Source organism: Marinospirillum insulare DSM 21763, assembly GCF_000686905.1.
Classification (GTDB): Bacteria; Pseudomonadota; Gammaproteobacteria; order Pseudomonadales; family Halomonadaceae; genus Marinospirillum; species Marinospirillum insulare.
Genome location: NZ_JMLW01000010.1, coordinates 1 through 57,671, shown reverse-complemented (window position 1 = coordinate 57,671; position 57,671 = coordinate 1). Strand labels below are relative to the sequence as shown.

The 57,671-nt window shown below is 44.1% G+C and carries 52 protein-coding genes (1 of these 52 running past the window's edge); 31 read left to right on the top strand and 21 right to left on the bottom strand.

Features of this window, described 5'->3' with window-relative positions:
- From smc to ligA, 3 genes are all read left to right on the top strand, one after another.
- Nucleotides 1-1,276, top strand: the final stretch of a protein-coding gene (gene smc, locus BP27_RS0105540; protein ID WP_027850708.1) for a chromosome segregation protein SMC. 2,249 nt of this gene lie to the left of the window's left edge; the window shows 1,276 of its 3,525 coding nt (coding positions 2,250-3,525); the start codon falls outside the window, past its left edge; it ends in the stop codon at nucleotides 1,274-1,276.
- A gap of 70 nt (nucleotides 1,277-1,346) precedes the next feature.
- Complete coding sequence (locus BP27_RS0105535; protein WP_027850707.1) at nucleotides 1,347-2,561, top strand: cell division protein ZipA; 1,215 nt, start codon at nucleotides 1,347-1,349, stop codon at nucleotides 2,559-2,561.
- A 27-nt stretch (nucleotides 2,562-2,588) separates the two neighbouring features.
- Nucleotides 2,589-4,667 carry an NAD-dependent DNA ligase LigA gene (gene ligA / locus BP27_RS15330; protein ID WP_036239487.1) on the top strand — a complete coding sequence of 693 codons (2,079 nt, stop codon included), beginning with the start codon at nucleotides 2,589-2,591 and terminating at the stop codon, nucleotides 4,665-4,667.
- A 7-nt stretch (nucleotides 4,668-4,674) separates the two neighbouring features.
- Here the strand turns inward: ligA and BP27_RS16705 are convergent, their stop codons facing one another.
- Nucleotides 4,675-5,175, bottom strand: coding sequence for a hypothetical protein (locus BP27_RS16705; RefSeq protein WP_051610352.1), 501 nt, complete (start codon nucleotides 5,173-5,175; stop codon nucleotides 4,675-4,677).
- Nucleotides 5,176-5,299: 124 nt separating this feature from the next.
- On the opposite strand from BP27_RS16705, the gene BP27_RS0105515 reads away from it, so the two are divergent.
- Nucleotides 5,300-6,238, top strand: coding sequence for a hypothetical protein (locus BP27_RS0105515; RefSeq protein ID WP_027850706.1), 939 nt, complete (start codon nucleotides 5,300-5,302; stop codon nucleotides 6,236-6,238).
- On the opposite strand, the gene BP27_RS0105510 is transcribed toward BP27_RS0105515, so the two are convergent.
- From BP27_RS0105510 to BP27_RS0105495, 4 genes are all read right to left on the bottom strand, one after another.
- A complete protein-coding gene (locus tag BP27_RS0105510; protein ID WP_027850705.1) occupies nucleotides 6,235-6,849 on the bottom strand; it encodes a YitT family protein in 615 nt (204 codons plus the stop codon). The genes BP27_RS0105515 and BP27_RS0105510 overlap by 4 nt on opposite strands.
- A 65-nt stretch (nucleotides 6,850-6,914) precedes the next feature.
- The gene (locus tag BP27_RS0105505; RefSeq protein WP_027850704.1) at nucleotides 6,915-8,159 is read right to left on the bottom strand and encodes a type II toxin-antitoxin system HipA family toxin; all 1,245 of its coding nucleotides are present in this window, start codon (nucleotides 8,157-8,159) and stop codon (nucleotides 6,915-6,917) included.
- The gene (locus tag BP27_RS0105500) at nucleotides 8,156-8,458 is read right to left on the bottom strand and encodes a helix-turn-helix domain-containing protein (RefSeq protein WP_027850703.1); all 303 of its coding nucleotides are present in this window, start codon (nucleotides 8,456-8,458) and stop codon (nucleotides 8,156-8,158) included. Before BP27_RS0105500 ends, BP27_RS0105505 begins: the two co-directional genes overlap by 4 nt.
- A gap of 167 nt (nucleotides 8,459-8,625) precedes the next feature.
- Nucleotides 8,626-11,481 carry a valine--tRNA ligase gene (locus BP27_RS0105495; RefSeq protein ID WP_027850702.1) on the bottom strand — a complete coding sequence of 952 codons (2,856 nt, stop codon included), beginning with the start codon at nucleotides 11,479-11,481 and terminating at the stop codon, nucleotides 8,626-8,628.
- Nucleotides 11,482-11,677: 196 nt separating this feature from the next.
- Here BP27_RS0105495 and BP27_RS0105490 point away from each other — a divergent pair, with 196 nt between their 5' ends.
- Nucleotides 11,678-12,055, top strand: a complete 378-nt coding sequence (locus BP27_RS0105490; RefSeq protein ID WP_027850701.1) for a hypothetical protein — start codon at nucleotides 11,678-11,680, stop codon at nucleotides 12,053-12,055.
- Between the two features lie 3 nt (nucleotides 12,056-12,058).
- Here BP27_RS0105490 and BP27_RS0105485 read toward each other — a convergent pair whose 3' ends face one another.
- Together BP27_RS0105485 and BP27_RS0105480 are read right to left on the bottom strand one after the other, a co-directional pair.
- Complete coding sequence (locus tag BP27_RS0105485; RefSeq protein WP_027850700.1) at nucleotides 12,059-12,487, bottom strand: DNA polymerase III subunit chi; 429 nt, start codon at nucleotides 12,485-12,487, stop codon at nucleotides 12,059-12,061.
- Nucleotides 12,484-13,983 carry a leucyl aminopeptidase gene (locus BP27_RS0105480; protein ID WP_027850699.1) on the bottom strand — a complete coding sequence of 500 codons (1,500 nt, stop codon included), beginning with the start codon at nucleotides 13,981-13,983 and terminating at the stop codon, nucleotides 12,484-12,486. The genes BP27_RS0105485 and BP27_RS0105480 overlap by 4 nt, the downstream gene beginning before the upstream one ends.
- A gap of 125 nt (nucleotides 13,984-14,108) precedes the next feature.
- Here BP27_RS0105480 and lptF point away from each other — a divergent pair, with 125 nt between their 5' ends.
- The 10 genes from lptF (at nucleotide 14,109) to BP27_RS0105430 (ending at nucleotide 28,542) form a co-directional block, all read left to right on the top strand.
- The gene (lptF, locus tag BP27_RS0105475) at nucleotides 14,109-15,167 is read left to right on the top strand and encodes an LPS export ABC transporter permease LptF (protein WP_027850698.1); all 1,059 of its coding nucleotides are present in this window, start codon (nucleotides 14,109-14,111) and stop codon (nucleotides 15,165-15,167) included.
- Nucleotides 15,164-16,231, top strand: coding sequence for an LPS export ABC transporter permease LptG (lptG, locus tag BP27_RS0105470; protein ID WP_027850697.1), 1,068 nt, complete (start codon nucleotides 15,164-15,166; stop codon nucleotides 16,229-16,231). Before lptF ends, lptG begins: the two co-directional genes overlap by 4 nt.
- Nucleotides 16,232-16,268: 37 nt before the next feature.
- Complete coding sequence (locus BP27_RS0105465; protein WP_027850696.1) at nucleotides 16,269-16,715, top strand: RDD family protein; 447 nt, start codon at nucleotides 16,269-16,271, stop codon at nucleotides 16,713-16,715.
- A gap of 48 nt (nucleotides 16,716-16,763) precedes the next feature.
- Nucleotides 16,764-19,178, top strand: a complete 2,415-nt coding sequence (locus tag BP27_RS0105460; protein WP_027850695.1) for a type I restriction-modification system subunit M — start codon at nucleotides 16,764-16,766, stop codon at nucleotides 19,176-19,178.
- Nucleotides 19,175-19,723, top strand: coding sequence for a PDDEXK nuclease domain-containing protein (locus BP27_RS16700; protein ID WP_051610350.1), 549 nt, complete (start codon nucleotides 19,175-19,177; stop codon nucleotides 19,721-19,723). The genes BP27_RS0105460 and BP27_RS16700 overlap by 4 nt, the downstream gene beginning before the upstream one ends.
- Complete coding sequence (locus tag BP27_RS15315) at nucleotides 19,716-21,182, top strand: restriction endonuclease subunit S (protein ID WP_051610347.1); 1,467 nt, start codon at nucleotides 19,716-19,718, stop codon at nucleotides 21,180-21,182. Before BP27_RS16700 ends, BP27_RS15315 begins: the two co-directional genes overlap by 8 nt.
- Nucleotides 21,172-22,644 carry an ATP-binding protein gene (locus tag BP27_RS0105445; protein WP_027850694.1) on the top strand — a complete coding sequence of 491 codons (1,473 nt, stop codon included), beginning with the start codon at nucleotides 21,172-21,174 and terminating at the stop codon, nucleotides 22,642-22,644. The genes BP27_RS15315 and BP27_RS0105445 overlap by 11 nt, the downstream gene beginning before the upstream one ends.
- Before the next feature lie 320 nt (nucleotides 22,645-22,964).
- Nucleotides 22,965-24,656, top strand: coding sequence for an NERD domain-containing protein (locus BP27_RS16945; protein WP_084324521.1), 1,692 nt, complete (start codon nucleotides 22,965-22,967; stop codon nucleotides 24,654-24,656).
- Nucleotides 24,657-24,725: 69 nt separating this feature from the next.
- Nucleotides 24,726-27,839 carry a type I restriction endonuclease subunit R gene (locus BP27_RS0105435; RefSeq protein WP_027850692.1) on the top strand — a complete coding sequence of 1,038 codons (3,114 nt, stop codon included), beginning with the start codon at nucleotides 24,726-24,728 and terminating at the stop codon, nucleotides 27,837-27,839.
- A 1-nt stretch (nucleotide 27,840) separates the two neighbouring features.
- Nucleotides 27,841-28,542, top strand: a complete 702-nt coding sequence (locus tag BP27_RS0105430; protein WP_027850691.1) for a M48 family metallopeptidase — start codon at nucleotides 27,841-27,843, stop codon at nucleotides 28,540-28,542.
- 85 nt (nucleotides 28,543-28,627) lie between these two features.
- Here BP27_RS0105430 and BP27_RS0105425 read toward each other — a convergent pair whose 3' ends face one another.
- The 6 genes from BP27_RS0105425 to BP27_RS0105400 all read right to left on the bottom strand — a co-directional run bounded on the left by BP27_RS0105425 (nucleotide 28,628) and on the right by BP27_RS0105400 (nucleotide 36,762).
- Nucleotides 28,628-29,698, bottom strand: a complete 1,071-nt coding sequence (locus BP27_RS0105425) for a hypothetical protein (RefSeq protein WP_027850690.1) — start codon at nucleotides 29,696-29,698, stop codon at nucleotides 28,628-28,630.
- Between the two features lie 222 nt (nucleotides 29,699-29,920).
- Nucleotides 29,921-31,582, bottom strand: coding sequence for a fatty acid--CoA ligase (locus BP27_RS0105420; protein WP_027850689.1), 1,662 nt, complete (start codon nucleotides 31,580-31,582; stop codon nucleotides 29,921-29,923).
- Between the two features lie 45 nt (nucleotides 31,583-31,627).
- Nucleotides 31,628-32,815 carry a beta-ketothiolase BktB gene (gene bktB / locus BP27_RS0105415; RefSeq protein ID WP_027850688.1) on the bottom strand — a complete coding sequence of 396 codons (1,188 nt, stop codon included), beginning with the start codon at nucleotides 32,813-32,815 and terminating at the stop codon, nucleotides 31,628-31,630.
- Nucleotides 32,816-32,861: 46 nt separating this feature from the next.
- Nucleotides 32,862-34,004 (bottom strand): acyl-CoA dehydrogenase family protein, encoded by a 1,143-nt coding sequence (locus BP27_RS0105410; protein ID WP_027850687.1) that lies wholly within the window; start codon nucleotides 34,002-34,004, stop codon nucleotides 32,862-32,864.
- Nucleotides 34,005-34,006: 2 nt separating this feature from the next.
- Nucleotides 34,007-35,542 (bottom strand): fatty acyl-CoA synthetase, encoded by a 1,536-nt coding sequence (locus BP27_RS0105405; protein WP_036239482.1) that lies wholly within the window; start codon nucleotides 35,540-35,542, stop codon nucleotides 34,007-34,009.
- A gap of 11 nt (nucleotides 35,543-35,553) precedes the next feature.
- Nucleotides 35,554-36,762, bottom strand: coding sequence for an ABC transporter substrate-binding protein (locus BP27_RS0105400; RefSeq protein WP_245597815.1), 1,209 nt, complete (start codon nucleotides 36,760-36,762; stop codon nucleotides 35,554-35,556).
- A 205-nt stretch (nucleotides 36,763-36,967) separates the two neighbouring features.
- Here BP27_RS0105400 and BP27_RS0105395 point away from each other — a divergent pair, with 205 nt between their 5' ends.
- From BP27_RS0105395 to BP27_RS0105375, 5 genes are all read left to right on the top strand, one after another.
- Nucleotides 36,968-37,996, top strand: coding sequence for an AraC family transcriptional regulator (locus tag BP27_RS0105395; RefSeq protein WP_245597813.1), 1,029 nt, complete (start codon nucleotides 36,968-36,970; stop codon nucleotides 37,994-37,996).
- A 68-nt stretch (nucleotides 37,997-38,064) separates the two neighbouring features.
- Nucleotides 38,065-38,361 carry an ArsR/SmtB family transcription factor gene (locus BP27_RS0105390; protein WP_027850683.1) on the top strand — a complete coding sequence of 99 codons (297 nt, stop codon included), beginning with the start codon at nucleotides 38,065-38,067 and terminating at the stop codon, nucleotides 38,359-38,361.
- Between the two features lie 23 nt (nucleotides 38,362-38,384).
- Complete coding sequence (locus BP27_RS0105385) at nucleotides 38,385-39,407, top strand: efflux RND transporter periplasmic adaptor subunit (protein WP_027850682.1); 1,023 nt, start codon at nucleotides 38,385-38,387, stop codon at nucleotides 39,405-39,407.
- On the top strand, nucleotides 39,400-42,606 hold the full coding sequence (locus BP27_RS0105380; RefSeq protein ID WP_027850681.1) for an efflux RND transporter permease subunit: 3,207 nt from the start codon (nucleotides 39,400-39,402) through the stop codon (nucleotides 42,604-42,606). Before BP27_RS0105385 ends, BP27_RS0105380 begins: the two co-directional genes overlap by 8 nt.
- A gap of 79 nt (nucleotides 42,607-42,685) precedes the next feature.
- The gene (locus tag BP27_RS0105375; protein WP_027850680.1) at nucleotides 42,686-43,564 is read left to right on the top strand and encodes a bile acid:sodium symporter family protein; all 879 of its coding nucleotides are present in this window, start codon (nucleotides 42,686-42,688) and stop codon (nucleotides 43,562-43,564) included.
- A 3-nt stretch (nucleotides 43,565-43,567) separates the two neighbouring features.
- Here the strand turns inward: BP27_RS0105375 and BP27_RS0105370 are convergent, their stop codons facing one another.
- On the bottom strand, nucleotides 43,568-43,981 hold the full coding sequence (locus BP27_RS0105370; RefSeq protein ID WP_027850679.1) for a carboxymuconolactone decarboxylase family protein: 414 nt from the start codon (nucleotides 43,979-43,981) through the stop codon (nucleotides 43,568-43,570).
- Nucleotides 43,982-44,113: 132 nt separating this feature from the next.
- Entirely contained in the window at nucleotides 44,114-45,583 is a 1,470-nt protein-coding gene (locus tag BP27_RS0105365) for a DASS family sodium-coupled anion symporter (RefSeq protein ID WP_027850678.1), read from the bottom strand.
- A 219-nt stretch (nucleotides 45,584-45,802) separates the two neighbouring features.
- On the opposite strand from BP27_RS0105365, the gene BP27_RS0105360 reads away from it, so the two are divergent.
- The gene (locus BP27_RS0105360; protein ID WP_027850677.1) at nucleotides 45,803-46,006 is read left to right on the top strand and encodes a hypothetical protein; all 204 of its coding nucleotides are present in this window, start codon (nucleotides 45,803-45,805) and stop codon (nucleotides 46,004-46,006) included.
- Nucleotides 46,007-46,073: 67 nt separating this feature from the next.
- A complete protein-coding gene (locus tag BP27_RS0105355; RefSeq protein WP_027850676.1) occupies nucleotides 46,074-46,700 on the top strand; it encodes a LysE family translocator in 627 nt (208 codons plus the stop codon).
- A gap of 10 nt (nucleotides 46,701-46,710) precedes the next feature.
- On the opposite strand, the gene slmA is transcribed toward BP27_RS0105355, so the two are convergent.
- The 5 genes from slmA to coaBC are packed head-to-tail and all read right to left on the bottom strand — an operon-like array spanning nucleotide 46,711 to nucleotide 51,470.
- Entirely contained in the window at nucleotides 46,711-47,319 is a 609-nt protein-coding gene (gene slmA, locus BP27_RS0105350) for a nucleoid occlusion factor SlmA (protein ID WP_281172130.1), read from the bottom strand.
- Nucleotides 47,320-47,345: 26 nt separating this feature from the next.
- Complete coding sequence (argB, locus tag BP27_RS0105345) at nucleotides 47,346-48,275, bottom strand: acetylglutamate kinase (RefSeq protein ID WP_027850674.1); 930 nt, start codon at nucleotides 48,273-48,275, stop codon at nucleotides 47,346-47,348.
- 29 nt (nucleotides 48,276-48,304) lie between these two features.
- A complete protein-coding gene (locus tag BP27_RS0105340; protein WP_027850673.1) occupies nucleotides 48,305-49,684 on the bottom strand; it encodes a phosphomannomutase/phosphoglucomutase in 1,380 nt (459 codons plus the stop codon).
- Nucleotides 49,685-49,728: 44 nt separating this feature from the next.
- On the bottom strand, nucleotides 49,729-50,220 hold the full coding sequence (dut, locus tag BP27_RS0105335; protein ID WP_027850672.1) for a dUTP diphosphatase: 492 nt from the start codon (nucleotides 50,218-50,220) through the stop codon (nucleotides 49,729-49,731).
- Nucleotides 50,217-51,470, bottom strand: a complete 1,254-nt coding sequence (gene coaBC, locus BP27_RS0105330) for a bifunctional phosphopantothenoylcysteine decarboxylase/phosphopantothenate--cysteine ligase CoaBC (protein ID WP_027850671.1) — start codon at nucleotides 51,468-51,470, stop codon at nucleotides 50,217-50,219. Before coaBC ends, dut begins: the two co-directional genes overlap by 4 nt.
- Nucleotides 51,471-51,552: 82 nt before the next feature.
- Between coaBC and radC the strand changes: the two genes are divergently transcribed.
- The 9 genes from radC to BP27_RS0105285 all read left to right on the top strand — a co-directional run bounded on the left by radC (nucleotide 51,553) and on the right by BP27_RS0105285 (nucleotide 56,426).
- Nucleotides 51,553-52,227 carry a RadC family protein gene (gene radC, locus BP27_RS0105325; protein WP_027850670.1) on the top strand — a complete coding sequence of 225 codons (675 nt, stop codon included), beginning with the start codon at nucleotides 51,553-51,555 and terminating at the stop codon, nucleotides 52,225-52,227.
- 117 nt (nucleotides 52,228-52,344) lie between these two features.
- On the top strand, nucleotides 52,345-52,581 hold the full coding sequence (rpmB, locus tag BP27_RS0105320; protein ID WP_027850669.1) for a 50S ribosomal protein L28: 237 nt from the start codon (nucleotides 52,345-52,347) through the stop codon (nucleotides 52,579-52,581).
- 32 nt (nucleotides 52,582-52,613) lie between these two features.
- Nucleotides 52,614-52,769: a 50S ribosomal protein L33 gene (gene rpmG, locus BP27_RS0105315; protein WP_027848063.1), complete on the top strand. Its 156-nt coding sequence runs from the start codon at nucleotides 52,614-52,616 to the stop codon at nucleotides 52,767-52,769.
- Nucleotides 52,770-52,857: 88 nt separating this feature from the next.
- On the top strand, nucleotides 52,858-53,727 hold the full coding sequence (gene mutM, locus BP27_RS0105310; RefSeq protein WP_027850668.1) for a bifunctional DNA-formamidopyrimidine glycosylase/DNA-(apurinic or apyrimidinic site) lyase: 870 nt from the start codon (nucleotides 52,858-52,860) through the stop codon (nucleotides 53,725-53,727).
- Nucleotides 53,728-53,799: 72 nt separating this feature from the next.
- Complete coding sequence (locus tag BP27_RS0105305; protein ID WP_027850667.1) at nucleotides 53,800-54,168, top strand: SirB2 family protein; 369 nt, start codon at nucleotides 53,800-53,802, stop codon at nucleotides 54,166-54,168.
- Between the two features lie 31 nt (nucleotides 54,169-54,199).
- Nucleotides 54,200-54,733, top strand: a complete 534-nt coding sequence (locus BP27_RS0105300) for a hypothetical protein (RefSeq protein ID WP_027850666.1) — start codon at nucleotides 54,200-54,202, stop codon at nucleotides 54,731-54,733.
- Nucleotides 54,734-54,750: 17 nt separating this feature from the next.
- Nucleotides 54,751-55,137, top strand: coding sequence for a glycine cleavage system protein GcvH (gene gcvH / locus BP27_RS0105295; RefSeq protein WP_027850665.1), 387 nt, complete (start codon nucleotides 54,751-54,753; stop codon nucleotides 55,135-55,137).
- A 21-nt stretch (nucleotides 55,138-55,158) separates the two neighbouring features.
- Nucleotides 55,159-55,617, top strand: coding sequence for an acyl-CoA thioesterase (locus tag BP27_RS0105290; protein WP_027850664.1), 459 nt, complete (start codon nucleotides 55,159-55,161; stop codon nucleotides 55,615-55,617).
- Entirely contained in the window at nucleotides 55,614-56,426 is an 813-nt protein-coding gene (locus BP27_RS0105285) for a hypothetical protein (RefSeq protein ID WP_027850663.1), read from the top strand. The genes BP27_RS0105290 and BP27_RS0105285 overlap by 4 nt, the downstream gene beginning before the upstream one ends.
- Here BP27_RS0105285 and BP27_RS0105280 read toward each other — a convergent pair.
- A partial coding sequence (locus BP27_RS0105280; protein ID WP_211251283.1) for an MFS transporter occupies nucleotides 56,423-57,671 on the bottom strand: 1,249 nt, incomplete at its 5' end. The two genes, BP27_RS0105285 and BP27_RS0105280, sit on opposite strands and share 4 nt — an antisense overlap.

Below are 57,671 nucleotides of genomic sequence, written 5' to 3'. Positions count from 1 at the left end.
AGAAAGCACTAGTCTGCAAGAGAGTTTACAAGAAGACAAAGAAGCATGGCAGTTATCTTTATTGCAGGTCGAAGCCAATCTTGAACAGCGAGAAGACCAACAACAAGGGCGAGACAGCCTACGCCAACAGCGCGAAACTATCCGCCAGCAGTTACGCTTAAAGCAGCAAGCTTTACAAGAAGCTAGACTAAGCCAGCAGCAACTAATGACTAAAGAACAGGCAGGCCGCCAAGCTTTACAGCGCCTAGCAGAACAACGTCAAGTTCAGGAAGAAAAATACCAAGACCTTTGCCTAGCCTTAGAAGCTGCCAGAGAGCCAGGAGATGAGGAAACTGAGCAGTTAGATAATTTATTGCAAGACCATAAAAATAAAGAAGAGCGAGTACAAGAATTACGTCAAGTTCAGCAGCTCGCCCAAGAAGAACAGCGAGAACTAGAAGCGCAACGTAGCCTACAAGATAAAGAGCTAGACAGGTTGCGTGGTTTATTAGAGGCGCAACGCTTAAAACAACAAACTCTAATGGTTAAACGTGATAGCCATTTAGAGCAACTGCACGAACTAGAAACCACCCTTCGTGAAGTGATGGAACACCTGCCACAAGATGCATTAGAATCACGTTGGCAAGCAGACCTAGAAGATACCCAAGCTAGAATTCGACGTTTAGGTGCCATAAACCTAGCTGCCATAGAGGAATACGACCAACAAGCTGAACGTAAAGATTACTTAGATGCGCAAAATGAAGAGCTAGAAGACGCACTGAACACCCTAGAGGGTGCTATTCGACGTATAGATAAAGAAACACGCTTGCGCTTTAAAGAAACCTTTGAGCAAGTAAATCAGGGTTTACAAACGCTGTTTCCACGTATATTTGGTGGTGGTAGTGCCTGGTTACAACTAACAGGCGATAACCTACTTGAGACAGGTGTTGCTATAATGGCACGCCCACCAGGCAAAAAAAATGCCACAATTCATTTACTATCGGGTGGCGAAAAGGCTTTAACTGCTTTAGCCTTAGTTTTTTCAATATTTGAACTAAATCCAGCACCTTTCTGTATGCTTGATGAAGTTGATGCACCGCTTGATGATGCAAACGTTGGGCGTTATGCACGTTTGGTTAAAGAAATGTCTGAGCGAATACAATTTATTTACATTACACACAATAAACAAGCCATGGAAAGTGCAGAGCAGCTGATGGGTGTCACCATGCAAGAGCCAGGTGTCTCTAGATTAGTCAGTGTTGATCTAGAAGAAGCTTCTGCTATGGTCGCCAGTTAAGTCATTTTAATGTCACCAATAGCAAATATTGGTAAGCTCCTCGGTTTTATGGTTCAAAGGCAAGGGTTATATGGGTCTGCAAGAAGGTTTAATGCTGCTAGGTGCAGCTGTTTTTATACTAGTGCTTATTGATGCGATACGTCGTAAGCGAGCTGCTGCACGCCGAGAAAAAGACGACTACGAAGACCCAGAAGAAATAGAACGACGCGCTCAATTAGCCCGAGAGTTACCTACCCTAAATGTTGATGGTAAAAAACCAGCATCACAAAAAGGTTTAGACCCTTTATTTGATGATATAGATATCTTTGATGATGACCCTATTCCCGTGCTGCGTAACAAGCAGCAACTACCCGAAGAAAACAGCCAGCTAAATACAACCCAAGCCAGTGAACTGGATGAGCAGCCTAAAGCAGCTATAACTGAAAAGGGCCCTATAGTTGATGAACCGACTAGCATAAAGCCTAAAACTTATAGAAGTGAAGAGGAAGAAGAGCTTGCCTGGGACAAAATGCGCCGTAAATTCTCTGTTGACCCTACCTTTGCAGAAGCGTCGCGTAGTTCAATGGAACTTCAGCAAAAAGAACTGCAACAATTAAAAGAGCAAAAAATTGACCTGGCTAAGCAAAAACAAGAGCAAGCAAGATTTGAAGAAAATGATAATCTTGATGATCTAGTAGAGTTAGAGCATCCTAAAATTAAGCAGCCACCAAAAGAAGCCACAGAAAAAGCTAAAGAGCAGCCAGAAACAGTGGCTGAAATTGACCCAGAAGAAAAAGAGCAAAATTTGCGAACTGCATTATTAACAAGTCTAGAAAAAAGTGCCTGGGGTGGTTCAGAAAAATTCTTAACCATTAACGTGAACGCACCAGAAGACAAAGCCATTGTAGGTAGTCATCTACGTTATTTAATGGACAAAATAGGTATGAAGCTGAGCGAGTCAGGTTTCTACCATTATGTTGAAGAGCAGGATGCACAGTCGTTTCTGGGTTATTCTTTGGTGAATATGTTCTCTCCAGGCAACTTTGACCCTAACACAACAGAAGAATTTTTAACCACTGGTATAGTTTTGGTTATGCCTTTACCCAACACACCTCAACCTATGGCTGTATTTGAACGTATGCTAGCCACGGCTAAGGTAATGGAAGAAAGCTGGGGTGCAGAACTGCAAGATGAGCAACGCAGTAATTTAACCCAACAAACCATAGAGCATTATCGCCAAACCATTAAAGACTTTGAGTACCAAAAGCGCGTGAATGCCAAAAAAGCCAAGCGAGCAGGCAGCTAACCCCTAGACCATGACTCAATCTAAACAATGACCCAACTTTCTTTATCTCAGTTAACCGAGCAGCTTGCTGATTTACGCCAGCAATTAAACGAACACAGCTACCGTTACTATGTGTTAGATGACCCTAGCCTGCCTGATGCTGAGTACGACCGGCTATTTCGTCAGTTACAAGAGCTGGAAACCCAACACCCCGAATTAGTTACCGCTGACTCACCCACACAAAGAGTCGGCTCTACACCCTTGGCTGACTTCCCCAGCGTTACCCACCAAGTGCCTATGCTCTCCTTGGGTAATGTCTTTGATGCTGAAGGCTTACAAGCTTTTGTTAAACGTGTAGAGCGTGAGCTTGCCGATTTAGGCCGAGCTGTTGCAGGCGAAGCCATCGAATTTTGTTGTGAACCCAAGTTAGATGGTTTAGCCGTTAGCCTTATTTATGAAAACGGGCAGCTAGTGCAAGGCGTAACCCGTGGCGATGGTCAAACCGGCGAAGGCATTACCGAAAACTTAAAAACCCTGCGTTCCATTCCGCTTAGTTTGCGTTCTCTTCCGGATGATTTGTTTTCATCTAATGGGCAAAACCTACCTGAATTACTAGAAGTTAGGGGTGAGGTGTATATGCCCCGCGCCGCCTTTGAAGCCATGAATGACCAAGCTAGAATCGCTGATGAAAAAACCTTTGCCAATCCACGCAATGCAGCAGCGGGTAGTTTAAGGCAGTTAGATTCACGCATAACAGCTACTCGCCCGTTAGAATTTACTGCCTACCAAGTTGCTCAGTTAAGTGAAGACTTTGCTGTAGAAAGTCATTACCAAGCCATGCAATCACTTAAAAATTGGGGCTTTAAAACCAGCCCTGATATGCAAGTTGTGCAAGGCTATGCTGGTTTAAAAAACTTTTGTGATGAGTTAGCCGCCAAGCGAGATTCACTGCCTTACGATATTGACGGTGCAGTGCTAAAAATTAATGATTTACGCCTGCAAGCAGAACTAGGTTTTCGTGCCAGAGAACCCCGTTGGGCAACCTCCTTTAAATACCCAGCCCAAGAAGAAATCACCCGTTTGCTAGATGTTGAGTTCCAAGTCGGTAGAACTGGTGCTGTAACGCCTGTTGCACGTTTAGAACCAGTACAAGTAGCTGGTGTAACGGTTTCTAACGCCACGCTACATAATATGGATGAAGTTGAACGGCTAGGGGTAAAAATTGGCGATACGGTAATTATTCGTCGTGCGGGTGATGTAATTCCACAAGTGGTACGTGCTGTTGTTGAGCAGCGCCCAGCAGAAACTCAAAAGATTGTAATGCCAAGCAGCTGCCCGATTTGTGCTTCGCATGTGGAAAGAGCCGAAGGCGAAGCGGCTTACCGTTGCACCGGCGGCCTGTATTGCCCAGCCCAGCGTAAAGAAGCCATTAAACATTTTGCCAGCCGCAAAGCTTTTGATATAGAAGGTTTGGGCGTTAAGTTAATCGACCAACTGGTTGAAAATGAACTGGTTAAAAGCCCTGCTGATTTATACCGCTTAACCTTAGAGCAGCTAGCCAACCTAGAACGTATGGCAGAAAAATCGGCTAATAACCTGTTAGAAGCGTTAGAAATAAGCAAAAAAACCACCCTGGCGCGTTTTATTTATGCACTAGGCATTAGAGAAGTAGGTGAAGCCACCGCTGCCAATTTAGCGCGTTATTTTGGGCAGCTAACTAGCCTAAAGCAAGCCAGTGTAGAGCAGCTGTTAGAAGTGGATGACGTTGGCCCCATTGTTGCTCAGCACATTTATGCCTTTTTTAATGAACAGCATAACCTAACGACTTTAGATGATTTATTAGCCCAAGGTATTTATTGGCCAGAAACCCAAGTAAAGCGTGCAGACCTACCCCTAACCGGCCAAACTTGGGTGCTAACCGGCAGTATGCAAAGCCTAACCCGTGATCAAGCCAAAGAACGCTTAGAAGCTTTGGGTGCAAAAGTTTCGGGTAGTGTATCTAAAAAAACCAACCAGCTAGTGGCAGGTGAAGCTGCTGGCTCTAAGCTTACTAAAGCAGAAAGCTTAGGCGTGCCAGTGATGGATGAACAACAACTGTTAGAGCTTTTGACAGGTTTTTCTGAGTAACTACTAGCTAAAGCAGCAGCTCAGCAAAAGTTGCTGCTTGTTCTTGAGTTAAGGGTTCTTCTTTTAAATCTTTTTCTAAAGCATTAAGTGTAGAAACCAGAGCGTTGTTCAAAGCATTTATCTGTTTTTGTAGCTGATCAGCCTGCAAATCTTTTTGTTCTTCTGAAATATTATTGTTAGCCATCACTTTTTTTAGTTCTTGCTGCAGTTTACGCAACTCTTCTTTTAACTCATGAATTCTTTTCAAATAGTCTTTAATTTTGGTGGGTAAATCACTTTTATCTATCGCTTCCTTCTTTTTTTCAAGGCGTGACTTGTTTTTAGCCTCTTCAGATAAGTGAAGATAAATGCTCTTATTTTCTTTAGCTGCACTATCTTCTGGTGCTACTCGTGACCTGGTTAAAGAATCATTAGTCATCGTGGTACTAGTGCCAGCCTGTGCTTTAATGGTGTTAGCTTGTTTAGAATTAGCTAAACGAAGTGAGTCAGAAGAAAAAGTTAAAGGCATCTGATATATGCTCCCTGCTAATAATTGATTACCTAAGCTATCGGCTTAATCAGCAAAAACTCAAGTAACGACTCCAATAACCGATAACGTCAGGTAAGTACCTATTATTGGAGTAAGACAAGTCATGGAAATTAAGCCCAATCTGCTTTCCTTTTCTTTCAAGGGAAAAGCGCCTGCTAAAACTCATAAAACAATTCTTGATGTGCAGGATGAGCAACTTAAAGCTAATCCTCTGGACGAGCATCGTAAGAAGAGAATGGCAGATATGAAAACAGCTTTGACCAAGCTGCAGGAACTAAAAGAAAGCTCTTCACCTAAAAAATTAGCAAGTCAGCGGGCAGCTATTTTAAAGCAGCGTTTAGAGACTTTAAAAGCCATTCTGGAAAAACTGCCACCGGGCAATTACAAGGCGCTAGCACAAGAGCTCAAGCAAATTGCTAAACAGCTTAATGTGGTCAGCAAGAGTGTAAGTAACTCTGCTGGTGGTTCAGCCAATATGCCGGTTATGTCGCTTAGCTCAGGCGAAGGCAATGAGGGTTCAAGCAGCGAAGAAGAGGTTGATGTTAATTCAGAGCTATCCATTGGTTCAGCAGCTTCTGTTAGTGAACCAAATGCTAGCGATGCTCCAGATACAGCTGCAGCCGATGCCAAGGAAGCTGAAAAACTTGCCAAAGAAGTTGAGCGTCAAGTTCATTCTGAAGCTAGACCTGAAGAGAATGAGAAGGTTGATAAACAGGATGAATCTAAGCTGGATAAACCTAGTCCAAGCACATCACCGCTAACTAGCCTGCAACCTAATGACGATATCGACGATAAAGTATTACGCGAAATTCTTACTGAAGCTGCAAAATTAGTTAGGCAAGTGTTAGCTCTGCTTAAAGAAAAGCACCAAGACGATGATGAAGAAACGCGAGAATTATTTAAAGATATTGAAGGTGAGTTGGGTGATTTAGATAACTCGCTAGGGCAAGGCAATTTAGCCCAAGCCTTAGGTGAAAGTATTGGGATAGGGAGTCTTGGTGGTATAGGTGGCTTGGGTAGTTTTGTTGATGTTAGTGTTTAACTTATTCCCTGATAACGCCCTTGTTTGTGATTAAGGGTAAGTATCATATTCAGTACCGCTGCACCTGTTATGGAAAGCAATACCTTGTCTAATGGCAGTACCATAATTGCTAGCATCACTATGACTAAGTCTACTCCCATCTGAAATTTTCCTGCACGAATATTAAAGCGGTCTTGCAGGTAGAGCGCCAAAATATTGATGCCGCCTAAGCTGGCGCGGTGGCGAAATAACAGCAGCATTCCTAAGCCTAAGCACATGCCACCTAAAGTAGCGGCATAAATTGGGTTAATGCTTTCAATGCTAATCCACAGGGGAGTTGTTTCTGTAAACACTGAGACTAGCCCAACGGCACAGAAAGTACGTAGAGTAAATTTCCAACCCATTTGTAAATAAGCTAAGAGGTAGAAAGGAAGGTTTAGCACAAAAAATACCGGTCCAAAACCCCATTCAGTTAGGTATTTAATTAGAAATGCTAAACCAGCAGTGCTACCAGTTAATAATTCAGCTTGGCTATAAAAGGTAACCCCCAAGGCCACCAAAGGGGTGGCTGTTAATAGGGCTAAAGCGTCTTCTAATAAGCTGTGCTGCTGGTTGGTACTTTTTTCGATCATGGATTCTAAGTTGCCTTTAGGTTTGAGCCGCAAAGTAATGCTAGGCTATTCTAGATAGTTTTTGCTTAAAAAAATCCAAATACGTTTTCTAGCATTTGCTGGTCTGAGCGGTTAATGCCTATTTTTTTGGCGTAATCTTGCCACTTACTTGTTACAGCTTTTACTTCTAATAGAATTTGTTTTGCTTGTGAATTTGACAATTGAAAATAGCTTGCTACCTCCAAGGCTAAATCTAAATTAAGTTCATTTGAGTTGTCGTCAACATTAAGATGTAAGCCTGTGGCACCAAGGTTAATGTTGATATCGTATGCTGGTGATAACAACCAGCCCGCACAACCTTCTGCAAGTATAAACCCATGGTTACGCAAATGGTCATCACTATTGAACACCAACATATAAAAAACTATTCTGCGCCACAGTTGAGCAAGGTCCGCTTTGGTATTGGCACCTTGTTCAATAAGAAACTGAGCCAATTCAAGATAGCTAGCGCCTGTATCGCCATCGTAATAGCCTAGCTGAGTCATGGCTGAAGAAAAGTGATGCCTTGTTTTACCAGTACGATCAAAACGCTGTGTTAAAAAAGTATGGTGGGGGTTATTGAATCGCTGAATGCGACACGGTGCCATGTGAACACCAGCATCTAACGCCATTAAGTAAGCTAGGTATTCCCAAGCGCCTATATCATAGTCATCATAACGGCTAGGAAATTTTGCTAACCAAAGATTATCACCATCAGCCACACTGGCTTTGGGTCGAGCACCACCCAAAGAAGAACCCGGTGAAACCAGCATAAATAACCACTTAATATAATCTGGATTATCTAGGTCTGTATTTTTTTCAATTTGATTAACTGCATATTCTAACTCTCGAAGGCTTGAAAGCGGCGGTGCTGTAAAATACTCGCTATTATCTAGAAAAGCGCCATCTTCAGATGACTTAAAACGTAAACCACCCATACGCTGGCTGTCGTGAACGCCCAGCAAATAATCTGACTCATTTAGCTTTACTAGGCGACGTTCCTCTTGCCTTGCTAATACAGCTTCACGCCTTTGCATTAACAAGCGTCCCCAACGATCTGGGCAAGAATCTAAAAAAGCACGGAAGTTACGAGGATCATCGTTGAATTGATTACCTGAAAACAACTGTAGCTGAGGGTCTATTTGAGTTGTAAATGGTGAGCTAAGCCAACTTTCTGCATAGGTAAAACGGTAAGCTTCAGCACCACGCACCAAATCAACCTCTAGTCTTCCAACTTGTTCAGGTTGCGGCATTGAGTCCCAATGAGCGTAAACTAAAATTGTCTTATTCATAAGGTACGGTTTTTTAGTAGCTCTATATCTTGTAGTTTACGGCCAAATTCATCATCTAAAGCAACCTTGCCCAAGTCTTCCACTAATTTAAGTGAGGATAGAACCATTACATAGTGACCGATAGAAACACTAGGCTCGCCATTAAGTATATTACGAATAGTTGGTATAGACAGGCCTGTTCGTTCAGCCAGTTTTACTTGGGTGATTTTTCGGCGCTTCATGGCTAGGGTGATATTCTCACCAAGCGTTTGTAATATACGAATATCTTTCGGAAAAACTACAGCTGAGCGTTTTTTCATAAAGCTATATCTTCGTTTTTTGCTTAATAATGAATGTATAGTTTCATTGTTTGCCTTTGGAAACAAGTCTTTGGTGTGTATGAAAGTGGATTGTTGCTTATAAAAAAACACCCAGCTAAATGTTAACTCAGCTGGGTGTTTTTAGTTGCTTATTTAACGTCTAACCATTACAAGCTTTTAAGCTGTTCTTGCTGTTCCTTCAGCTTGCTAGCGGTTGCTTTGGCTTGATCTATCTTCTCTTGTTCTTTAGCAACCACTGCTGCGGGTGCTTTGCTTACAAAAGCTTCGTTACTTAGTTTTTTCTCGGTGCGTTCTATCTCTTGCTGTAACTTAGCTAGTTCTTTATCTAAACGAGCTATTTCAGCGTCCTTGTCGATAAAGCCTGCTAGGGGTAGATGAACTTCCATTTTACCAACCAGTTGCATGGCACTCATGGGCAGTTCAGTTACTTGTTCAATGCTTTCTAACTTAGCCAGTTTTTGTAAGAAGATGCGGTTATCGGCTAAACGACGTTGGTCTTCTTCGCTGGCATTGTTAATTAAAATTGGCAGGGCAATGGCTGGGGAAATATTGTTGCTAGCTCGCAGTTCACGCACGGCTAGAATAACGCCTTTGACCCATTCAATATCGCTAACTGCTGCGGCATCAATTTTAGTTTCATCCGCAATTGGCCAAGTCGCTAGCATTAAGGATTCACCCTCAACACCTGCTAAAGGTTTAACCCTTTGCCAAATTTCTTCAGTAATAAAAGGAATCATGGGGTGGCCTAAACGCAATAGCGTTTCTAGCACTCTAACCAAGGTGCGGCGTGTGCCACGCAAGCGTGCTACGGGTGAAGTTTCGTCCCAAAGCACTGGCTTAGAAAGTTCTAAATACCAGTCGCAGTAGTCATGCCATACAAATTCATAAAAAGCATTGGCAGCCAAGTCAAAACGGTAGTTTTCTAAATGGCGAGTTACGGTGCTTTCAGTTTCTTGCAGGCGAGAAATAATCCAGCGGTCGGCTAGGGTTAACTCGATTTCTGCTGCTTCATCTAAACCACAGTCATCATTCTCAGTATTACTAAGTACGTAGCGTGCCGCATTCCAAATTTTATTACAGAAATTACGGTAGCCTTCTAGGCGTTTCATATCCCAGTTAATATCACGGCCAGTGCTTGCCATGGCTAATAGGGTGAAGCGCAGAGCATCGGTACCGTGAGCGGTAATACCATCGGGAAAGGCTTTTTGGGTTTGCTTCGCAATTTTTTCAGCTAGCTGCGGCTGCATTAAACCGCTGGTACGTTTTTCAAGCAGTTCAGGCAGTTGAATACCGTCAATCATATCTAAGGGGTCTAAAACATTGCCTTTAGACTTAGACATTTTTTGACCATTGTCATCACGAATTAAGCCGGTGACATAGACGGTTTTAAATGGCACTTGGTCGGTGAATTTCAGGGTAAGCATAATCATGCGTGCTACCCAGAAGAAGATAATATCAAAGCCAGTGACCAATACGCTGCTAGGGTGATAAGTTTCTAAGTCAGGTGTTTGTTCAGGCCAGCCTTGCGTTCCAAAGGTCCATAAACCTGAGCTGAACCAAGTGTCTAAAACATCGGTATCTTGTTCAAGTTTAAGTGAAGCATCTAAGCTGTACTTGGTGCGGGCTTCTTCTTCAGAAGCTGCAACATAAATATTACCTTCAGCATCGTACCAAGCTGGAACTCTATGCCCCCACCAAAGCTGGCGCGAAATACACCAATCTTGAATATCACGCATCCAAGCGAAGTACATATTTTCATACTGCTTGGGTACAAACTGAATATCGCCGTTTTCAACGGCTTGAATAGCAGGCTCGGCTAAGGGGGCAATTTTTACAAACCACTGGTCGGTTAACAGAGGTTCAATCACCACGCCCGAACGGTCGCCATAGGGCAGGGTGTTGTTAACCTGTTCAACTTTTTCTAAGAGGCCAAGCTCGTCCATGGCTGCAACAAGATTTTTACGCGCAACAAATCTATCCAGGCCGTGGAAAGCTTCTGGCAGGCTAGCATCAAGGGTGGTATTTACACTGCCGTCTAAATTATAAATTTCAGCTTGGCTAAGAATGGCTGCATCTTGGCTAAGTACGTTAATCAGCGGTTGGTTATGACGCTTGCCTACCTGATAGTCATTAAAGTCATGCGCTGGGGTGATTTTTACACAGCCTGAACCCTTGTCCATTTCCGCATGGTCATCAGCAACAATCGGAATACGGCGACCCACCAAGGGTAGAATAATGTCTTTGCCAATCACTGAAGCGTAGCGTTCGTCTTTAGGGTTCACCGCAACGCAAGTATCACCCAACAAGGTTTCAGGGCGGGTTGTGGCAACTACCAAATAATCTTTGCCTTCAGAAGTGGTAACACCATCGGCTAGCGGGTAGCGGAAATGCCAGAAGTTACCCTGTTGCTCTCTGTTTTCAACTTCTAAATCTGAAATGGCCGTGTGCAGGGTAGGGTCCCAGTTGACTAGGCGCTTGCCACGGTAAATTAGGCCTTCATCGTATAAACGAATAAACACTTCTTGTACGGCTTTATAAAAGCCATCATCCATAGTGAAGCGTTCGCGCTCCCAGTCTACGGAAGCACCTAAGCGGCGTAGCTGGTTGGTAATGTTGCCGCCAGATTCTTCTTTCCATTCCCAAACTTTTTCTAAAAATTTCTCACGGCCTAAATCGTGGCGTGTTTTGCCTTCTTCAGCAGCAACTTTACGCTCAACCAGCATTTGAGTGGCGATACCTGCGTGGTCGGTGCCCACTTGCCATAAGGTGTTTTTTTGCTGCATCCGCTGCCAACGGGTTAAGGCATCCATTATGGAGTCTTGGAAGGCATGGCCCATGTGTAGGCTGCCGGTGACGTTAGGCGGCGGAATCATAATACTAAAAGCTTCGCCCTGACCGGAAGGACGAAAATAACCCTTAGTTTCCCATTCTTTGGCCCAACGCTTTTCAATTTCGGTGGGCTGATAGGTTTTATCGAGAGAAGCTTCTGGCTTGGTGGTCATGTGGGTTCCGTAGATTACTTGTAAAGCTGAATGTAAGGATTAATTGCGCAGATTATAGCTTTTTACTAAAAATACTGCATGGCTAAAAAAGTGTTAACTGTTAGGCTGTAAAAGTCAGCTTTTCAAGTTATGCTTGTAAGTAAATAAAACTAGTTAGTTACTTTTTGATACATTTACTAGGTGTGAAGTGAACACTATGCATGAAGCAAGTATTGTACTTAGTCTACACCCGTCTGCTTTATCTAAAGGAGCTGTTAGGGTAGAAATTAGCCGCTTAACAGCAGTGATTCTGCAACGTCTATTACAACAAGAGCCAATGGTTGCTTTACCCAATGATGAGTTAAAAGCTTATCTTGAAGATTTAGGGTTAGATTTTCCTAACCCTTTGCAGTTGCGTGCTTTAATTAAACAGTTACGTGAAGATATGCGTCTAGTGGGTGTGGATAACCCAGTATTACAGCTAGGCGGTGGCTTAATGATTAACCGTCACGTTAAGGTGGTTTGTGAAGAGGATGAAGGGCCTGACTTATTGGATATTATCTATGATGGCTTGTTGCCCCACCAACAACACTAATCTTTACCTAGTACGCATATCGTGAGTGTGCACTGGGTAACCCCTTTCTTTGTAGAATTTCCAGTCTGCCCGCTTAGGTGCTTTTACAGCTTCAGTTGCATCAATAATTTCTGCTACGCGCTGAAAGCGTGAAAAATGCGGTGGCACTTTTAAGTCAAGATTAAGCAGTACATCCTGGTGATTGCCTGGGTCTTCTTGCCAGCCAATTTCAACGGGTGAAGGTGGGTGGTTATTAAGTAAACCATGAGGCACAAAGGCCTCAGGTTTAAAATTCCACAACTTTTCATCTAGCTCATGGGCTTGCTGTTCATCGGCTACATGAATGTACAGCTGATGCCCACGCCGCCAAATGGTTTCTGCTAGTTGGCAAGCAAACTCCATTCGGCTGCTGTTAGCTCCTTCTGCTAATAAGTAGAAGTCAACACGGGTCATGCGTTGGCTGCTTCTAAATCTAGTAGGTAGGTCGTTAGTAAGCCAACAGGTCGACCAGTAGCACCTTTTTGTTTACCAGAATGCCAAGCAGTACCGGCGATATCTAAGTGTGCCCAAGGGTAGCTTTCAGCAAAGCGCGACAAGAAAGCTGCAGCGGTGATGGTGCCAGCAGGACGACCACCAATGTTTTGCATATCCGCAAAGTTAGAATCTAGCTGCTCTTGAAATTCTTCAGCTAAAGGTAATTGCCAAGCAGGGTCGTTAGCATCTTTACTGGCTTTAAGTAGTGCGCTAGCTAGATCATCATTGTTACTTAATAGCGCGCTAATGTTGTGGCCTAAAGCAATAATGCAAGCACCCGTTAAAGTAGCAATATCAACCACGCTAGCAGGTTTGAAGCGCTCGGCGTAGGTGAGTGCGTCACACAAAACTAAACGGCCTTCGGCATCGGTATTTAATACTTCAACTGTTTGGCCAGACATGGTCGTGTAAATGTCACCTGGCTTGCTGGCCTTACCAGAGGGCATGTTTTCAGCTGCAGCAACCATAAACACTAGGTTTAACTTAGGTTTAATTTGGCGAACCACTTCTAACACACCTAGAACACTGGCAGCACCACACATATCAAACTTCATTTCATCCATGCCTTCGCCTGGCTTCAAGCTAATACCGCCAGTATCAAAGGTAATGCCTTTGCCTAGTAAAAGGTGAGGTGCTTCATCGGCATCTTTACTGCCTTTATATTCAACAACGATTAGACGTGGTGGCTGGTCACTACCTTTACCCACTGAAAGTAAGCTATTCATGCCTAATTCAGCCATTTGATTTTCGTCTAAAATGCTTGTGCTAAACGCAGAATCTTTAGCTGCTAATTCCTGGGCTGTTTCAGCTAAATGTATAGGGGTGCAGACGTTGCCTGGGCGATTACCTAAAGTGCGTGCTAAGTTTTTACCCTGCCCTATAGCTTGGCCTACTTGCAGAGCTTTTTCGCCTTCAGAGCTTTGTTGGTTATCAGGCCAGTAAAAAGCTAGCTCATCTGGAAAGTCTTCTGCCGCAGGTTTAGACTTAAATTCAGTAAAGCGGTAAAAGCTGGTTTCAGCTACTTCAGCCATAAGGCGTAATTTCCAGCTGGAATCACGGCCCTTTAAAGGTGTATCGGCTAGGGTTAGTAATGCATTGTGTAGGCTAAGCTGGGCTAGGTTTTCATAGGCAGCTTGGCAGGCTTTACTAAACTTGTTTTCGGTTAGCTTGTCTTGTTCGCCCATGCCCACTAAAAGAATGCGCTGAGCTTCGGCACCCGGAGCAAAAGGTACTAAAAAAGTTTTACCTAGCTTGGCTTTAAAATCACCTCGGTCAATAATTTGACGAATAAGTGACTCTGTAGCTTTATCAACACCTTCGCCAGCTGGCGTAAGGCTACCATCCTGCATCACTGGAAGCACCACGCAGGCTGTTTCCGTAAGGGCTGGGGATTGGGTAACCAGTTTAAAGTTCATAGCTGCTCCGTAAAGTCTTTAGAAAGATCATCAATTTATCTTGTTAGCAAGACAAGCTTAAGGTTCGTGTAGGATAATGGCTTTACTTAAGAAATGCATCGTAAGTTTGTTTGCAGGAGTTAGGATTGATCCTTTATCGATATATTGCGCGTGAAATAATTATTTCAACCCTTGCCGTGGGTAGTATTTTATTGCTGGTTATAGTGGGTAGCCGCTTTGCTAGGTTTTTAAATCGCGTAGCTTCGGGCCGAATCTCGCTAGATATTCTAGGACAGTTGACTCTTTTTTATACCCCCTACGCGCTGCAACTAATCATTCCACTCAGTTTTGTATTGGCACTGATGCTAACTTTTGGCCGCTTGTATATGGAAAGCGAAATGTCGGTTATTCAATCTAGCGGTGTCAGCCAAAGGCAGTTAATGCAATTAGTGCTGGTGCTTGCGCTAGGTGTAGCCAGCTTAACGGCATTTAGCAGTCTTTACCTTACACCTAAGGCGCAGTTTGCTAGCGAATTAATGATGCAGGAACAACAAGAAAAAACCGGTTTTGAATCCGTAGCAACTGGGCAGTTTACCCACCTGAATAAACAAACCATTTTTGTTAATCAACAAAACGAAGACAATACCCTATTGGAAGGTGTTTTTATTGCTGAGGTTGCAGAGGGTAAGGCAACTCTGGCCTTGGCCGATAGAGCTTATCAGCAAATAAGCGATGAAACCCTAAGCCGATTTTTAGTTTTAGAAGATGGCTGGCGCTATGAGCTACCTAGTATTGATTTAACCAGCAGCTCGCTTGAGTTTGACCGTTATGCACTTAGAGTAGGTGTTTATTCACCACCTAGCGTGCAAGAGCAAGTTGCTATGTTATCACTCAATAAGTTACTGGCAGACAAATCTCTAGCTGCTAAAGTCGAGCTGCAATGGCGTTTAAGTCTGCCTGTTTTAGTTCTAGTCATGGTTTTTATTGCCCTACCCTTAACAAAAGTGAACCCACGCCAAGGACGCTTTATTGCAATCCTGCCCGTACTGTTATTAGAGCTAATTTATCTAGGTGGGCTAATGTCTTTGCAAGGCGCTATTAATAAAGAACAGTGGCCTGTATGGCCTGGCATGTGGTTAGTTCATTTTGGGTTTTTCTCTATGGGTTTAGCTTTGTGCTGGCGGCGCGGGGTGTTTAAATCATGAGGCTACTTGGTCGTTATATAGCCCAATCTGTACTTATCGGTACCCTAGCTGTGCTTCTCGTTATTGTTGGGTTAGATATTATCTTTTCACTGTTAGATGAATTAGATAATTTAAGAGGTGACTACGGTTTTGTTCAAGTCGTTCACTACTTAATTATTCGCTTACCTAATCGGCTTTACCTATTCTTACCTATCGCTATTTTAGTTGGGGTTTTAATAGGTTTAGGTAACTTAGCGGCGACCAGTGAACTAACCGTAATGCGTGCTGCTGGTATTTCAATTCCCAAGCTAATTTTTCAGGCCTGCAAGCCAGTATTTTTGCTTTTAGTTCTGGCTATGTTGGCTAGTGAGTTTTTATTGCCCAGTTTGGGCCAATATGCAGATACTTACCGCTGGGAAAAACTCTACAAAAAAAATCAAACCAGCTTAGTTACCTCGCGTGATTTATGGTTAAAAGAAGATAACCGCTTTTATAGTATTAATGTGGCACGAGATGATGGACAGTTGTTAGGCGTTAGAATCTTTGAACTAGCAGAAGACTGGTCTTTAAAAAAATTGATTATGGCGCCCCGAGCAGACTACCTAAACAAGGTTTGGCAGTTAAGTGATGCTCGGGATATAACCTTTAGCGATACACAGTTGGTGGAATCTACTTTCCCTAAACTAGATATAAATCTGCCTATTGAGCCACAGTACATTGCACTACAAGCCTTTGAGCCAGACGACTTGCCACCTAGCCAATTATGGGAATATGCAGGCTATTTAACTACTAAAGGGCAAGCCAGCGGTTATTACTGGTTAGCTTTTTGGAAAAAAACACTTTTACCCATAACTGTGTTTGCGGTGGTTTTGTTAGGCGCTTCCTTCACCTTTGGTCCACTACGTTCAGTGCCTGCAGGTACTAGAATGTTTCACGGTATAGTCATTGCCTTGTTAGTAAAGTTTGCCCAAGACTTATTAGGCCCAAGTGCCTTGTTATGGGGCTTTAATCCAATTTTGGCAGTATTAATACCTGCGGCTTTTTGTGGTGCTTTAGGTTTTTGGTTTATCTATCGAGCTAGGTGATTTTTGTATTTTATTAATTAAGGATTAAAAAGCTGTTATGTCACACGTTTTTGCTGATTTAGACGAAGTTTATTATGCAGGTTTATTTAGACGCTTAGCAGCCATTGTTTATGATTCTTTATTGCTAGGCGCTATTTTTATGCTCTATGGGTTTATTGGTGTAGCCATAACTAATGGCGAGGCTAATGAACACTGGGCTTTTAAGCTACTGATTTGGTTAATTCCTTTTGTGTTTTATGGCTATTTTTGGCGGCGAACGGGCCAAACCTTAGGCATGTTAGCTTGGCGTATTCGCGTACAAACCCCTTTAGGACAGCCTGTTAATGCCAAGCAAACTTTACTGCGTTTAGTGGGTGGCTTAGTGTCTTGGGGCTGTTTGGGTTTGGGCTATTTATGGTTGTTTTTTGATAAAGAAAAACGCACCTGGCCGGATATTTTTTCCGGAACTCAAGTGGTGGTAGTGCCTAAAAAGAAAAAAGTTTAAGGCAGCTAAAATAAATAATTGAGTGTTAAGTTTTTAGGGAAATACGTTATGGCGATTAAGAAAACCGAGCTTTATTCATCACTTTGGGCCAGCTGTGATGCGCTGCGCGGTGGTATGGATGCCAGCCAATATAAAGATTATGTGCTGACCTTATTATTTTTAAAGTATGTGTCTGATAAAGCCCAAGCCAACCCCTACGCCATGATCGAAGTACCCGAAGGCGCAAGCTTTGACGACCTGATCAAGCTTAAAGGTAATAAAGACATTGGCGAAGGCATTAATAAAGTCATTAACTTAATTGCCGAGGCCAACGACCTGCAAGGCGTGATCAACGTTGCCGACTTTAACGATGAAGACAAGCTCGGCAAAGGCAAAGACATGATAGATCGCCTGTCTAATCTGCTGGGTATTTTTGAAGGCCTAGACATGGGCGGCAACCGTGCCGGTGATGATGACCTACTAGGCGATGCCTACGAATACCTGATGCGTCACTTTGCTACTGAATCGGGTAAATCTAAAGGCCAGTTTTATACTCCTTCAGAAGTGTCGCGTATTCTCGCCAAAGTCATAGGTATTACCGCCGAAACACCGCAAGATGCCACCGTTTATGACCCTACCAGCGGTTCGGGATCCTTATTATTAAAAGCCAGTGATGAAGCGCCGCGTGGTTTATCCATTTACGGCCAAGAAATGGACAATGCCACCAGCGCCTTGGCACGCATGAACATGATTTTGCACGACAATGCCACCGCAAAAATCGTACAAGGCAATACCCTTAGCAGCCCAGAATGGAAAAATGCTGACGGCCAACTGAAAACCTTTGATTTTGCCGTCGCCAACCCACCCTTTTCTACCAAAAACTGGACCAGTGGAATAAACTCCAATGAAGACGAGTTTGGTCGTTTTGTGTGGGGTGTGCCGCCTGAGAAAAATGGTGACTATGCCTTTTTACTGCACCTTCTTAAAAGCTTAAAAAGCACTGGTAAAGCTGCAATTATTTTACCTCACGGCGTGTTGTTTCGTGGTAATGCTGAAGCGCGTATTCGTGAAAACCTCATTAAACAGGGCTATATCAAAGCCATTATCGGCTTGCCAGCTAACCTGTTTTACGGCACAGGTATTCCGGCCTGCATTATAGTGGTAGACAAGGAAGATGCCGCCCAGCGCGACAGCATTTTTATGATAGATGCCAGCAAAGGTTTTATTAAAGACGGCAATAAAAACCGTTTGCGCAGCCAAGATGTACATAAAATAGTGGATGTTTTCACCCAAGCTTCAACACTGCCTGGCTACAGCCGCAGCGTGCCCTTGGACGAAATTGCCAGCAACGACTACAACCTAAACATTCCACGCTATATCGACAGCAGCACCCCAGAAGATTTGCACGATTTAGCCGGGCACTTACAGGGTGGTATTCCTAATCAGGACATTGACCAGCTACAGCAGTTTTGGCAGGTGTTCCCCAACTTGCGTGACAGCTTGTTTACGCCACTGCGCGAGGGTTACAGCCAAATAAATGTACCTGCCAGCGAAATTAAAACCCATATTCTGCAACACCCAGAATTTACCGCCTTTGCCCAGCAAGCCTTACAGCCCTTTAGTGCCTGGGCGCAGCAGGCAAATTTTCCAGCCATCAGCCTTGATGATAAGCCCAAAGACATTATCCACCGCATTAGCGAAGATTTGTTAGCGCGTTACCACAACACCCCTTTGCTGGATAAGTACGCTATGTACCAAATCCTCATGAATTATTGGGCCGATACCTTACAAGACGATGTGTATGTATTGGTGCAAGAGGGGTGGAACGCTGGTAAAAAGGTACGCGAGTTGGTGGCTAAAAAAGGTAAAAAGCTCACTGAAAGCCCTGATTTAGTGATTAAGCGCGTGAGATACAAAATGGAGCTGATTCCGCCCACCTTAATTGTGCAACGCTATTTTGCTGAGCAACAAGCCCAGTTAGACCAACTGCAAGGCACCTTAGATGAGATTGTTCAGCAGCAAGAAAGCCTGGTTGAAGAACACACAGGCGAAGAGGGCTTGTTAGTCGAAGCCTTAAGCGACAGCGATAAAGTCACTAAAACCACGGTTAATGCCCGTTTAAGAGTAACCACTGATGAAGAAGAGCGTGAGGTGCTGGAACAAGCCAAGCAGTTGTTTGATTTAGAAACCAGCACTAAAGCCCAGCTGAAAAGCTCACAAGAAAAGCTCGACCAAGCAGTGCTAGGGCAATACGGCAAGCTGGATGAAAGTGCAATTAAGCAGTTATTGGTTGAAGACAAATGGCTGGCCACCTTGCAAAGCCAAATCGAAGCGGAAATTGAGCGCATTACCCAGCAATTGGCCAGCCGTTTACAAGAGCTGAAAGAACGCTATAGCGAGCCATTGCCCGAAATTACCCAGAAGGTAGCGCAGCTCAGCAATAAAGTGGCAGAGCACCTCAAGGTCATGGGCTTAGCGCTATGAATCAGCCCAGTGAGCAGAGCTTAGCCAGCTTAGTGGAGCCAATCGCAAAACTTATTGAACACGCCCGCGGGCAAGTACGCCAAGCGGTGAACAGCGCCCTGGTGCACAGCTATTGGCATATTGGTGAAATGCTTGTTGAGCATGAACAGCAGGGCGCAAGCCGTGCTGAATACGGCACACAACAGCTCAAGCTATTGTCTACACAGCTTACCGAGCGCTTGGGTAAAGGCTTTGATGTGACTAACTTGCGCAATATGCGCCGCTTTTATCACGCCTTTCCAATTTGGGAGACAGTGTCTCTCGAATTGAGCTGGACCCATTACCGCAGCTTATTACGCATCGATAACCCCACCATTGGCTTGGTGCTGTGCAGCGAGAAAAGTGAAGCGGTGGTTAAGTACTCAGTCTTATCGGAGCAAAAACAACTCTTCTCCGCCAAGTACTTGCCCTACTTACCCACCGAAGAACAACTTAAACACGAATTAGAACGCGAACGCGCCAACGCCATGGCCCAGCTGGCAGCTAAGGAGCAGAACAATGACTAAGGATGCAGTAGCAGAAGTAAGCCAGCAGTATCTGGTTGAGGCAGCAGAGAAGCGAGTGCCTGAAGGGTATAAGCAGACAGAGGTGGGGGTTACAAATTCGTCGGGAGCGAATTTGAACGCCACTTGTGGCGGCCCGCAGGGCGGAGGCATGGATAGCCGACGTATTCCGGAGGGTTGGAAGGTTGTATTGCTTGATGATTGCACAGTTAAGGTTGGTAGTGGCAAAACTCCAACTGGTGGTTCTTCAGTATATGTTGATACAGGTCGGCCATTTATTAGAAGTCAAAATGTGGAGAGAGGTAATCTAGATCTATCAGATGTAGCTTATATAACGGATGATATGCACAGTACATTTCTAAGCTCGGAACTGAAAGAAAATGATGTTCTATTGAATATAACAGGGGCATCTATTGGCCGTTGTGCAAAAGCTAATAAATTAATATCAGGTGGAAATGTAAATCAGCATGTTTGCATAATCAGAACAGTTGAAAAAAAGCTTGCACCTAGTCTTTTGGTTGAGCTGATTAACTCTCGACTTGGACAAGAGCAAATTGATAGCTATCAAGCAGGTGGGAACCGTGAAGGACTTAATTTTAAGCAGGTTCGTCAACTTGAATTTCCTGTAGCAACAAGCATTAAAGAACAAACCGCCATCGCCAATGCGCTATCCGATACCGATGCACTGCTCAGCGAACTAGAAAAGCTGATCGCTAAAAAACAAGCCATTAAAACCGCCACCATGCAGCAACTGCTCACTGGCCGCACTCGGTTACCGCAATTTGCACAGCGCCCAGACGGCAGCAAAAAAGGCTACAAACAAAGCGAGCTAGGCGAGATACCGGAGGATTGGGAAGCTATGCAGCTTGGTGCAGTAGCAGTGTTTCTAAAGGGAGCTGGTCTACCTAAAAGCGATCTAGTTGATAGCGGCAAAAAACAGTGCATTCATTATGGACAGCTCTTTACAACCTATGGTCCTAAAATTGAGAAAATATTTTCATCTACCAATATAGAAGGTTCTGTTAAGTCAGAAGTCAATGATATTTTAATGCCGACCTCTGATGTAACGCCAAACGGTTTAGCAACTGCGAGCTGTATCCTTGAGTCAGGAATTATTCTTGGTGGTGATATTTTAGTAATACGTTCTAACAAGGAGCTGTTGAATGGGGTTTTCTTTGCATATTTAATTATCGTGATGCGCGATCAAATTATGCAGCTAGTCACAGGGTCTACTGTCTACCATTTATATGGCAGTGATATGGCAAAGTTCTTGTTCGCAAATCCTACGCTTGAAGAACAAACCGCCATCGCCACCATTCTTTCCGATATGGACGAAGAAATCCAAGCACTGGAACAACGCCTCAACAAAACCCGCCAAATCAAACAAGGCATGATGCAGCAGTTACTAACAGGGAAGATTCGTTTGCTGCAACCCGCTCAAGGAGTTAGCAATGCCAATTGATATGACGCTAGTGCAAATGCGCTCCATGCTAAAAGAGTTATGCATGTTGCCTGCCGAGACAGAGTGGGTTGAGTTTAAGCACAATGCCGATATTGCGGTGATTGGGGAGTACATTTCTGCTCTGGCTAACTCCGCAGCATTGCTGGGTAAGCAAACGGCCTACTTAGTTTACGGGGTAGAGGATGCGACACATACAGTTCTGGGCACAACCTTTCAGCCTTCGCAGCAGAAATACAAGCAGCAAGAAATCGAAAACTGGCTATTACAGAAACTGTCGCCCAAAATACATTTTCGCTTTCATGAGTTTTTAGCAGGGTCAGAGGAAAATCTACCTGTCGTTATTCTTGAGATTCAACCTGCGGCACATCAGCCGGTGCAATTTGACGGAGTTGAATATATACGCAGCGGTTCCTATAAGAAAAAACTTAAAGACTTCCCTGAAAAAGAGCGTGAATTGTGGCGCATCTTTGATAAAACGCCGTTTGAACGGCAGTTAGCCGCCACTAATATCACAGCCGATGAAGTGCTTAAGTTGTTGGAGTATCCTGCTTATTTTGATCTGACAGGTTTGCCATTACCCGATAACCGAGTAGGTATTTTAGCCGCGCTAACCGCTGATGGTTTAATACAAGAAACAGTAGGCAGTCGCTGGCATATTACAAACTTGGGCGCCATCATGTTTGCCCGTCAACTGCAAAGTTTTCAGCACTTGGCTCGTAAAACGGTGCGTTTGATTATGTATCGCGGCAATAGTCGTGTTGAAACCATTCGTGAAATCGAAGGCACAAAAGGCTATGCAGTCGGTTTTGAAGGGTTGATTGGTTATTTAAAAGCACTGCTGCCCTCTAACGAAGAAATAGGTAAAGCTTTCCGCAGTGAAGCGCCAATGTACCCAGAGTTAGCTATACGCGAGTTGGTGGCTAATGCCATTATCCATCAAGATTTCAGTATTACTGGGACAGGGCCGATGATTGAGTTGTTTGACACTCGCATGGAAATCACTAACCCGGGGATTCCATTGGTAGCAACAGAACGTTTTCTAGACTCTCCACCACGCAGCCGAAATGAAGCATTAGCATCGTTTATGCGACGCCTGAATATTTGTGAAGAGCGGGGGACAGGCATTGATAAGGTAGTATTCCAAACCGAACTGTATCAATTGCCTGCACCAATGTTTGAGGTAACAGAGCACCATACCCGCAGTATTTTATTCAGCTACAAAACCTTTGCGCAGATGGACAAAGAAGAGCGCGCACGCGCCTGCTATCTGCATTGTTGCCTGAAATATGTAAACCGTGAACCGATGAATAATCCCAGCTTACGTGAGCGCTTTGGGATTGAGGCTAAGAGTATGTCGATGGTCAGTCGTGTCATTAAAGATGCGATCGATTTGGGTCTTATCCGACCTTATGACCCGCTTGTTGGCCCCAAGGCTATTCGTTACATTCCGTTTTGGGCTTAATTTGCTTGATTGATGGTTGACTGGAAGTCTTAAAAACATTGTTTTTTGTTGAGACTGCAAGCTAAGTTGTTGAATTTAAAGAAAAGTAAATGGTTGACTGATGGTTGACTGGAAGTCTTAAAAACATTGTTTTTTGTTGAGATTGCAAGCTAAGTTGTTGAGTTTAAATAAAAATAAATGGTTGACTGATGGTTGACTGGCCACAATAAAAGCTAAGCTCAATAGGGCGGTGGTCACGTCTGTTAATAGGTATTTAATCTCAAAATATCCAAGTTTTGCTGGTACATAAGTATTTAAATTTTAAGTAAGGCTGTTACACAATGTCGATCTTACTGTACGGCCAAAAAGCCGACCGAACACATGAAAACAAGATGCTCAGGGCGTTTATCCAAGCACTTAAAGCCGACTGGGGAGGCGCAGGCAAAGACATCACCCTAATCGCCAATAGCATGTGGGATGGGCATGAGGTTGATTTGGTGTGCCTGCTCCCTACGGCTATTTTGGTCGCTGATTTTAAGCATTACAGCGGTCACTTAATTGGTACTGAAAATGGTGAGTGGACAGTCGCTGGCGCTGCGGTAAAGGGCGGTAGTAATCACAGAGCTAACCCCTTTCAGCAGGTACGTGAGTATAAGTTTGCAATCATCGACTGGTTGAAACAAAAGAACCTACTGGAAAATCAAAATATTGGTCACATCAATGGCGCCATTGTCTTTACTGGGCCAATCACCGGTGAAGTAGACCTTTCAGTTAGGTCGTCGTACTGGTTTCACACCACTGATATAGAAAGTAGCCCGGCTGTGCTGGCAGACCTTGCATCAACAGAGCTAAGAGTTTACCCGAGAGACATAAAAGCAATTAAGAAAGCACTCGGGGTGCAGGCACTCGACTTTGATTTTGGGCAGGATAATTACCAAGCTAAAGCAGAGCCTATTGCCCCCGTGTCTGTAATCCGCAGTGATACAGTTGAACAGCCTGTTGGACTCACAGCTAAAGAGCAGAGTGGGGTTTATAAAGCAGAAACTGAGGCAACTCAACGAGAGCCAGCTAAGCCAGCGCCTGCTGCCCGCAAACCAGACGTACAGCCAGCAAGCCCATTACCTCCCCAGAAAAGTCGCATGTCTGGCATGTTTAAGTCTGCAATGGTGGTGGGTGGTGTATTTTTAACCATGGCGCTGGTCAGTCAGATTTATCCAACTATCGGGCAAAGTAGTCCAGTGGATACCAGCACTTCGCCGCACATGCAGCCAGTAGAGACTGTAGCGCAGCAACACGCTAATACACCTGCTGTGAAAGCACAGTCTTACCAGAAAGTGGCTACACCTGTTGCGAGCAAAAACACTGCAACTACGACTAACATTGAACAAATCGAAGCGCGTTCAGCATCGCGCTATGTAGGTCAAGAGGTAACAGCATGCGGTACCGTTGTGCAGACTACCCCTTTTAGCAAAGGTGTGTATTTGAACTTAGATAAGCCGCACCCACAGCAAAGTTTAACGCTAGTGGTGTGGGATGATTCTTTAGGTGCTGTGGAAAATAAACTGGGGCGCTTATCCGGTTTAGAGGGTGTGGAGGTTTGCGCCCGTGGCGCTGTGGGTGATTATCGCAATCGCCTCCAGATACAAATTAACGCAGCTTCTGCGGTGTATCTAAAGGCGAACTCCCCGCACCTTGCTGCTGCAAGTCAGCAAAGCAGTGAGGTGAACGTTGAACGAATTGAAGCCTATCGAGCACCCTTTTACGTGGGTAAGCAGGTTATGGCCTGCGGCGTGCTGGCTGACACGACGATGTTCTCTAAAGGTATGTATCTAAGTTTAGATAAGAAGTATCCGAATCAAACCTTAACGTTGGTGGTTTGGGATGAGAACATTGCGCCGCTTGAGAGCAAGTTTGGCTCCTTTAATAGTAAAGTAGGCCGTACTTTTTGTGCGCTCGGCACCATAGAAAAATATAAGAAGAATCTGCAGGTTCAAATTGAAAATCCGCAGTTTTTGCGCTTGATGAACAATTAAGCAGCTTGAGTCCTTGCACGCAAAAAGTGAGCTGTGCATGCGGTAAGCAGTGTTAGGGATAGGGAAACTATGAGCAAAATCAACCAACTCGAACGCACCACCCAAAACCGTGTTATTCAGCTGTTTCGCCAAGATTTGGGCTATGACTACTTGGGTAATCTGCATGATCAGAGCAATAAAAATATTAACGCTGATCTGCTAACCGCTTGGCTAAAAAAACAAGGCTACAGCGATACCTTAATCACTAAAGCCTTGCGCCAACTGGACATGGCTGCTGCTTTAGGGGATGGCAAAGCCCTCTATCAAGCCAACAAAGAGGTGTATCGCTTACTGCGTTACGGCGTTAAAGAGTCTGAAGGTGTTGGGCATCAAAATGAAACCATTTGGCTGATTGATTGGCACAACCCAGAGAATAACCACTTTGCCATTGCGGAAGAAGTTAGCATTCAAGGTGAAAACATTAAGCGTCCGGATGTGGTGCTTTATGTGAATGGTATCGCCTTAGGGGTGTTGGAACTGAAGCGTTCAACTGTGTCGGTCAGCGAGGGCATTCGCCAAAACTTAGATAACCAGAAAAAAGCCTTTATCCGTAATTTCTTTACCAGCATACAGCTGGTGATGGCCGGTAATGACAATCAAGGTTTACGTTACGGTACCATTGAAACGCCCGAGCGCTACTTTTTAGAGTGGAAAGAAGAAACGCCTAATCCTTATTCAAGCCCGTTAGATTTTTATTTAAGCCTACTGTGCAATAAACAGCGTTTTTTGCAGATTATTCACGACTTTATGGTGTTTGATGCTGGGGTTAAAAAAACCTGCCGGCACAACCAGTTTTTTGGTGTTAAGGCAGCAAAACAACGTATCGCGACCCGCGAAGGTGGGATTATTTGGCATACCCAAGGCTCAGGTAAAAGCTTAACCATGGTGTGGTTGGCCAAGTGGCTGCGAGAGAATCAAACCGCAGCCCGGGTGTTAATTGTTACTGACCGCACCGAGCTAGATGAGCAAATTGAAAAGGTGTTTGGCGGTGTTGATGAAGCTATTTACCGCACGCAAAGTGGCGCAGATTTAATTGCTGCCTTGAACCAGCCGACCCCTTGGCTAATGAGCACCTTGGTGCATAAGTTTGGTCGCCAAGGGGATGATGACACTGCAGAGTCAGAGCAGGCCACCGATGAGTTTATTCAACAACTTAGCAGTACCATTCCTAAAGATTTTAAAGCCAAAGGTAATTTGTTTGTGTTTGTTGATGAGTGCCACCGTACTCAATCCGGCAAGCTGCATGAAGCAATGAAAGCGATTATTCCAGAGGCGATGTTTATCGGTTTTACCGGTACGCCTTTGATGAAAAAAGACAAGCAAAAGTCCATCGAAGTATTTGGCAGTTATATTCATACCTATAAGTTTGATGAAGCGGTAGAAGATGGCGTGGTGTTAGATTTACGCTATGAAGCGCGGGATATTGACCAGCACTTAACCTCGCCAGAAAAAATTGATGAGTGGTTTGATATCAACACCCAAGGCTTAACAAAAACCGCTAAAGACCAGTTAAAACAACGTTGGGGAACCTTGCGTAAGGTGCTTTCCAGTAAATCCAGGCTTGAGCAAATCGTCATGGATATTTGGCTGGATATGAAAAAGAAACCCCGTTTAAAAGATGGCCGCGGTAATGCCATGTTGGTGTGTTCCAGCGTGTATCAAGCCTGTACCACCTATGACCTGTTCAGCAAAACAGACTTGGCCGGTAAACTAGCCATAATTACCAGCTATCAACCCACAGCCGCCAGCATTAAAGGTGAAGAATCCGGCGAGGGGCAAACCGAAGCACTGTTTAAGTACGCTACCTACCGTAAAATGCTGGCTGATTTTTTTGAGCAGCCAGAAGAACAGGCGGCTTCTCGCGTGGAAGACTTTGAAATTGCCGTTAAAAAGCTCTTTATTGAAGAACCTGGGCAAATGCGTTTGCTGATAGTGGTAGATAAATTACTGACAGGTTTTGATGCACCCTCAGCCACCTACCTGTATATCGATAAACACATGGCAGACCACAACCTGTTCCAAGCCATTTGCCGGGTTAACCGTTTAGATGGTGATGATAAAGAATACGGTTACATTATTGACTATAAAGACCTGTTTAAATCCCTTGATAAAGCCATTAAAAGCTACACCGAAGGTGCCTTTGATGGCTACGATGAGGAGGATGTTGCGGGGCTGCTTAAAGACCGCTTAGAGCAAGCAAAAGAAGATTTAGACAACAGCTTAGAAACACTTAGAGCCCTGTGCGAGCCGGTTAAAGCACCAAGAGGCATTCTTGAGTATCAGCATTATTTTTGTGGGGTATCGGGTGAAAACAAAGACGAGCTGCTGGAAAAAGAACCGCTGCGTTTAGCTTTTTATAAAGCCTTTGCCAAGCTATTACGTGCTTATGCAAACCTTGCCAATGAAATGCAGCAGGCCGGTTACACTGCTGCCGAACAAGAAAAAATCCGCCAAGAAATCGAACACTATGAAGCGGTGCGCGCGCAAGTGAAGCAGTTTAGCGGTGATGAAGTGGATATGAAGCGCCTAGAGCCGGCCATGCGGCAATTGATCGATATGTATATCCGTGCTGATGACAGTGAAGTCTTGTTCGACTTTGAAGAGCTGGGTTTGCTGGAACTGGTGATAAGTAAAGGCGAGGATGTAATAGAAGAAATACCAGAGGGTGAGCGGGACCTTGCTAGTACGGTGAACGAAGGCATCGAAAACAACCTGCGCCGTACTCTGGTGGAAAACAATCCGCTTAACCCTGAGTACTACGACAGCATGTCGGTTTTGTTAGATGAACTGATTAAAAAGCGCCGTCAACAAGCCATCGACTATCAAACCTACTTAAAAGAAATTCAAGCACTGGCCAGTAAAGTGGTGAAGCCCAACGAGGGAGCGGGTGATTATCCTAGCACTTTGGATACGGCAGCTAAGCGGGCTATTTATGACAACTTCGGCAAAGATGAAGAGCTGGCGAATAAAATAGATGACACCATTCGCTCCACCAAAAAAGCCGACTGGGTGGGTGACCGTTTTAAAGAGCGTGAAGTAGCGTATACACTGAGCGAAGAGATGGGCAACTACAAGGTGGGTAAAGAAAAGATAAATATTGAAGCTTTAATGGAGCTGGCCAAAGCACAGCCAGACTATAAGTAAGATGCAGCAACAAATTGGCAGCATAAAGTTTGAACTAGTACGCAAACCGATTAAGCACATGCGTATTAATGTTTTACCACCGAATGGGCAGGTGCAAGTGATAGCGCCAAAAAGTTTCACAGATACCGCCATACGTGTAGCTTTTGCGGCACGCATTCCTTGGATTAAAAAACAGCAACAAGCATTTGATCAGCAAGCTCGCCAAACACAACGCCAGTGGGTGTCAGGGGAATGCCATTATCTGTGGGGTAAAGCTTATCGCTTAGCAGTAATTGAACACGCTGGCGCTCACCAAGTGCGCTTTGGTAAAGACAATTATTTAGAATTGTGGGTACGACCTGGCACTAAAACAGAAAATAGAGCGAAAGTGCTGCACCGTTTTTATCGTCAAGAACTTAGCCAAGAAATCCCCAAACTACTTGATAAGTGGCTGCCACGTTTAAAGGTTGAGCTTAACGATTGGCGCATCAAACAGATGAAAACCAAATGGGGCAGTTGCAACATCGAAGCCTGTCGCCTGTGGTTGAATTTAGAACTCGCTAAAAAGCCCCATACCTGCCTTGAATACCTAGTAGTGCATGAACTAGTCCACCTGCTAGAGCGCAACCATAACGCCCGCTTTATTGCCTACATGGACCAATTTCTACCCGACTGGCGAGAACGCCGAGCGTTACTGAATAGACAGCCACTAGGTGTAATTTAGCTAGTGATAGCAATACAAGATGCTGGTTAAGAAGTGTTGCTCACTAAAGACTCGAATAATAGTAATTGAGTCTTTAGCCATGCAATCACCAAGGTTCTTCATTTATATGTTCCCAGCGCATTTGTAGGTAAGGCTTTAACTTGTTTAGGCTGGTCACTTCTTTACGAAATAGCGTCAGGTTGTCGATGTCTTGCTGCATTTTTTTTAGGTGAGCATTAATTTCCCGCTGTGATGCTTTGTTAGTTTTTCTATGGAAGCGCTGATACAAAATACCTGCTTTAGGGTCTTCATGCAGAATGTCTGCTTGCTGTGAGCGTAGTTGTGCATATTTACGGTTAAGCAGTTCTGTTGCGTCAGTCAGGTCGCCGCCTAGTTCTTCTAGCGGTGATTTGCCAATGTATTCAGCATAGAAAGCAAACAAGGTGGTGATGTCATTATTATCCCTTGCTTCAATCAGTTCACTCATCAGGCGGTTCTTCTCTAAGCGAGCTTCTTCATTTTGTTCAAAGTCGGGGTGCAACATACGTGCGATGCGGCGAAAGAGCTTATTGATTGATTTGCCTTTCATTAGCTTATTGAGTGCTTTCTCGTCATCTTTTACCTGTTGCTCGAAGGCTTCTTGCTGGCGGAAAAAATCATCAAAACCTGGTTCATCCTGAAAGTCAGAAAAAAGCTTCTCAAAAATGCTTTCATCATCTTCATCTGCCATTTCATCGAAGAAATGCTCCTCCTCGTGCATAGCTTCATCTTGGAAAGTTTCAAACAACTCAGGATGAATTTTTTCCATGATGGCTTGCATCTTTTGAGAGAGGGCATCTAGATTTACATCAGTAGCAAAGGGGTTGTTGGCAATCGTGTCTATATAATCGACTATCCACTCAATAAGCACTTCGCGGTGCCAAAGAGCTAAAGATTTGCGGCTATAAAAAACCAATAAGTGTTCGCAACTTTTATATAGAGTTGTAACGTGGGCTTTTTCTTGCTCTTCAATCGCGTTAGTCACCTGTTCGGCGAAAGCCTTGATTTGATCGCGCAAGCGGTCGTTTTTCTTTTGTTGGTTAGTCACCCTTTCCCAAGCTTTGTTGAACCGTTCGGTGCTGGAGGAATCGGCGCTGCGGGTGGCTTTGGTCTTTTTCTTGCTAGTGGTTAGTTTCATTGGTGAGCAGTTCTAGGAGAAGGAAAAGGTAGCTGCAGTGGTTTTGCAGGTGAAAACTGATTTTATCAACCTAAACTCAACTCTCAAGTGTAATTCGTTAAGTAAGGGCTGGAAGGCGAGCTGATAGGTTTTTTTAAGATAAAAAAACCACCTAGGTTCCAGATGCTTTATCCAGAACTTAGGTGGTTATTATTCTTAAAAAGAAGAAGATTTAAGGCAGGATTAATCCGCTAGCTGTTGGCGTATAACTTTTTTATTCAGTTTACCAACGCTGGTTTTGGGGATTTCTTCGACCAGCATAATTTGCTGTGGAATGGCCCATTTGTTGATTTTGCCTTGCTCAACATAAGTTTCTAGGTGTTTTTGAATGGCAGTCGTTTCAAGTGGCTTAGAAGGGTCAGTGGCAACCACTAAAGCTGCTGGGCGCTCGCCCCACTGTTCGTCTGCAACACCAACCACGGCCACTTCTGCTACGCCTGGGTATTGGCTAATCAGGTTTTCTAGTTCTAAAGAAGATAGCCACTCGCCGCCAGTTTTTATCACGTCTTTAATTCGGTCGCGTATCATTACAAAGCCGTGCTCATCTATGGTGGCAACATCACCGGTATGCAGCCAGCCTTCTTGCCAAAGTTCTTCACTGCGGGCTTCTTCTTTGTAATAGGCTTGGGTTAGCCAGGGTGATTTAACTCTTATTTCGCCCACGCTTTCACCATCGTGAGGTAGGGGTTTGCCGTAGGTGTCAACCACTTCTAAGTCTACAAAGGGTACAGCGACACCCGTTTTACAACGCCAAGGGAGTTGGGTTTCAAAATCAGCATCGGCTATATTTTTTGGCAGAATAGAGCCGGTTAGTAGCGGGCAGGTTTCTGACATGCCATAGGCAGAGCGGGTATCTATGCCTAAGTCCCAAGCTTTTTTAGCTAAGCCTTGTGGTAAGGCGCTACCACCGATTAGAACTTTCCAGCCAGTTAATTTTACCTTGCCTGAAGTAATTGCATCAGCAGAAACCACCATATTTAGCAGGGTAGGTACGCAGTGAGAAAAATCGACTTTTTCTGTTACTAACAACTTCACTAGCATTTCTGGCTCGTAACGGCCTGGGTAAACCTGCTGCGCCCCCAAGAGCGTTGCTGTGTAAGGAATGCCCCAAGCATGTACGTGGAACATTGGAGTAATGGGCATATAAACCTTGTCGCGGTTAAGCAGTTCAAACCCAGGCGCTTGTACGCTGCTTGCTTCGGTTAGGGTATGCAAAACCAATTGGCGGTGTGTAAAAAATACGCCCTTGGGGTTGCCTGTTGTGCCCGTTGTATAAAAGAGAGTGGCAACGGCATTTTCATCAAATGTTGGGAAGTCATACTGCTCAGGTTGTGCTGCTAACAAGGCTTCGTATTCACCCTTTAAAGGCAGGCTGGTTTTAACTGCTTCTGGTGTATCTTGGCACAGAATATAACCACGAATAGCCGGTAGTTTTTCAGCTAAAGGTTGTAAAAGGGGTAAAAACTCTTGGTGGGTTAATACAAATACATCTTCAGCGTGCTCCATGGTGTAAAGCACTTGCTCCGGCGCTAGGCGCACGTTAACCGTATGCAAAACTGCGCCTAGCATGGGAATAGCAAAGAAGCATTCTAAATAACGGTGACTATCCCAATCTAAGACTGCTACTACATCACCGGCTTTAACACCTTGGTTAGTTAACAGGTGGGCAAGTTGATGCACACGCTTTTCAAATTCGCTGTAGCTATGGCGGCTAAGATCACGATAAACAATTTGATTATCGCCCGCCATGCGTACACCCGATTTTAAAATATCGCCAATTAACAGGGGTGGATTAACTGCTGACTGGGTAGCGGGTAGAATTTTAGGTTGTATAGTTGAAGTCATTTTTAGCTCCCTTGCTGTATCATTTTTTAGTTTTGTTATTGATTTTTAGCTAACATGTTCAATGATTAAGGCTATACCTTGCCCACCACCAATGCAAAGGGTGATAAGTCCATAGCGACCTTGAATACGCTCTAGCTCATAAAGTGTTTTTACGGTAAGAATACTGCCCGTTGCACCTACTGGATGCCCCATTCCCACTGCACCACCATTAGGGTTTAGCTTATCCGCTGGGAAGCCTAATTCTTGTGCCACAGCCATAGCCTGAGCAGCAAAAGCTTCGTTGGATTCAATCACATCTAAATCATTCATAGTAAGACCCGCTTGGGCTAACGCTTTTTTTACGGCTGTTACTGGGCCCATACCCATAAAGGCAGGATCAACCCCACAAAAGGCATTGGCAACTAAACGTGCTTTAACTTTAAGGCCTTCTTGTGCGGCAGTTTCTTCATTAGCTAAAAGCAGTGAAGCAGCACCATCGTTAATACCTGAAGCATTGCCCGCAGTCACTAAACCGTCTTTTTTGAAAGCAGGTTTTAGTTTGGCTAAATCCTCTAGGCTAACTTGGCCACGCACATGCTCATCGGTCGCAAAAAGTACTTCTTCACGGCCTTTTCTAACAGGAATAGGCACAATTTGATCGGTAAAGTGTCCAGCTTCTATCGCTGCCGCTGCTTTTTGGTGGCTGGCGAGCGCAAATTCATCGAGTTGTTGACGAGTTAAGCCATATTTAGCAGCTATGTTTTCTGCGGTAACACCCATATGGCCGGTACCGAAAGGGTCGCTAAGAATGCCCAAAGTTAAATCTTGCACATTGCCATCGCCCATACGCAAACCAGTACGTGCTTTAGGTAATAAATAAGCGCCTTGGCTCATGGATTCAGCACCACCCACTAAAGCTAGTTGGCTATCACCGGCTTCTATCATTTGTGCGGCAGAAATAATCGCTTGCAAACCAGAACCACAAAGACGGTTTACATTAAAAGCTGCAGAGCTTTCTTCTAGGCCAGCATTAATAGCGATATGGCGAGCTAGGTAAGCATCTTGCGGAGCAGTAGTAATAATGTGCCCATAAACAGCATGGTCAATTTTTTTAGCATCCACACCGCTGCGCTTGATGACTTCTTTAGCCGTGGCAGTACCCATGTCAGCAGGGCTTAGGTTAGATAAACTGCCACCAAAACCACCGATAGCAGTACGCACACCTTCCACAATAACAACCGAATTAAATTTCATTTTTTATTCCTAGTGTTTTCTATCTGTTTTGTCACTTAATAAATAATTATTTGCCAAGCATTGAACGAGCAATCACTTCTTTCATAATTTCAGAAGTACCGGCATAAATGGTTTGGATTCTTGCATCTACATAAAAACGTGAAATGGGGTATTCCAGCGTATAACCATAACCGCCAAAGAGTTGTAAACATTCATCAATGGTTTGGCACTGCATTTCACTTAATTGCAGTTTTAAAATCGCTGCATCGGTGCCAGACATGCGGTTTTCACGGTAGAGCGCCACACAATGATTAAAATAAGCCCGTGCCATATCAATTTTTGCGCGCACTTCAGCCAGTTTAAAACGGGTATTTTGGAAGTTGGCTATTGGCTGACCAAAGGCTGTGCGCTCTTTAACGTAATCTAAAGTGAGCGCTAAAGCACCTTCCATTGCACCCAAAGCTTGTGAGCCTACGCCTAATCGCTCACGGGGTAGTTCTTGCATTAGATAAGCAAAACCAGCACCTTCTTGGCCTAAAAGCGCATCAGCCGGTAGCAACATATCTTCAAAAAATAACTCGGCTGTATCACTGGCATGTTGGCCAATTTTTTTAATGGGATTGCCGCGAGAAAAGCCAGCTAGGTGAGCATCCACTAAAAATAATGACACGCCTTTAGCACCAGCAGATGGGTCGGTTTTTGCACAAACGATGACCATATCGGCCATCATGCCGTTGGTAATAAAAATTTTAGAGCCGTTTAACTTCCAGCCATCCGCTACTTTTTCAGCGCGGGTTTTTATATTGGCTAAATCACTGCCAGCACCGGGTTCGGTCATAGCAATGGCGCTCATTACTTCGCCGCTTGCCATGCGTGGTAACCAGTATTGCTTTTGTTCTTCGCTGGCTAGATGCTCTATATAAGGAATAACGATATTGCTATGAATGTTGTAACCACTAGACAAACCACCAAAACCACGGCGAGAGATTTCTTCTATCACTAGCTGAGTAATCGCAAAATCTGCACCTGTGCCGCCGTAATCTTCGGCTAGGTCAACGGCCAACATGCCTGCTTCACCTAGCTTTAACCAAAAGTCACGTGGCACTTGCCCAGCATCTTCCCAGTCGGAATAGTAAGGATCGGCTTCTTTATCTAAAAAGCGGCTAATCATTTCATAGAAAAGTTGGGTGTTTTCATCTTGCTCAAGCATTACTAAATATCCTTACGCAGATGGCGTTTTAAAATTTTACCTGCGGTACTTTTGGGGAGTGAATCACTAAAAACAATTTTCTTAGGTAGTTTGAAGGGTGCTAGGTGCTGGCGTGCATGTTGAATAAGCTCCGCTTCTGTGACCGAAGCACCTTCTTTAAGTACCACTACAGCAGTAATAGCCTCAATCCATTTGTCATCGGGCATGCCTATAACGGCTACTTCTGACACGGCTGGGTGAGTAAACAAGGCTTCTTCAACTTCACGGCTAGCAACCACTACACCCCCCGTATTAATCACATCTTTAATACGGTCGACTATGAATAAATAGCCTTCTTCATCTAAATAACCAACGTCTCCAGAATGAAACCAGCCACCTTGAAAGGCTTCTTCGGTCATTTTTGGGTTATTCCAGTAGCCAGTTAGCAGTTGAGGAGAGCGGTGCACTATTTCACCTTGTTGCCCTGGCGGCATATCGTTCATGTCTAAATCGACAATGCGTGTTTCTACGGTAATAATGGGGCGACCGGCGGAAGCTGGGCGATCCGCATGGTCTTCAGGACGTAAAACAGTAGCTAGCGGTGCTATTTCACTTTGCCCATAGCAGTTATATAGCCCAACACCGGGTAAGCGCTGCTCCATTTCTTTAAGAACAGGCACTGGCATAATTGAAGCGCCGTAGTAAGCTTTTTTAAGACTGCTTAAATTGCGTTTATCAAAGTCTGGGTGGCGTAGCAGTGCTATCCAAAAGGTGGGCGGTGCAAAGAAAGTAACCAGTAATTCTTTTTCTATCCACTCAAGGCATTGGTCAGGTAAAGGACTTTCCATTAAGCGCACGCTAGTACCTAAAAGTAATGCAGGCATTAAAAATACATGCATTTGTGCTGAGTGGTATAAGGGCAGAGCAGCTAGCATGGGCTCGTTGGGTTTTAAATCTAGCTCAACCATACAAGCCATATACTCTGCCATTAATGCTTGATGTGTCATCATGGCGGCTTTGGGCGCAGCAGTTGTGCCTGAGGTATAAAGGAACTGAGCCAAGTCATCATTGGCTAGCGCAACTTCTGGCGTGCTAGCGGGTAAGTCAGCTAAGGCTAGCTGTAAAATATCGGTTGCTTGTGCTTCGCTGCTATGAAAGTGCGCTTTAAAAACAAGGTTGGTATCTTTAATTGCGGGTTCAACATGGGCAGCTAGGCTTAGATCACTGATTATGCCACGCGCTTCAGATTGCTGAACAACATAGCGCAGCTCCTCTGCGCTAAGTGCAAAATTAGTGGGGACATGAACCAGACCCGCTCGCAAAATTGCCAGCCAAGCTAAAACATAGGCATCCGAGTTTTTACCATAGGCGACAACCCTGTCGCCCTTTTTAAGACCTTGCTCAATAAGCTGGTTAGCAATTTTGTTAACTGCAAGATTTAATGCTTGGTAAGTCCACTGCCTATCTAAGAACTTTAAAGCGACTGACGTTGCATTTTTACGTGCACTACGGCTAAGCGCAGCGCTGATAGTATTGGCTTGAGGAGCAGTTGTTATCATTATTACTTTCCTTATTTATTGACCATGTTACAAACGCTTTCAGATAAAGGGCGGAAAGCTTTGTCGGCAGGAATGGTTCGAACAATTTCAAATAAATCATCTTCATCTGTAGATTCTTGCGGCGTTTTAACACGCACTAGGTACATGTCATGTACCATGCGACCGTCTTCCCGAATGTAAGCATTTTTAGCAAAAATATCGTTGACTGGCGTTTCCATCATTTTTTTGCGAACTGTTTGGGTGTCATCTGTTCCCGTATCTTTAACGGCTTGAAGGTAATGACGGGTACTAGAATAAAGGCCAGCGTGAACCATAGTTGGCATAGTGCCAGTTATTTTTTTGAATCTTTCTGCCCAAGCGCGAGCTTCGGGATTAATGTCGTAATACCAAGCTTTGGTGAACTGTAAGCCTTGGGCTGTTTCTAAACCTAAGCTACGAACATCGCTACTAAACACCACCATACCGGCGAGTATTTGACCTGCTTGAGTAATACCAAATTCACTGGCAGTACGTATAGCATTGGTGGTGTCTGTACCTGCGTTGTTTAAGCTAATAACTTTTGCGCCAGAGGATTGAGCCTGCAACATAAAAGAAGCAAAGTCGGTACTAGGGAAGGGGTGACGAACCTTGCCAACAATGTTGCCGCCATTGGCTTTAACTACCTGCTCTACATCCTTCTCTAAGGCATGACCAAAAGAGTAGTCTGCACTGAGTAAAAACCAGCTTTTGTTACCTTCCTGAGTAATAGCACTGGCCGTACCGTTAGACATAGCCCAAGTATCATATACCCAGTGAAAATGGTTGGGGCCGCAATGCTGATTGGTTATGGAAGAAGAAACCGCACCATTAACCAAGCCTAGTTTGTTGTTTTCTTCTAGTAGTTTTATTGAAGCGAGTGTTACAGAGGAAGCGATTAAACCAGTGACCATGTCTACTTTATCTTGGTCTATCCACCCCCTAACAATACTTGAACCCAAGTCAGCGTTATTGCGGTCATCGGCACTAAAGGTAATGATTTTTGCACCATTAATCTCACCGCCAAAGTCGTCAATGGCCATTTGAATAGCATCCATGCCTTTAGGGCCTATAGGATCACGATAAGGGCCAGACATGTCTGCTAGGTAACCAATACGAATTTCATTGTCACTCACAGCTGCAGCTGCAGTGGTAGAAAGACTGAAAACACTAACTAAAGCTGCCATCATAAGGGTAGGTTTCATTAACATTTTATTACTCCGTTTGAATTTTTTGTTTTTGTTTTATCTAGCAATCACCCCATTTACTAACCTAAGTTCGCGTGATTAAAGGTTGGTGAGTAGGTTTGATTGATTCATACTAGGCATAATTAGGAGTAAGTATTTGGCGTTTTAAGCCAAAAAATTAGCATTTCGTGCCAATCTTTAAGCTGCTTAAGAAGAGTAAAAAATGGACGCATCTTCCACCACAGTTCCTATGCATTTTGTACACAACCTGTTTCAGGGTATTAGTACTAGCCTAGCAAGGCGTAAATACTTTTTGCTGCAAGCAGGTATCCCTTACTTTTTATTAGAGGCACCCCATGGGCGTGTTACCGTTTATCAATTTGCACGTCTCTACCGATTACTAGCCAACGAATATGATGATGAAACTCCTGGGTTTTTTAGTCGCCCTTTACGTGGTGGGACATTGAAATACCTGTGTTTAAGTTTATTAGATGCACCCAACCTGCAAGTGGCTTTACACCGTTATAGCCAGTTCTTTCGTTTATTACTTGATGATGTTGCTTATCAGCTAGTCATCGACAAAGATTTGGCCTCTTTGCGCTTTATAGAAAATGCTAGCTTGCAAGGTGACAGAGTCTTGGTGCATGAGTTGATGCTTAAACTGGTACACGGTATTGCTTCTTGGTTAATTGCTGAAAAAATTCCACCTTTAAAAATCAGTTGTGCCTACCATCAACCGCAACATAGCCATGAGTATTTATACTTTTATCCGGGGGAAGTTGTTTTTGATCAACCTTGGACAGCCATACACTTTGATAAAAAGTTGTTGCGTAAACCCATAAGACAAACAAAACAACAACTCAGCGCCTTTTTGCAAAGAGCGCCTGCAGATTGGATTTATGTTTCTTTTGGCGAGCGATTGCTTGCTCACCGAGTTAGGGACTACTTAAGTGAAGCAGCTCAAACTGGAGCAGTTATTCAGCAGGTAGCAGAAGCTTTGCATCTATCAGTTAGAACCTTATCCCGTCGTTTGGCAGCAGAGGGGACTCACTTTCAAGCTGTAAAAGATGAAGTGCGTCGAGATTTAGCCGTGCAGCAATTAACTAGTAGCTCAGTATCTTTAGCTATTTTGGCTGGTCAGTTAGGGTTTGAAGATTTAGCTAGCTTTAATCGGGCTTTTCGTAATTGGACAGGTAGCACTCCGGGTACTTATAGGCGGGGCTTAGCACAAAATCTTGCTATAGAAACATAAACTTGCTTGAAGTTGGTATATTAGTATATTATAAATTACTATATTAAGATTAGCTGTTTTGGTGATGGATGAAGATTAACCAGATGCAAAGCCAAGCGGGTGAGGTTTCACAGCTACTACAAGCTTGTGCTCACTCATCACGTTTAATGCTTTTATGCCAGTTAAGTGAAGAAGAGCTGAACGTAGGTGAGTTAGAAGCTAAGCTAGACTTACACCAGCCTAGCTTATCGCAACATTTAGGTGTGCTGCGTAGGCAAGGATTAATAGTAGGTCGCCGTGCAGGACAGCAAATTTACTACAAGCTGGCTGATGATCGTGCTAAAGCATTGATTAACAGCCTTTATACTATTTTTTGTGAAAAATAATTTCTGATACTGGAGAGATGGGGATGAAAAATTCTTGGACGATGCTAGCAGCAGCACTAGTGGCTGGTATCTCGCTGCAGGTGCAGGCGCTGGAAACCCAGCCCGTTGAACGCGCTAATCTAGTGGAGCGTATTCAGTTAGATGGCGTGATAGAAGCTGTGCATCAAGCCACGGTTTCAGCACAAACCAGTGGTCAGGTTCGCCAAGTACATTTTGATGTGGACGATCCTGTCGCCCCAGGTGATGTATTGGTTGAGCTAGATTCCACTGAGCAGAAAGCGCGTTTAAATCAAGCCCAAGCAGGTTTGCGAGAAGCACAAGCGGGTTTAGATGATGCCAAGCAAAACTTTACCCGGGTTGAAGGTATTTTTAAACGTGAGTTAGCTTCTCAAGCCCAGTTAGACCAAGCAAGAAACCAGTTAAATGCTGCTGAAGCTAGAATGAACCGTGCCCAAGCCAGTGTGGCTGAAGCACGTAAACAAATGGATTACACCCGCATAGTAGCGCCCTATGGCGGCATAATGACTGAACGCCATGTGGAAGTGGGCAGTTCTGTTAACCCTGGTCAGCCGCTTATGTCAGGCTTATCTTTAGAAGAGTTACGTGTAGTAGTAGCTTTACCTCAGCGTTATACAGCCAGTGCGCGTGAAAAGCGTGATGCTCAGGTGGTGTCTGATACGGGCCGGATTTTAGAAACCTCAAGCATGACTTTTTACCCCTATGCCGACCCAGCCACGCATACTTTTCGAGTACGCATGAATTTAGAAAACCCAGAAGGCGATTTATTCCCAGGTATGTTGGTTAAGGTGAATTTACCGGTTGCCGAGCGTTCTGCTTTATGGGTGCCTGCTTCTGCTTTAGTGCAGCGTGGTGAATTACGTGCCGTGTATATTTTAGATGATAAAGACCAGCCTCGTTTACGCCAAGTACGCATTGGCAGCCGTGATGGCGAGCGTTTAGAAGTGCTTTCGGGTTTGGGAGAAGGTGAGCGCTTAGTGCTTAGCCCAGCCGCTGCTTTAGCCAGCATGGAGACAAGTAATGAGTGATAGTAAGTTAAGGATTTCAGGTCGTATTGCGGCTGCTTTCCAAACTTCTAGGCTAACCCCTTTAATGGCCATTGCTGGCTTGCTGATGGGTTTGTTTGCTGTTGCTGTAACGCCTAAAGAAGAAGAGCCGCAAATTGATGTCACCATGGCGGATATTTTTATCGCCTTTCCTGGTGCTAGCCCTGTTGAAGTTGAGCACTTAATTGCCACGCCTGCTGAGCAGGTGATGAGCGAAATGGCCGATGTAGAACACGTTTTCTCTGTTTCTCGTCACGGTATGGCAGTGATTACTGTGCAGTTCGATGTTGGCATACCGCGCCAAGAGGCTTTGGTTAGCCTTTATAATCAGGTGTACACCAACCAAGACTGGTTGCCACAAAACCTAGGTACTTTGCCGCCTTTAATAAAAGCTAAAGGCATAGATGACGTGCCAATTATGGCGCTAACTTTATTTAGTGATGACCCTAACTACACAGCAGAAGACTTAACCCGTGTAGCTCATGCGTTAGAAACCGAGCTTAAGCGTGTAGAAGGCACACGCGATATTTACACCCTAGGTGATGCTAAAGATGAAGTGCAGGTCATTTTTGATCCTTCTCGTTTGCGTGGTTACAACCTAGCTTTAAACGATATTCAGCAAGCTTTGCAGGCAGCCAATGCCACCTCACAAGAAGCTTGGGTAGTACAAGACAATAAAGCCTTGCCAGTTCAGGCTGGTAGTTTATTGGCTGAAGTCGATGAGGTGCGCCGCCTAGTGATAGGTATGCATGAAGGTGCGCCTGTATTTTTGGAAGACGTTGCCGAAGTTAAGCGGGGCGGAAAAGTACCCTCGCAAGCGGTTATGACAGGCTTTGGTCCAGCTGGTGAGCGCAATCCTGGTTATTTATCGCAAGCGGTTACCTTGGCGATTGCTAAACAGCCAGGCCAGAATGCGATTAACATTACTCAAGCAGTAACCGAGCGTATAGAGCTGCTTAAAGACCGTGTTATTCCTGAAGGTGTTGAAGTGATCACTACCCGTGATTACGGTTACACCGCAGCAGATAAATCTAATACTTTAATTACTAAACTATTGTTTGCGACAGGTTCAGTGGTCTTGCTTATTTTAGCGGCACTGGGCTGGCGCCAAGCGTTAATTGTGGGTATTGCAGTAGTGATTACCCTAGCCATTACCTTGTTCTTCTCTTGGGCTTGGGGCTTTACACTTAACCGTGTTTCGCTATTTGCGCTAATCTTCTCAATCGGTATTTTGGTCGATGACGCCATAGTGGTGGTGGAGAATATTCACCGACATTTAAAAATGGGTACTAAATCGCTAGTCGAAATTATCCCCAAGGCCGTTGATGAAGTAGGTGCGCCCACCATTTTGGCAACCTTTACGGTAATTGCCGCCTTATTACCTATGGCGTTTGTAACGGGTTTGATGGGGCCTTATATGAGTCCTATTCCCATTAATGCCTCAGCGGGTATGCTGATTTCATTGATTATCGCTTTTGTGGTGACACCTTGGTTGGCGGTTAAGCTGATGAAGCATGAAACCCCTGCTGATGACACAAGCAGTAAAGCAGACGCTAAAAAAGGCAAGGTGCTTAACTTTTTCGACAAAATAATGTGTCCTTTCTTAGGTGAAAACCGCAAGCGTCGAATTGTTTTAGGTGTGTCGGTGGTGTTTCTAACCGTTGCTGCGGCCATGTTGCCAGGTATTCAAGCTGTGGTAATGAAGATGCTGCCCTTCGATAATAAGTCTGAATTTCAGGTGATTGTTGATATGCCAGAAGGTACACCCGTTGAAGAAACCCAACGTACTCTCTTGGCCTTAGGTGAGTATTTAGAAAGCGTACCCGAAGTGATTAGCTGGCAAACCTATGCGGGTACGGCTGCACCGATTAACTTTAACGGCCTAGTGCGTCAGTATTATTTACGTGAAGACCCTCACATGGGCGATTTACAAGTAAACCTAGTCGACAGACGTGACCGTAAGCTTGCTTCGCACCAAATTGCACTTTCCATGCGTGAACCTTTGCAAGCCATAGGTGAGCGTTTTAATGCCAATGTAAAAATTGTTGAAGTACCGCCTGGTCCGCCTGTATTAGCCCCTGTGGTTGCAGAAATTTATGGCCCAGATCCTGCTGTTCGTGCAGCCATGACGCATAAAGTAGCCAAGCTACTTAAAGGCACAGAAGGCATTGTTGATGTAGATACCACCCTAGAAGCCAGTGCTAACCGTTGGTTGATTGAAGTAGATCGTGACCGAGCAGCACGTTTAGGCATTGCTCAAGGCCAGCTAGTTGAAGCCTTGTCGATAGCTTTGGGGCAGGTAGAAATCAGCTTTTTGCATGATGAATACATGAAGTACCCAGTGCCGATTCGCTTACAGTTAGCTGAAGGCGATAAAGCCCAAGCTTCACAGCTATTATCGTTAAGCGTGCGTAACCGTGAGGGCCAGCTAGTCAGCTTATCTGAGTTTGCTAAGGTCACTTCAGCCGATTGGCAAGGGTCTATTCACCATAAAGATTTATTGCCAGTGAATTATGTAATGGCGGATATGGCAGGTAAGCTGGATTCACCTTTATACGGTATGTTTGATGCAGTGTTTACTTTAGCCGATGAAGTAGATGCACCTGAGCAATACTTTATTAACCAACCCACCTGGCCAGATACTGCAGCCATTAAATGGGATGGTGAATGGCAAATAACCTATGAAACCTTCCGTGATATGGGTATTGCCTATGCCGTGGGTATGATTCTTATTTATATGCTAGTGGTGGCGCAGTTTAAATCTTATCTAGTGCCTTTGGTGATTATGGCGCCAATTCCTTTAACCATGATAGGTATTATGCCTGGCCATGCGTTACTAAATGCACAGTTTACCGCCACCAGTATGATAGGCATGATCGCCTTGGCAGGGATTATTGTGCGTAACTCTATCTTGCTAGTAGACTTTATTAACCAATCATTACGCGAAGGCGCTTGCTGGGAAGATGCAGTAATAAAAGCTAGTGCAGTTAGGGCGCAGCCAATTATTCTAACCGCTGTAGCGGCGATGGTGGGTGGCTTCTTTATTTTAGATGACCCTATCTTTAACGGCTTGGCTATCTCGTTAATCTTTGGTTTATTAGTATCAACTATTTTAACCCTAGTAGTGATACCACTGCTTTACTACTCTATTTACCACAAGCGTGGCATACCCCATGACTAGGTAAAAGCAGTTGTAAACGAGTAGAATTGAAGCCCTGAAGAAATTCAGGGCTTTTTTTATAATTAACAAGGAAAAGTGAATGGCTCAATTAGCAAACCAAGTATTATTACCTCTTTGCTTGGCTTTAATTATGTTAGTGATGGGTACCAGTTTACGTTGGCAAAGTTTTATTCCCTTAGTAAAAAAACCTAAGGCTGCACTGCTTGGCGTTGTGGCTCAGTTGTTGCTCTTACCCTTGGTTGTTTGGCTACTTATTTTGGTTTTAAATTTACCACCAGTAATAGCCGCAGGTTTGGTATTGCTAGCTTGTGCGCCAGGTGGAGCAACCTCTAATTTGTTTAGTAACTTGTCTGGGGGTGATTTGCCCCTGTCGATTGCTTTAACCGCTGTAGTGAGCTTATTGTCACCTGTATGGATGCCTTGGGCTGCGCAAATGCAGTTAGCTTGGTTGGGTTATGAGGTGGCTTTTAAGCTTTCTTATAAAATGGTGGTCTTGCAGCTAACCTTAGTTACCGCCTTGCCGTTACTTTTAGGTATGACCTTGCGTAAGTTTTACCCTGGCTGGGTGCAGGCTTATGAAAAGCAGCTTAAACAGCTTTCTGTTGGGCTGTTAATGGTAATGATTTTGGTGTTAATTGGCGTGAACTATCAGCTACTGCCTTCAGTGTTTGGCCTCAGTGCTTTCATGGTTATTTTATTAGCCAGCTTAGCGCTAACGGCGGGTTACCTGCTAGCCAAGCTGGTGGGTTTAAGCGAGCAGCAGTCGCGCACTTTAAGTTTTGAAACGGGTGTACAAAATGCTGGCATGGCAATACTTATAGCCTTTAGTTTTTTACAGGCACCCGAGTTAGGTATGCTGGCACTCTTATATGGAATTTTAATGAATGTGCCAGCCTTTATTGCTTTGTGGTTATTTAATAGAAAAGCCTTAGCAAATAGCTTTAAAACAGTTGGATGAATGCTATTCGAAGGCAGAGGTATCTACCTTTACGCCTTCCTCTGCAAAAACTTCTTTAGCTACGGTTAAGGCATTTAATACGCTAGGAAAGCCCGTGTAGGGAATTAAATGCATAATGCAGCCAACAATTTCTTCTGGGGTTAAGCCCACGCTTAATCCAGTTTTAATGTGCATAGCAATTTGGGGCTTTCCTTGTGCAACCAGCGCAGTAATGGTGGTTAGCACTTTTTGTTTGTTATCTAGCCCAGGGCGTGAATAAACGCCACCAAAAGCAAATTCGACCACGTACTTTTCTAAATCAGGCGCTATATCTTTAAAATCTGCACCTATATTCATAAAGCCAGTGGGGTTGTCATCGGGTGAAGCGGTTAACTCCTGAATTTTATTAATGCCTTTTTGGTAAAGATTGTCTGCCATTTTAATTTACTCTTAATTTTAACTTGTTAACTTCAAAACGAGCCTTTTATCAAAGGCTATTAAGCTTACTAGGCTAGTAGGACTTACACTAAGTCAGTGTAAGCCCTAGGTTATTAGAGGAAGTTTAAGCTTTTACCAGTAACCTAACACTTTCCACCAAACTCCACCTACAACTACCCAAATAAGTAGGTTAACCACACTCATCACAAAACCAGCTTTCCACCATTCTCCTAGCTCTACATAATTAGAGCCAAAAATAACCGGTGAAGTACCAGTAGCATAATGGGTTAGGGTCATCATTATGGAGGAGGCTGCAGCCATCATAAGTACAAAGGCCATGGGTGGCGCACCCAAACTTAACCCCACCACTAAGAAAGCACCCATCATTGCGGTAATGTGAGCCGTAGTGCTAGCAAAGAAGTAATGCGAATAGAGAAAGACTAAAACTAATAGTGCCGTTGCAGCAGGCCAAGGTAAACCCGTGCTAACAATACCGCTTTCAATAGCGCCAGAGAACCAGGTAATCACCCCTAGTTTATTTAGCTGGGTAGCCATCATAACTAGAGCACCAAACCAGACGAGGGTATCCCACGCACTTTTTTCAGCGAGTGCATCTTTCCAATTCAACACCCCTGTTACAAGTAGAATGGATAGCCCTAAAAAAGCAGTAGTAGTCGCGTTAAGTGTAAAGGCAGCACCAAAAATTAGAGCGGGAATATCTGCCCAAAACAGCAGTAGAATTAAGAACACACCCAGCATAATGCCTTCATCACGGGTTAATTTACCCAAGCCTGCCAGGCGTTCGCGAGCAAAGTTAACCGCGTCGGGTGTTTCTTTAATTTCGGGTGGGTACATTAAATAAATAACTAAAGGCATCAGCAGGATTGCAGCTAAACCCGGCAGCAGCATGGCTAAAGCCCAAGTGGTCCAGCTAAGTGTTATGGCTGCACCTGTTGCATCAGCAACCAGTTTAACGGTTAAAGGGTTAGGCGCTGTAGCGGTAATAAACATGGCTGAAGTAATAGGGTTAGCATGGTAGTTTACCAGTGCTAAATATTTACCAATTTTACTGGTATTGCCGTTTTCTGGCGTGCTGTTATAGCTTTTTGCGATAGACAGCATAATTGGGTGAATAATACCGCCACCACGCGCTGTATTACTGGGTGTAACAGGCGCTAAGATAAGCTCTGAAAGTGCTAAACCATAACCTATTCCCACGGTTTTTTTACCAAAGATGGCAATAAAATAGTAACCAATACGCTCACCTAAGCCCGTTTTTATTAGTCCACGGGAAATAATGACGGCTATGGCTATTAGCCAAATCAATGGGTTATTAAAGCTTCCCAGCGCATCGCGTATGGCTGTGCCAGGGTTATCGCTAGTTACGCCACTGACAGCAACCAAGGTAATGGCGAGTATTGAAATAGCCCCAATGGGCATGACTTTACCAATAATCGCTGCAATGGTTGCTACAAAAAGGGCGAGCATTAGCCAGCCTTGAGACGAAACACCCTCAGGTGTTGGTATAAACCAGATTGCAAAACCTATCGCTATGGCGATGAGTGCTGGCCTTAGATGGAAATCAGATGTTGAAGTAGGCATCACGAAGGCTCCTTTAATAAAAATACCTAAGCAACTCATTCAACAGTCTAGTTTAATAACCTGTTGAATCAGTTAAGTTTTACCTTACAGTATGAAGGTTAATTACACGACCTATTTTTGGTGGTTGACCTTGTAGTTAGCTTGTTTTTATAGAAACAAAAGTAAGTGGGTGAAATATAGGCTAGGCTAACTAGCAAAGCTAACCTAGGAGGAAGCATAATGACTGACAATAATGACCGTAGTATTGCAACTTTTGCAGCTTTAAAAACTTCTATCGTTAATGGAGAGTTGGCCAGCGTAAAAAGTTTACTAGCTAACCGCAGTATGCACGACTTAGAAAAAAGCTATTTACTAGATTTAGCTAAAATGAATAACCAGCGAGCAATCATTGAACTACTTGAAGCGGTTCCAGTTAAAAAGTAATGGTAATGATTGCAGCTAGAAAACCCATTCGATTGAACTCAAAGGTTTTAACTAACTAAGGAATACCATGAGTCTTGAGCTGTATTTATTGTTTTTAGTAACTACTTTACTGTTAATTTTAACCCCTGGTCCTTCAGCAATTACAGTGGCTAGCCAAGCGGCCAGCAATAACTCTAAGCTTACTTTTTTAACTGTTCTTGGGGTGGGAAGTGCGGATGTGGTTTTCTTTATTCTTTCAGCAACGGGCATCGCTTCTTTAATAGTCGCATCTAGCTGGGTGTTTTCTATTATTAAATGGCTGGGTATTGGCTACCTTTTTTACTTAGGTGCTTCTGCCATTTTTAGCCCAGCTGGAGCGGTTAGAGTGAAGGCTCAAGGCACTAAAGCGAGTCCATTAAAAGCTTTTTCACGCGGTTTGGTTATTCACTTATCTAACCCTAAAGCCTTGCTTTATTTTTCTGCACTTTTACCTCAGTTTATAGACCCTAGCAAACCCCTTATGCTGCAAATGCTGTTAATGGGTTTAACCTGTTTTTTAGCAGATTTACTGGTGTATAGCTTGTTTGGGCGTATGGGTGCCCAGTTAGCAAGGCAGCAAGTAAAAACTTGGGTTGTAAGCTTGGTTAATAAAATGGCAGGTGTAGCCCTTTTAGTGACTGGGTTAAGAATGATAACTTTGGAAACCACCCAGTAATTTTTAGCGTTTAAATGACTAAACCGTTAGCTAAATGTTCCCACTGAATAGACCACTCGTGTGTTGGTCGCCGCTGAAAGCCACTACGTACAAACTGCACTATACGTCCTTCCACTATAGCTAGCAGCATACTCGCGGCTGCGGTGGTTGGTAGTGCAACTTTTCTGCCTTCGCGTATTTCTGTTTCTCGTAAAACTTGTTTAATTTGCACTTCAATACGATCAAATAAACGTGAAATACGATTACAAAGTGCTTCATCTTCACCGACTAGGGCTTCGCCGGTAAGTAGACGGCAGAGCCCTGGGTTTTGTTCTGCAAAAGCTAGCACAAGGGTTAAAAGGTGTTCACAGCGCACCAGGGTAGAGCTTTGCTCTTTCATAATAATGTTGATGCGTGTGAAGAGGCTTTCTTCTATAAACTCTATTAGCCCTTTGTACATGCTGGCTTTATTGTTGAAGTGGCGATAAAGCGCCGCTTCTGAAACCCCGACCTCTTTAGCAAGTGTTGCGGTGGTAATGCGTCCTTGATGCTGGTTACCCAGCATTTTTGCCAGCGCTTGGAGGATTTCATCTCTACGCTGCTTGCTCCTTTTACGCTTCACTGGTTGCTGTTCTTGCACTTTGACTTACCCTATTAAGATTCGACTCAGTTAGTTTCTTCAGCTATTGCATTGGCTTGATTGGTAATTAGAGTACCTACGCCAGCATTGGTAAAAATTTCTAGTAGTGTAGCGTGGGGTACGCGGCCATCAATAATGTGTGCTGTATGCACGCCCCCTTTTACCGATTCTAAGGCGCAGTTTATTTTGGGCAACATGCCACCATAAATAGTGCCGTCGGCAATCAGGGAGTCAACCTGAGCAGTTGTGAGGCCAGTGAGTACCTTGCCTTGTTTATCTTGCAAGCCTGCTACGTTGGTGAGCAAAATAAGCTTTTCTGCTTTTAGGGCTTCGGCTACCTTGCCTGCAACTAGGTCAGCGTTAATATTATAAGAAGCACCTTTGGCATCGACCCCTATGGGCGCTATAACAGGAATAAAATCACGGCTGGCTAGCATTTCAATTAATGAAGTGTCGATAGATTCAACTTCACCCACTTGACCTATATCTAAAATTTCTGGTGCCATCATTTCAGGTGTTTGGTGGCTCACTTTTAGTTTTTTAGCTTTAATAAGCTGGCCGTCTTTACCCGTTAACCCTATGGCTTTTCCACCTGCTAAGTTTAGCTGAGTAACTATTTCTTTGTTAACCAAGCCGCCTAACACCATTTGTACTACATCCATGGTGGCGCTATCGGTTACACGCATACCATTCATGAATTTAGATTCAATTTTTAGGCGATCTAGTAACTCGCCAATTTGTGGGCCACCACCATGAATAACAACAGGATTAATACCCACTTCTTTTAGTAGTACTACATCACGACAAAAAGAATCGATTAGGTCATCTTGAGTCATGGCGTTACCACCATATTTGATAACCAGTGTTTTACCAGAAAACTTTTGAATATAGGGTAAAGCTTCTGATAAAACGGTAACGACAGTTTGTGGGCTGGCGTCAGAAGGTGTTGGTGTCATAGCGATTCTCAATTAAAATTCAGTATTAATTAAAAAGTCAGCTCAAGGCTGGCATCAATTTTAGTTAGGGCAGCTCGAAAGGTGTTACTAATTCTTTCTAAGGCTTCGGGTGTTTTTCCTTCAAACCTGAGTACTAATACTGGCGTGGTGTTGGAAGCACGACAAAGTCCCCAGCCATCTTCGTAATCTACACGAATACCATCTAGGGTAGTTTTTTGTCCATCACCAAAGTCACCTTCTTGCGCTAGTCTTTGCACTAGATCAAATTTGTTTTCGTCTGTTACTTCAACATTAATTTCTGGTGTGCTTAGGTCTTGTGGGTATTGGCTAAAGAAGGCATCAGCGTCTAAATCTTGTGCAGCAAGAATTTCTAGTAATCTGGCGGCTGCATAAAGTCCATCATCAAAACCTAACCAGCGTTCTTTAAAGAAAATATGGCCGCTCATTTCACCTGCTAATAGGGCACCGGTTTCTTTCATGCGCGCCTTAATTAGTGAGTGACCCGTTTGCCACATTTCTGGTTCGCCACCAGCTTTGCTTATAACCTTACCTAGGTTACCGCTGCATTTTACATCGTAAATAATTTTTGCACCTGGGTTACGGCTGAGTAAATCTTCGGCAAAGGCCATCATTAAATGGTCTGGATAAATAAGTGTGCCTGAGGGAGTAATAACACCTACTCGGTCACCATCACCATCAAAACCTAAGCCTAAATCGGCTTGATTCGATTGCACATTGGCAATTAAGTCTTTGAGGTTTTCTGGCTTGCCTGGGTCTGGGTGGTGGTTAGGGAAGGTGCCATCAATTTCTGTAAATAGAGGAATAACTTCGCAGCCTAGTTCTTTGATTAGGCGTGGTGCTAGCTCGCCTGCAACACCATTGCCTGTATCAACTACGACTTTAAGTGGGCGTTTGAGTTGTACTGACTCAAGAATAGCGTTGATGTATTCATCTTTAATATCGTGATTCTTTTCAAAGCCTTGGCCATGTTTAAAGTCGCCTTCAACAATACGGCGGTAAAGGTCAGTAATGGCCTCGCCATGCAAGGTTTCGCCAGCCAGTACACATTTAAAACCGTTATAGTCAGGTGGGTTATGGCTACCCGTAACCATAATGCCTGAGCTGGTGCCTTCTATTTGCATAGCGGCATAATAGAGGGTGGGAGTAGGAACCATGCCTACATCTATAATGTCTCGGCCTGTTTCTAGAATGCCTTTTTTTAAAGCTTCTACCATAGCTGGGCCTGAAACCCGTCCATCACGGGCGACTACAAGGGTTGTTTCACCTCTTGCAGCGGCCTCTGAGCCTAATGCTTTGCCAATAAGCTGCACTGTCTCAGGTGTTAAGGTTTTTCCAACTATGCCACGAATATCATAGGCACGAAAAATAGAAGCAGGAACATCACTCATGGTAAATCCTCTTAGTGCGTAATCTGGGCCGCTAATGGGTGGTGTTATTGGCGGCCGGAGCTACCAAAGCCACCTGTGCCACGCTCTGTGGCTGCAAAGTCTTCAACAACCTCTAGCTCTGCTTGAATAACGGGTACTAGAACGTATTGAGCTAGACGCTCTGCAGGCTCTAGGGTAAAGCTAGTTTGACCACGATTCCAAACTGAAATCATTAGTTCGCCCTGGTAGTCTGAATCAATTAACCCTACCAGATTTCCTAAAACAATACCGTGCTTATGGCCAAGACCAGAGCGGGGTAAAATAACACCTGCAAGGCTAGGGTCGGCAAGGTGAATAGCCAAGCCTGTGCGCACTAGGTGGGTAGCACCTGGCTCAATCACTAGGGCCTCATCTAATAAAGCACGTAAATCCATACCTGCTGAACCTTCAGTGGCGTAGCTAGGCAAGGGGTAGTTGGGAACAGCTTTAGGATCGCCTATTCTTGAGTCAAGAATTTTCACTGCAACCTTGGGGTGTTTTACTGGATGGGAAGTCATAGAGTTTTCTGTTCCTTATAAAAGGCTAAAAGTTTTTCTATTAGCTGTCGCCCTAAAGCCAACTTGCTGCCTTGTGGTAAGGCTTCTCGCTGTATTGTTTGCTTGTGCTGGGTAAATAAAATAACGCGGTTTTCATCGCTGCCAAAGCCTATGCTGTTATCGCTTACATCATTGGCTACTATGGCATCTAGGTTTTTGCGTAGTAGTTTGTCTTGGGCATAGTCTTCTACCTGCTGGGTTTCAGCAGCAAAACCTACACAAAACGGTCTGGGGTTATTCTTATCTGTAGTGGCTTTAGCCATGTTAGCTAAAATATCGGGATTTTTAACTAGCTTTAAAACTAGCTCATCTTGGTTGGCCTGTTTTTTTATCTTTTGATCAGCAGGGGTGGCTGCTCGGTAATCTGCAACGGCAGCACAGGCAATGAATATATCAGTTGTGCTGCGTCTGCTTTCACAAGCTTCTAACATTTGTTTAGCTGTGGTGACTTGTGTGCCATTCACTCCAGCAGGAATAGCTAGGTTCACTGGTCCTGAAATAAGTTGCACTTCTGCACCTAGCTCAGCGGCTGCGGCTGCGAGGGCATAACCCATTTTTCCAGAGCTATGATTAGACAAATAACGTACAGGGTCTAAGGGTTCTTGGGTGGGGCCAGCAGTTATTGTAAAACGTAAACCGGCAGCGGGTTGGCTGACTTCACCTTTTTGAAAAAAATCTTCTACCCAGTTAAAAAGCTCCTCTGGCTCAGGTAAGCGTCCTGCACCAACATCACCACAGGCCTGTTCACCTTCTGCGGGTGGAATAAGGGTGTAGCCTAGCTGGGTTAATAGTTGAGTATTACGCTGAGTAGCTGGGTGCTGCCACATGGCTTGATTCATGGCTGGCGCAAGATGAATGGGTGCAGAGGTTGCAAGGCAAAGGGTGGTTAACAAATCACCTGCTTGCCCACTAGCTAAGCGAGCCATTAAATCGGCTGTGGTGGGCGCAACAATAATTAAATCTGCCCAGCGAGCTAATTCAATATGCCCCATACCCGCTTCAGCTTCAGGGTCTAGTAAGCCAGTGTGTACAGGGTTACCCGTGAGTGCTTGAAAGGTAAGTGGTTGCACAAAAGCCTGGGCACCGGGTGTCATAACTACGCGTACCTGAGCCCCTGCTTTAACCAGTAAACGTGCCAAAAAAGCACTTTTATAAGCAGCGATACCACCACTAACGCCCAGTAGCAGGCGTTTGTTATTAAGTCCTGTCATGGATCAATTAACCCTAGAAGAGAAGGAGGCTAACCTTATCATGTTTAGCATTTGACTTAAAAATTAGCAGGGAGCTTAGACTATGGGAATTAATGACTGGCCAGCCGATGAACGCCCTAGAGAAAAGCTATTAGCTAAAGGGGCTGGTTTCTTAACCGATGCTGAGCTACTAGCCATTTTTATAAATACTGGAGTTAAAGGAAAGAGTGCTGTAGATCTGGCACGCGAGTTATTAGATAGCTTTGGTGGTTTACGGCCTTTGTTGCTGGCCAATAAAAAAGAATTTTGTGCCCATTTGGGTTTGGGCCCTGCTAAATTTGCTTTAATGCAGGCTATATTAGAAATGTCGCATCGCTATTTAGAAGCTGAGCTAATGCGAGGTGAAGGTTTAACTAGCCCAGAAGCGGCAGGGCGCTATTTAAAATTACAGCTGCGTGACCTGCCCCATGAAGTATTTGCCTTGCTGCTCTTAGACAACCAGCATCGAGTAGTCCATTTTGAAGTTTTGTTTCGTGGAACTTTAGATGGTGCCTCAGTTTATCCGCGAGAAGTTGTTAAGTTAGTCTTGGCACATAACGCTGCAGCAGTCATAATGGCGCATAATCACCCATCGGGTATTGCTGAACCTAGCAATGCTGATGAACTGATTACAAAAAGATTGAAAGAAGCTTTAGCCTGTATAGATGTGAGAGTTTTAGATCATCTTATCATTGGTGATGGAGAACCAGTGTCTTTTGCTGCCAGAGGTCTGCTATAATACGCCAGCGTTTTAACCTGGATGGTTTGTCGGCTTGCCTGCGGGCTGCCCTTCTGGTATAAAGGCGCCTTTCATTTTTTCCAACACCTGCGCCCTTAGATTGACTGGAGGCATATAATGTCCATGGTTTGCCAAGTTACCGGTAAAAAACCGCTAACTGGGAACAATGTTTCCCACTCGCAGCGTAAAACGCGTCGTCGTTTCCTGCCAAATTTGCACACTCACCGTTTTTGGGTTGAGTCAGAGAAGCGTTTTGTTAAGCTACGTGTATCCAGCAAGGGTATTCGTACGATTGACAAACAGGGTATCGAGCAAGTTTTGGCCGATATCGCTAAGCGCGGCGAAAAAGTTTAAGTTCTGCTTAAACAATTACTGGAGCAATAAACATGCGTGAGAAAATCAAAATGGTTTCAAGTGCCGGTACTGGTCACTTTTACACCACTATGAAAAACAAGCGTAACACCCCAGAAAAACTAGAACGTAATAAGTACGATCCAGTTGTTCGTAAGGTTGTTACTTACAAGGAAGCTAAAATCAAGTAATTGATTCGCTTAACTTGTTGAAAAACCCGGTCTGCGCAGGTGGCCCGGGTTTTTTTATGTTTTTTTAAATACTAACTAGGAGGCTGATATGCCAGAGTTGCCCGAAGTTGAAACAACCCGTAAAGGCATTAACCCTTGGTTAGAAGGCCGAACGATTGAAAAGCTAGACGTTCGTCAGCCTAAGCTACGCTGGCCTATTCCCGATGATCTACCTAAGCGTTTAGTGGGTATGAAGCTAGCACCTTTAGAGAGACGGGCTAAATATTTAATCTTGCCTTTAGTTGAACCTGCGCCTGAACAAAAAGCACTCGATGCAGGCTGGGGTATGCTTTGGCATTTAGGCATGTCGGGTAGCTTAAGGTTAGTCACACCCGATGAGCCCTGGAAAAAACATGATCATGTTGAGTTACAGGTAGGGGCCTTGCCTAAGGATAAAGAAGAGCCACTGAGGCTGCGCTACCATGATCCACGACGTTTTGGAGCCTTGCTGGCCTATCAAGGCAAAGCTGAAGAACATCAATTATTAAAAAAATTAGGTCCAGAACCTTTAAGTGATGCCTTTACTGCACAAGCACTTTATCAGCGTTCCAGAAACCGTAAGCTAGCCATTAAAGTATTTATTATGGATAACGCTCAAGTGGTAGGTGTGGGTAATATTTATGCCACAGAAGCACTTTTTAGGGCGGGTATAGATCCACGCCGAGCTGCTGGAAGTGTCAGCCTTAAACGTTATCAAGCCTTGGTTGAAATTATTCGTGAAGTATTAGCTGCCGCCATAGAACAGGGTGGCACTACACTGCGGGACTTTGTTGGTGGCGATGGTCAACCAGGCTATTTCGCTCAAGAATTAAATGTGTATGGCAGAGCAGGTAAGCCTTGTCGGGTATGCGGAACAGTTTTACAGGAAGTAAAGCTAGGGCAAAGATCCAGTGTTTGGTGTAAAACCTGCCAAGCTTAATGCCGATTTGATTTTGCATCTGGTAAGATGCTTCTCCTTAATTTGAATTTATTTAACTGAAGGTTAGTCATTATGGGTTACGAAGCATTTAAGCACCTGCACATGCTTACAATTACTATTAGTGTGGTATTTTTTGTTATTCGAGGTGCTTCCGCTTTAATGGGTGCTAGCTGGATACGCAATAAATGGGTGCGTATTTTGGCGCATGGTAACGATACTGTTTTACTGATTGCCGCTTTAGCGCTTTGCTACCACCTAGGTCAGTGGCCTTTTTATAACTCGGCTTGGATAACCGCTAAGGTAGTGGGTTTATTGGCTTACATTGCTTTTGGCACCATTGCTATTAAGCGTGGCAAACTTTGGGCCTATGCTGCAGCTTTATTAAGCGTTGCTTATATCGTTTGGGTAGCCATTAATAAAGTCCCCTTTCCAGCTTTCTAAATTATTTTTCTAATAACAATAAAGGTTAATTATGAATATTGAGTACCGTTGGACTGAGTCCCAGTTTATTCGCCTAGCACTCTACGACTTCGAGCTAGGTCCGCGTAGTGGTCGTGGAAAAGCCACTATGTGGTTGGTTATTTTTACTTTAATTGGCTTGCTGGCGATTAATATAGCGCATCGAGGTTTTACCTACTCAGTGTGGGACTTAGTGCTAATTGCTGCAGGGCTTTGCTGGTACACCCTGCGTGGTACTTTGATGAAACGCATGTTTAAGCGCGCCTTTAAGCGCTCAGGTATGGATGGCGTAAACCTTAAATACAGCCTAGATGAAGAACAACTAAAAATTCAAGTGGCTGCTAAGCCAGAGCATACCCTTGAATGGAAGCAAATTAAGCGGGTTATTCGCACTCAAGAGGGCTTCCTTGTTTATCCTGGCCCTAGGTGGTTGCCTGCAGCACGTATAGAAGATGGAAGAACCACAGAAGAACTAGCTGCATTTTTACAGCGTAAAGTGGTTGATTATCGAGATAAAAGTCAGCACAAGCTTAAGCTAAAAGATTAAATAAAAAGGCATGCGAAATGAGCAATGAACAGCGTTTTAATACCACTCACCAGTGGGCAAAAAGAATTAATGAAACTCAAGTGAGTGTAGGTATTAGTCAACATGCTGAAGATGCCTTAGGTGATATTGTTTATGTAGAGCTTCCTGAATTGGGCAAAGAGGTTGTAGCTGGCGAAGTGCTAGCAGGTATAGAGTCGGTTAAAACTGCGTCTGACATTCAGTCACCGGTCAGCGGTAAGCTAATAGCCTGCAATACAGATTTAGAAGACACACCTGAAGTATTAAATGAAGCGCCCCTTCTAACCTGGATTTTTGTTCTTGAAGCCGATGCTGATCAGTTAGACAAAGAATGGCAAACTTTATTAGATACGGCAGCTTATGAAGTCTTGTTAGCTAGTCTGTAATTATTCAAAAGGTAGAATTAAATGCAGTGGGACTTAGCCCAGCCTTTTACCACACGGTTCGTTGTAGCGGCTGAAGCCATAGATCACTATAGGCATGTTAATAATGCAGAATACCTACGCTACATTGAAGAAGTTAGTTGGCAGCATTCTAACCAGCTAGGTTTAACTATGGATGACTATGAACGCTTAGATAGAGCCTTAGTGGTTATTCGCCATGAAATTGACTACCTAGCTCCAGCCTTTGAGGGTGAAGAGTTAGAAATGGCAACCTGGATCGTTGAATATGACCAACGTTTTAGGGTAGCAAGACGTTTTCAATTAATTCGAGTCAGCGACCAAAAAACCTTAATGCGTGGTTACACCTACTTTGCCTGTGTTGCTTTAAGTAATGGCCGGTTGCGCCGTTTACCAGAAGAGTTTAACACTCATTACTTACCAGCTTTAGTAACAGAAAACTTAACTCAGGCTAGTCAAAAGTGAAGGTTTATCTTTACCTTAACCCCTTACAGCTAGATGTATTGCGTCATGCACGTTTACATCTAAGCGAAGTAACAGATTTATTAGATCCTTATCAAAATAATGCCCGAACTATAAAGCGCCAAGCCATAAGGGTGAGTGAAGCAGACTTTCAAAAAGAATTACAGCGTCAATTTAAAGCTTTACCATCTCAGTTAAAAGGCTTGATGACTTGGGAAATGTTTCAAACCGAAGCCCAAAAAAAGCGTCCTAAAATAGAACAGCAGATGAAAAAAAGACGCCAAGGTAAGCCTGCTGTTTTACCTAACCCTGAGGCTTATCAAGCCTTGGCCATGGCACGTTTTTTTACTCGACCAGACAATCCCTTGTTGTGGGATAGGTGGGCAGATCAACACCGTGGTTTAGTTTTAGAGTTAGACACCAGCTACCCAGGCTTTAATAGCAAAAAACAGGTTTTAAGGCCTGTTGTTTATGGTCAAGCCCGACCGCAAGCTGATCACCCCATGAAGCCATTTCCAGCTTTATTTCATCGCCCTGTTGAGTATGCGCAGGAAGAAGAGGTTAGGCTGGTTCGCCCACTTGAAGAAGCAAAAAGTAGCAAACCCCTCACCAATGGTAAGCTAGTGCACTTTTATAGCTTCCCTGCCAAGGCTTTGTTGTCAGTAACCCTGGGAGTCAATGCAAGCGAAGAAACCCGTGAGCAGGTCAGTAAAATTTTAAGCTACGATGTTAAATACAAGCCAGGTCGCCCCTTAAGAGAAACCCTGCTTGATCCAGACACCTTTAAGTTACATATCCGTGGAACGCTTTAACTTCTACTCTGTAAAGGAAAGCCCCAAGCTAAAGGAATCGCAGGCAAAGACATTAATAATAAAAACCACAAGCTAAGAGACGCTTGCCCAAACCAGTCTGCCACTAAACCACCTGCTAAGGGCAAGAAGAAAGATAGGCTATAAGAAACCGTAAAAGCGCCTGCTGCTAACTTACCTGCTTCATGCCCCGATCTTAACTGTGGCGGTAAAGCCACCAATAAAATCAGTAAAATGCCTGCCCAAAAACTAAGCATAAAACCGAACATTAAACTTAGCCAACCACTAAATAACAACATACCTAACATACCGGCAATGGTTAAAATTAAGCTAATTTTAATGGGTAGTATTCGTGCTATCCAACGCCTAGCCATAAACAGCATTAATACTGAAGCAAACATTTGTGAAATATTAAACCAAAAGAAAGCGGCTTCTAATAAATGGCTTTCACCCCTTGCTTCTAAAAAACTACTTAAATAAGCATTGCCACCAAAAAATAGCGAGGCACTGACAGCCAATAAAAAGCCCATACGCCAAAGCAAAGGGTCTGACCAATTCGGTATCCAGCTTTTATTAGGTGCATTGCCGCTAGTGGTTAATGTGTTTTGCTTAGGTAAAAATAAAAGCGCAACCACTAGCAAGGCAGGTAAAGACCAAAGTAACAGCACTGCTTGCCAGCTATTGTTTAATAGAGGCATTAAAATAGGCAGGGTTAAACCTGCGCCTATAAATTCGCCCATTAGCATACCATTCATGTAAACCGCGCTACCTAGGGCAAGCTGAGCGGGTTCTAGCCAACGGGTTAGTAAGGCAGGTAAGGCGGGCTGCATAACAGCTATGCCTAAGCCCATTAAAATACTGAATATAAGTAGCAAAGAAAGTTGGTCGGTCATGCCTCTTGCAGCAGAAGCAATGCCTACCACCGCTAAAGCAATGGCTAAAGCATTACGAGAGCCTAGCCGCATAATAACCAGCGAACCTAAAATAGCACCAACAGCGAGCATAAACACTGGCAGCGTTGTTAAGCTGCCTAGTAAAGCTTGCGGAAGGCTAAGATCATCGTTAATGGCCGCTGTTAAAGGCGCAACAACTAAAATGGGCAGTCTAAGGTAAAGCCCTGCTAGCCATAAAATAACAAAAGCCAGCAGAGGTGGCTGGCTTGTGCTTCTTGCTTGAAGAATCATAATGCTTGAAAAGTCATAAACGAACCGGAATGCCTTGGTCAGCCATAAACTGTTTGGCTTCAGG

Bases quoted from the DNA above. Each gene is read 5' to 3' on its own strand.
- BP27_RS0105535 (WP_027850707.1), top strand. From the start codon at position 1,347: ATGGGTCTGCAAGAAGGTTTAATGCTGCTAGGTGCAGCTGTTTTTATA.
- BP27_RS0105515 (WP_027850706.1), top strand. From the start codon at position 5,300: ATGGAAATTAAGCCCAATCTGCTTTCCTTTTCTTTCAAGGGAAAAGCG.
- rpmB (WP_027850669.1), top strand. From the start codon at position 52,345: ATGTCCATGGTTTGCCAAGTTACCGGTAAAAAACCGCTAACTGGGAAC.
- mutM (WP_027850668.1), top strand. From the start codon at position 52,858: ATGCCAGAGTTGCCCGAAGTTGAAACAACCCGTAAAGGCATTAACCCT.
- BP27_RS0105490 (WP_027850701.1), top strand. From the start codon at position 11,678: ATGCATGAAGCAAGTATTGTACTTAGTCTACACCCGTCTGCTTTATCT.
- BP27_RS0105340 (WP_027850673.1), bottom strand. From the start codon at position 49,684: ATGAGTGATGTTCCTGCTTCTATTTTTCGTGCCTATGATATTCGTGGC.
- BP27_RS0105425 (WP_027850690.1), bottom strand. From the start codon at position 29,698: ATGAAACTAACCACTAGCAAGAAAAAGACCAAAGCCACCCGCAGCGCC.
- BP27_RS0105430 (WP_027850691.1), top strand. From the start codon at position 27,841: ATGCAGCAACAAATTGGCAGCATAAAGTTTGAACTAGTACGCAAACCG.
- argB (WP_027850674.1), bottom strand. From the start codon at position 48,275: ATGACACCAACACCTTCTGACGCCAGCCCACAAACTGTCGTTACCGTT.
- BP27_RS0105465 (WP_027850696.1), top strand. From the start codon at position 16,269: ATGTCACACGTTTTTGCTGATTTAGACGAAGTTTATTATGCAGGTTTA.
- BP27_RS16945 (WP_084324521.1), top strand. From the start codon at position 22,965: ATGTCGATCTTACTGTACGGCCAAAAAGCCGACCGAACACATGAAAAC.
- ligA (WP_036239487.1), top strand. From the start codon at position 2,589: ATGACCCAACTTTCTTTATCTCAGTTAACCGAGCAGCTTGCTGATTTA.
- BP27_RS0105355 (WP_027850676.1), top strand. From the start codon at position 46,074: ATGAGTCTTGAGCTGTATTTATTGTTTTTAGTAACTACTTTACTGTTA.
- gcvH (WP_027850665.1), top strand. From the start codon at position 54,751: ATGAGCAATGAACAGCGTTTTAATACCACTCACCAGTGGGCAAAAAGA.
- BP27_RS0105495 (WP_027850702.1), bottom strand. From the start codon at position 11,481: ATGACCACCAAGCCAGAAGCTTCTCTCGATAAAACCTATCAGCCCACC.
- BP27_RS16700 (WP_051610350.1), top strand. From the start codon at position 19,175: ATGAATCAGCCCAGTGAGCAGAGCTTAGCCAGCTTAGTGGAGCCAATC.
- rpmG (WP_027848063.1), top strand. From the start codon at position 52,614: ATGCGTGAGAAAATCAAAATGGTTTCAAGTGCCGGTACTGGTCACTTT.
- BP27_RS0105290 (WP_027850664.1), top strand. From the start codon at position 55,159: ATGCAGTGGGACTTAGCCCAGCCTTTTACCACACGGTTCGTTGTAGCG.
- BP27_RS0105510 (WP_027850705.1), bottom strand. From the start codon at position 6,849: ATGATCGAAAAAAGTACCAACCAGCAGCACAGCTTATTAGAAGACGCT.
- BP27_RS0105385 (WP_027850682.1), top strand. From the start codon at position 38,385: ATGAAAAATTCTTGGACGATGCTAGCAGCAGCACTAGTGGCTGGTATC.
- bktB (WP_027850688.1), bottom strand. From the start codon at position 32,815: ATGAAATTTAATTCGGTTGTTATTGTGGAAGGTGTGCGTACTGCTATC.
- BP27_RS0105445 (WP_027850694.1), top strand. From the start codon at position 21,172: ATGCCAATTGATATGACGCTAGTGCAAATGCGCTCCATGCTAAAAGAG.
- BP27_RS0105365 (WP_027850678.1), bottom strand. From the start codon at position 45,583: ATGCCTACTTCAACATCTGATTTCCATCTAAGGCCAGCACTCATCGCC.
- radC (WP_027850670.1), top strand. From the start codon at position 51,553: ATGGGAATTAATGACTGGCCAGCCGATGAACGCCCTAGAGAAAAGCTA.
- BP27_RS0105300 (WP_027850666.1), top strand. From the start codon at position 54,200: ATGAATATTGAGTACCGTTGGACTGAGTCCCAGTTTATTCGCCTAGCA.
- BP27_RS15315 (WP_051610347.1), top strand. From the start codon at position 19,716: ATGACTAAGGATGCAGTAGCAGAAGTAAGCCAGCAGTATCTGGTTGAG.
- BP27_RS0105360 (WP_027850677.1), top strand. From the start codon at position 45,803: ATGACTGACAATAATGACCGTAGTATTGCAACTTTTGCAGCTTTAAAA.
- coaBC (WP_027850671.1), bottom strand. From the start codon at position 51,470: ATGACAGGACTTAATAACAAACGCCTGCTACTGGGCGTTAGTGGTGGT.
- BP27_RS0105410 (WP_027850687.1), bottom strand. From the start codon at position 34,004: ATGCTTGAGCAAGATGAAAACACCCAACTTTTCTATGAAATGATTAGC.
- BP27_RS16705 (WP_051610352.1), bottom strand. From the start codon at position 5,175: ATGCCTTTAACTTTTTCTTCTGACTCACTTCGTTTAGCTAATTCTAAA.
- BP27_RS0105485 (WP_027850700.1), bottom strand. From the start codon at position 12,487: ATGACCCGTGTTGACTTCTACTTATTAGCAGAAGGAGCTAACAGCAGC.
- dut (WP_027850672.1), bottom strand. From the start codon at position 50,220: ATGACTTCCCATCCAGTAAAACACCCCAAGGTTGCAGTGAAAATTCTT.
- BP27_RS0105375 (WP_027850680.1), top strand. From the start codon at position 42,686: ATGGCTCAATTAGCAAACCAAGTATTATTACCTCTTTGCTTGGCTTTA.
- BP27_RS0105395 (WP_245597813.1), top strand. From the start codon at position 36,968: ATGGACGCATCTTCCACCACAGTTCCTATGCATTTTGTACACAACCTG.
- BP27_RS0105480 (WP_027850699.1), bottom strand. From the start codon at position 13,983: ATGAACTTTAAACTGGTTACCCAATCCCCAGCCCTTACGGAAACAGCC.
- BP27_RS0105390 (WP_027850683.1), top strand. From the start codon at position 38,065: ATGAAGATTAACCAGATGCAAAGCCAAGCGGGTGAGGTTTCACAGCTA.
- BP27_RS0105505 (WP_027850704.1), bottom strand. From the start codon at position 8,159: ATGAATAAGACAATTTTAGTTTACGCTCATTGGGACTCAATGCCGCAA.
- BP27_RS0105420 (WP_027850689.1), bottom strand. From the start codon at position 31,582: ATGACTTCAACTATACAACCTAAAATTCTACCCGCTACCCAGTCAGCA.
- BP27_RS0105305 (WP_027850667.1), top strand. From the start codon at position 53,800: ATGGGTTACGAAGCATTTAAGCACCTGCACATGCTTACAATTACTATT.
- BP27_RS0105405 (WP_036239482.1), bottom strand. From the start codon at position 35,542: ATGATAACAACTGCTCCTCAAGCCAATACTATCAGCGCTGCGCTTAGC.
- BP27_RS0105460 (WP_027850695.1), top strand. From the start codon at position 16,764: ATGGCGATTAAGAAAACCGAGCTTTATTCATCACTTTGGGCCAGCTGT.
- BP27_RS0105370 (WP_027850679.1), bottom strand. From the start codon at position 43,981: ATGGCAGACAATCTTTACCAAAAAGGCATTAATAAAATTCAGGAGTTA.
- BP27_RS0105435 (WP_027850692.1), top strand. From the start codon at position 24,726: ATGAGCAAAATCAACCAACTCGAACGCACCACCCAAAACCGTGTTATT.
- BP27_RS0105380 (WP_027850681.1), top strand. From the start codon at position 39,400: ATGAGTGATAGTAAGTTAAGGATTTCAGGTCGTATTGCGGCTGCTTTC.
- lptG (WP_027850697.1), top strand. From the start codon at position 15,164: ATGAGGCTACTTGGTCGTTATATAGCCCAATCTGTACTTATCGGTACC.
- BP27_RS0105400 (WP_245597815.1), bottom strand. From the start codon at position 36,762: ATGAAACCTACCCTTATGATGGCAGCTTTAGTTAGTGTTTTCAGTCTT.
- BP27_RS0105500 (WP_027850703.1), bottom strand. From the start codon at position 8,458: ATGAAAAAACGCTCAGCTGTAGTTTTTCCGAAAGATATTCGTATATTA.